Annotated in this window: 44 protein-coding genes, 2 tRNA genes and 1 pseudogene (1 of these 47 running past the window's edge); 30 read left to right on the top strand and 17 right to left on the bottom strand. The window is 65.4% G+C overall.

The features are described 5' to 3' along the window. From D002_RS0100450 to D002_RS0100440, 3 genes are all read right to left on the bottom strand, one after another. Nucleotides 1–1,285 carry the 5' portion of a PAS domain S-box protein gene (locus D002_RS0100450; RefSeq protein ID WP_018139951.1) on the bottom strand. 821 nt of this gene lie to the left of the window's left edge, so only the first 1,285 of its 2,106 coding nucleotides appear in the window; it begins with the start codon at nucleotides 1,283–1,285; the stop codon falls past the left edge of the window. 114 nt (nucleotides 1,286–1,399) lie between these two features. After that, nucleotides 1,400–2,104 (bottom strand): hemerythrin domain-containing protein, encoded by a 705-nt coding sequence (locus tag D002_RS0100445; RefSeq protein WP_018139950.1) that lies wholly within the window; start codon nucleotides 2,102–2,104, stop codon nucleotides 1,400–1,402. 8 nt (nucleotides 2,105–2,112) lie between these two features. Continuing rightward, entirely contained in the window at nucleotides 2,113–2,655 is a 543-nt protein-coding gene (locus D002_RS0100440; protein WP_018139949.1) for a hemerythrin domain-containing protein, read from the bottom strand. Between the two features lie 134 nt (nucleotides 2,656–2,789). Between D002_RS0100440 and D002_RS0100435 the strand changes: the two genes are divergently transcribed. The 5 genes from D002_RS0100435 to rnk all read left to right on the top strand — a co-directional run bounded on the left by D002_RS0100435 (nucleotide 2,790) and on the right by rnk (nucleotide 5,300). Continuing rightward, nucleotides 2,790–3,188 carry a hypothetical protein gene (locus D002_RS0100435; RefSeq protein WP_018139948.1) on the top strand — a complete coding sequence of 133 codons (399 nt, stop codon included), beginning with the start codon at nucleotides 2,790–2,792 and terminating at the stop codon, nucleotides 3,186–3,188. 2 nt (nucleotides 3,189–3,190) lie between these two features. Next, complete coding sequence (locus D002_RS0100430) at nucleotides 3,191–3,643, top strand: glycine cleavage system protein H (protein ID WP_018139947.1); 453 nt, start codon at nucleotides 3,191–3,193, stop codon at nucleotides 3,641–3,643. 18 nt (nucleotides 3,644–3,661) lie between these two features. After that, a complete protein-coding gene (locus D002_RS0100425; RefSeq protein ID WP_018139946.1) occupies nucleotides 3,662–4,330 on the top strand; it encodes a thioredoxin family protein in 669 nt (222 codons plus the stop codon). A gap of 46 nt (nucleotides 4,331–4,376) precedes the next feature. Beyond that, nucleotides 4,377–4,724: a rhodanese-like domain-containing protein gene (locus D002_RS0100420; protein WP_018874975.1), complete on the top strand. Its 348-nt coding sequence runs from the start codon at nucleotides 4,377–4,379 to the stop codon at nucleotides 4,722–4,724. A 165-nt stretch (nucleotides 4,725–4,889) separates the two neighbouring features. Continuing rightward, a complete protein-coding gene (gene rnk, locus D002_RS0100415) occupies nucleotides 4,890–5,300 on the top strand; it encodes a nucleoside diphosphate kinase regulator (RefSeq protein ID WP_018139944.1) in 411 nt (136 codons plus the stop codon). Nucleotides 5,301–5,474: 174 nt separating this feature from the next. Here the strand turns inward: rnk and D002_RS0100410 are convergent, their stop codons facing one another. The 4 genes from D002_RS0100410 to D002_RS0100395 all read right to left on the bottom strand — a co-directional run bounded on the left by D002_RS0100410 (nucleotide 5,475) and on the right by D002_RS0100395 (nucleotide 9,158). After that, complete coding sequence (locus D002_RS0100410) at nucleotides 5,475–6,911, bottom strand: DNA polymerase Y family protein (RefSeq protein WP_018139943.1); 1,437 nt, start codon at nucleotides 6,909–6,911, stop codon at nucleotides 5,475–5,477. A 157-nt stretch (nucleotides 6,912–7,068) separates the two neighbouring features. After that, nucleotides 7,069–7,701, bottom strand: coding sequence for a translesion DNA synthesis-associated protein ImuA (imuA, locus tag D002_RS0100405; protein ID WP_018139942.1), 633 nt, complete (start codon nucleotides 7,699–7,701; stop codon nucleotides 7,069–7,071). A 3-nt stretch (nucleotides 7,702–7,704) separates the two neighbouring features. Next, complete coding sequence (gene lexA / locus D002_RS0100400; protein WP_018139941.1) at nucleotides 7,705–8,322, bottom strand: transcriptional repressor LexA; 618 nt, start codon at nucleotides 8,320–8,322, stop codon at nucleotides 7,705–7,707. 344 nt (nucleotides 8,323–8,666) lie between these two features. Further along, nucleotides 8,667–9,158 carry an Lrp/AsnC family transcriptional regulator gene (locus D002_RS0100395; RefSeq protein ID WP_018874978.1) on the bottom strand — a complete coding sequence of 164 codons (492 nt, stop codon included), beginning with the start codon at nucleotides 9,156–9,158 and terminating at the stop codon, nucleotides 8,667–8,669. A 180-nt stretch (nucleotides 9,159–9,338) separates the two neighbouring features. Here D002_RS0100395 and D002_RS0100390 point away from each other — a divergent pair, with 180 nt between their 5' ends. Then, on the top strand, nucleotides 9,339–11,024 hold the full coding sequence (locus tag D002_RS0100390; RefSeq protein WP_018139939.1) for a 2-isopropylmalate synthase: 1,686 nt from the start codon (nucleotides 9,339–9,341) through the stop codon (nucleotides 11,022–11,024). Between the two features lie 210 nt (nucleotides 11,025–11,234). Here the strand turns inward: D002_RS0100390 and D002_RS0100385 are convergent, their stop codons facing one another. Continuing rightward, the gene (locus D002_RS0100385) at nucleotides 11,235–12,077 is read right to left on the bottom strand and encodes an ion transporter (protein WP_018139938.1); all 843 of its coding nucleotides are present in this window, start codon (nucleotides 12,075–12,077) and stop codon (nucleotides 11,235–11,237) included. A gap of 104 nt (nucleotides 12,078–12,181) precedes the next feature. Here D002_RS0100385 and D002_RS0100380 point away from each other — a divergent pair, with 104 nt between their 5' ends. Beyond that, complete coding sequence (locus tag D002_RS0100380; RefSeq protein WP_018139937.1) at nucleotides 12,182–12,784, top strand: bifunctional 2-polyprenyl-6-hydroxyphenol methylase/3-demethylubiquinol 3-O-methyltransferase UbiG; 603 nt, start codon at nucleotides 12,182–12,184, stop codon at nucleotides 12,782–12,784. A gap of 40 nt (nucleotides 12,785–12,824) precedes the next feature. Here the strand turns inward: D002_RS0100380 and D002_RS0100375 are convergent, their stop codons facing one another. The 3 genes from D002_RS0100375 to D002_RS0100365 all read right to left on the bottom strand — a co-directional run bounded on the left by D002_RS0100375 (nucleotide 12,825) and on the right by D002_RS0100365 (nucleotide 16,735). After that, nucleotides 12,825–13,427, bottom strand: coding sequence for a nucleoside triphosphate pyrophosphatase (locus tag D002_RS0100375; protein ID WP_018139936.1), 603 nt, complete (start codon nucleotides 13,425–13,427; stop codon nucleotides 12,825–12,827). Further along, nucleotides 13,420–15,255 carry a sodium-extruding oxaloacetate decarboxylase subunit alpha gene (oadA, locus tag D002_RS0100370; RefSeq protein ID WP_018139935.1) on the bottom strand — a complete coding sequence of 612 codons (1,836 nt, stop codon included), beginning with the start codon at nucleotides 15,253–15,255 and terminating at the stop codon, nucleotides 13,420–13,422. The genes D002_RS0100375 and oadA overlap by 8 nt, the downstream gene beginning before the upstream one ends. A gap of 61 nt (nucleotides 15,256–15,316) precedes the next feature. Further along, nucleotides 15,317–16,735 carry an acetyl-CoA carboxylase biotin carboxylase subunit gene (locus tag D002_RS0100365; RefSeq protein WP_018139934.1) on the bottom strand — a complete coding sequence of 473 codons (1,419 nt, stop codon included), beginning with the start codon at nucleotides 16,733–16,735 and terminating at the stop codon, nucleotides 15,317–15,319. A 130-nt stretch (nucleotides 16,736–16,865) separates the two neighbouring features. Here D002_RS0100365 and D002_RS0100360 point away from each other — a divergent pair, with 130 nt between their 5' ends. From D002_RS0100360 to D002_RS0100305, 12 genes are all read left to right on the top strand, one after another. Continuing rightward, on the top strand, nucleotides 16,866–17,387 hold the full coding sequence (locus D002_RS0100360; RefSeq protein ID WP_018139933.1) for a DUF177 domain-containing protein: 522 nt from the start codon (nucleotides 16,866–16,868) through the stop codon (nucleotides 17,385–17,387). Nucleotides 17,388–17,496: 109 nt separating this feature from the next. Continuing rightward, the gene (gene rpmF, locus D002_RS0100355; RefSeq protein WP_018139932.1) at nucleotides 17,497–17,694 is read left to right on the top strand and encodes a 50S ribosomal protein L32; all 198 of its coding nucleotides are present in this window, start codon (nucleotides 17,497–17,499) and stop codon (nucleotides 17,692–17,694) included. 99 nt (nucleotides 17,695–17,793) lie between these two features. Beyond that, complete coding sequence (gene plsX, locus D002_RS0100350; RefSeq protein ID WP_018139931.1) at nucleotides 17,794–18,822, top strand: phosphate acyltransferase PlsX; 1,029 nt, start codon at nucleotides 17,794–17,796, stop codon at nucleotides 18,820–18,822. Then, nucleotides 18,819–19,781 (top strand): beta-ketoacyl-ACP synthase III, encoded by a 963-nt coding sequence (locus D002_RS0100345; protein ID WP_018139930.1) that lies wholly within the window; start codon nucleotides 18,819–18,821, stop codon nucleotides 19,779–19,781. Before plsX ends, D002_RS0100345 begins: the two co-directional genes overlap by 4 nt. A gap of 98 nt (nucleotides 19,782–19,879) precedes the next feature. After that, nucleotides 19,880–20,356 (top strand): CYTH domain-containing protein, encoded by a 477-nt coding sequence (locus tag D002_RS0100340; protein ID WP_018139929.1) that lies wholly within the window; start codon nucleotides 19,880–19,882, stop codon nucleotides 20,354–20,356. Next, a complete protein-coding gene (locus D002_RS0100335; protein WP_018139928.1) occupies nucleotides 20,346–20,987 on the top strand; it encodes a uracil-DNA glycosylase in 642 nt (213 codons plus the stop codon). Before D002_RS0100340 ends, D002_RS0100335 begins: the two co-directional genes overlap by 11 nt. A gap of 288 nt (nucleotides 20,988–21,275) precedes the next feature. Then, complete coding sequence (gene uvrC, locus D002_RS0100330) at nucleotides 21,276–23,102, top strand: excinuclease ABC subunit UvrC (protein WP_018139927.1); 1,827 nt, start codon at nucleotides 21,276–21,278, stop codon at nucleotides 23,100–23,102. Nucleotides 23,103–23,111: 9 nt separating this feature from the next. Beyond that, nucleotides 23,112–23,663, top strand: a complete 552-nt coding sequence (gene pgsA, locus D002_RS0100325; protein ID WP_018139926.1) for a CDP-diacylglycerol--glycerol-3-phosphate 3-phosphatidyltransferase — start codon at nucleotides 23,112–23,114, stop codon at nucleotides 23,661–23,663. A 77-nt stretch (nucleotides 23,664–23,740) separates the two neighbouring features. Further along, nucleotides 23,741–25,090 (top strand): sensor domain-containing diguanylate cyclase, encoded by a 1,350-nt coding sequence (locus D002_RS0100320; RefSeq protein ID WP_018139925.1) that lies wholly within the window; start codon nucleotides 23,741–23,743, stop codon nucleotides 25,088–25,090. A gap of 42 nt (nucleotides 25,091–25,132) precedes the next feature. Then, nucleotides 25,133–25,208 (top strand) — tRNA-Gly (locus tag D002_RS0100315). 85 nt (nucleotides 25,209–25,293) lie between these two features. Next, a tRNA-Cys gene (locus D002_RS0100310) sits at nucleotides 25,294–25,367 on the top strand. Nucleotides 25,368–25,847: 480 nt separating this feature from the next. Next, a complete protein-coding gene (locus D002_RS0100305) occupies nucleotides 25,848–28,286 on the top strand; it encodes an EAL domain-containing protein (protein ID WP_196800094.1) in 2,439 nt (812 codons plus the stop codon). Between the two features lie 142 nt (nucleotides 28,287–28,428). On the opposite strand, the gene D002_RS0100300 is transcribed toward D002_RS0100305, so the two are convergent. Continuing rightward, nucleotides 28,429–28,632, bottom strand: coding sequence for a hypothetical protein (locus tag D002_RS0100300; RefSeq protein ID WP_018139923.1), 204 nt, complete (start codon nucleotides 28,630–28,632; stop codon nucleotides 28,429–28,431). Nucleotides 28,633–28,680: 48 nt separating this feature from the next. After that, the gene (locus D002_RS0100295) at nucleotides 28,681–28,905 is read right to left on the bottom strand and encodes a hypothetical protein (RefSeq protein WP_018139922.1); all 225 of its coding nucleotides are present in this window, start codon (nucleotides 28,903–28,905) and stop codon (nucleotides 28,681–28,683) included. A 208-nt stretch (nucleotides 28,906–29,113) separates the two neighbouring features. On the opposite strand from D002_RS0100295, the gene D002_RS0100290 reads away from it, so the two are divergent. Together D002_RS0100290 and D002_RS0100285 are read left to right on the top strand one after the other, a co-directional pair. Further along, nucleotides 29,114–29,611: a DUF302 domain-containing protein gene (locus D002_RS0100290; RefSeq protein ID WP_018139921.1), complete on the top strand. Its 498-nt coding sequence runs from the start codon at nucleotides 29,114–29,116 to the stop codon at nucleotides 29,609–29,611. A 339-nt stretch (nucleotides 29,612–29,950) separates the two neighbouring features. Continuing rightward, complete coding sequence (locus D002_RS0100285) at nucleotides 29,951–33,280, top strand: EAL domain-containing protein (protein WP_018139920.1); 3,330 nt, start codon at nucleotides 29,951–29,953, stop codon at nucleotides 33,278–33,280. On the opposite strand, the gene D002_RS0100280 is transcribed toward D002_RS0100285, so the two are convergent. Continuing rightward, the gene (locus D002_RS0100280; protein WP_081610792.1) at nucleotides 33,277–34,497 is read right to left on the bottom strand and encodes a nucleoside transporter C-terminal domain-containing protein; all 1,221 of its coding nucleotides are present in this window, start codon (nucleotides 34,495–34,497) and stop codon (nucleotides 33,277–33,279) included. The two genes, D002_RS0100285 and D002_RS0100280, sit on opposite strands and share 4 nt — an antisense overlap. A gap of 188 nt (nucleotides 34,498–34,685) precedes the next feature. Here D002_RS0100280 and recC point away from each other — a divergent pair, with 188 nt between their 5' ends. The 6 genes from recC to D002_RS0100250 all read left to right on the top strand — a co-directional run bounded on the left by recC (nucleotide 34,686) and on the right by D002_RS0100250 (nucleotide 50,060). Continuing rightward, the gene (gene recC, locus D002_RS0100275) at nucleotides 34,686–38,183 is read left to right on the top strand and encodes an exodeoxyribonuclease V subunit gamma (RefSeq protein WP_018139918.1); all 3,498 of its coding nucleotides are present in this window, start codon (nucleotides 34,686–34,688) and stop codon (nucleotides 38,181–38,183) included. Continuing rightward, on the top strand, nucleotides 38,180–41,881 hold the full coding sequence (recB, locus tag D002_RS0100270) for an exodeoxyribonuclease V subunit beta (RefSeq protein WP_018139917.1): 3,702 nt from the start codon (nucleotides 38,180–38,182) through the stop codon (nucleotides 41,879–41,881). The genes recC and recB overlap by 4 nt, the downstream gene beginning before the upstream one ends. Continuing rightward, the gene (gene recD, locus D002_RS0100265) at nucleotides 41,878–43,971 is read left to right on the top strand and encodes an exodeoxyribonuclease V subunit alpha (protein ID WP_018139916.1); all 2,094 of its coding nucleotides are present in this window, start codon (nucleotides 41,878–41,880) and stop codon (nucleotides 43,969–43,971) included. Before recB ends, recD begins: the two co-directional genes overlap by 4 nt. Nucleotides 43,972–44,192: 221 nt before the next feature. Further along, nucleotides 44,193–45,482, top strand: a complete 1,290-nt coding sequence (locus D002_RS0100260) for an efflux RND transporter periplasmic adaptor subunit (RefSeq protein WP_051068441.1) — start codon at nucleotides 44,193–44,195, stop codon at nucleotides 45,480–45,482. Further along, nucleotides 45,482–48,616 (top strand): efflux RND transporter permease subunit, encoded by a 3,135-nt coding sequence (locus D002_RS0100255; protein ID WP_018139914.1) that lies wholly within the window; start codon nucleotides 45,482–45,484, stop codon nucleotides 48,614–48,616. The genes D002_RS0100260 and D002_RS0100255 overlap by 1 nt, the downstream gene beginning before the upstream one ends. Next, complete coding sequence (locus D002_RS0100250) at nucleotides 48,609–50,060, top strand: efflux transporter outer membrane subunit (RefSeq protein ID WP_018139913.1); 1,452 nt, start codon at nucleotides 48,609–48,611, stop codon at nucleotides 50,058–50,060. Before D002_RS0100255 ends, D002_RS0100250 begins: the two co-directional genes overlap by 8 nt. A 24-nt stretch (nucleotides 50,061–50,084) precedes the next feature. Here the strand turns inward: D002_RS0100250 and D002_RS0100245 are convergent, their stop codons facing one another. Beyond that, nucleotides 50,085–50,732 carry an ERCC4 domain-containing protein gene (locus D002_RS0100245; RefSeq protein WP_018139912.1) on the bottom strand — a complete coding sequence of 216 codons (648 nt, stop codon included), beginning with the start codon at nucleotides 50,730–50,732 and terminating at the stop codon, nucleotides 50,085–50,087. Nucleotides 50,733–50,938: 206 nt separating this feature from the next. On the opposite strand from D002_RS0100245, the gene D002_RS0100240 reads away from it, so the two are divergent. Next, on the top strand, nucleotides 50,939–51,310 hold the full coding sequence (locus D002_RS0100240) for a homoserine dehydrogenase (protein ID WP_026181401.1): 372 nt from the start codon (nucleotides 50,939–50,941) through the stop codon (nucleotides 51,308–51,310). Nucleotides 51,311–51,436: 126 nt separating this feature from the next. On the opposite strand, the pseudogene D002_RS12980 reads toward D002_RS0100240, so the two are convergent. Next, nucleotides 51,437–53,962: pseudogene (locus D002_RS12980) on the bottom strand (EAL domain-containing protein). Between the two features lie 407 nt (nucleotides 53,963–54,369). On the opposite strand from D002_RS12980, the gene D002_RS0100230 reads away from it, so the two are divergent. After that, entirely contained in the window at nucleotides 54,370–55,677 is a 1,308-nt protein-coding gene (locus D002_RS0100230; protein WP_018139908.1) for a DEAD/DEAH box helicase, read from the top strand. A gap of 476 nt (nucleotides 55,678–56,153) precedes the next feature. After that, nucleotides 56,154–57,383 carry a methyl-accepting chemotaxis protein gene (locus D002_RS0100225; RefSeq protein ID WP_018139907.1) on the top strand — a complete coding sequence of 410 codons (1,230 nt, stop codon included), beginning with the start codon at nucleotides 56,154–56,156 and terminating at the stop codon, nucleotides 57,381–57,383. Here D002_RS0100225 and D002_RS0100220 read toward each other — a convergent pair. Then, on the bottom strand, nucleotides 57,380–57,671 hold a 292-nt coding region (locus D002_RS0100220; RefSeq protein ID WP_018139906.1), incomplete at its 5' end, for an integrase core domain-containing protein. The two genes, D002_RS0100225 and D002_RS0100220, sit on opposite strands and share 4 nt — an antisense overlap.

The following is a 57,671-nucleotide window of genomic DNA, read 5'->3' as shown; positions in this document are numbered from 1 at the left end:
ATTTGGTTTCGCTGGCGCGCAGCTGGTCCTCCAGCATTCGGCGGTGGGTGGTGTCGTAAACTGTTCCGACTGTGGCCGGGCCTGATCGCAGCTGTACGCGCCCGGCGTTCAGTTCGGCCCAACGGGGCTCGCCGTCCGCGGTGATCAGCTTGATTTCGTACTCCTCTGGTACGGCCTCGCCGGCCAGGCGGTCGCGTGCTCGTTGCGTGACGGCTTGGCGGTGATCCGGGTGTATGAATTCCTCGAAGGGTTGGCTTAGCAGGGAGGATTGGGGCCGGCGCAGGATGTGGGCCATGGCCTGGTTGACGGTTGTAAAATGCTTGCCCTGAAGGATGAATACTCCGGCGGCCGAGTGATCGGAGAGCGTACGAAAGATTTCGCGTTCTTCATCCAGCTCGGCTGTGCGTTGCTTTATTCGTTCGGTCAGTTGTCGCCGTTGGCGTACTAGTAGCAACAGATAGCCCAGCAGGCTCGTCAGGATCAGGGCCGCCAGTGTCGGAGCTACCCAAGTGGGTGTGAGGGTGACGGTTTGCCCATGGATCCAGCGTTGTTGGATCTGTCTTAGCTGGGCCTCGTCGATGGTGTCGAGGGCTCCCTCGATCTCGGCGAGCAGTGTTTCGTTGCCGTGAGCTACCGCAGCTCGCAGAGCTTGCTCGTACAAGCGTTCCACCGGGTGAAACCGATCGGGTACGGTGTGGCGATCCAGCAGGTACATCGCGACGGGATAATCGGCCACGAAGGCATTGATCTCGCCGTCCACGGCGGCCTGGATCATGTTTTCATTGTTGTTGTAGGTTCGCGCCTCGAGATCCGGGTGTTCGCGGCGCAAGTATTCCAGCTCGAAACTCCCGGCCGTCACGCCAACGGGTTCCTGGCCCAGGTCGGACAACCGGGTGTTGGGGGTGCCTGTGCGTACGAAGGCAAAGGTGCGCAGTGGTAGCAGTGGCTCACTGAATGACAGGTACTCTTGGCGTTCCTGCGAGGCAATCAATCCACCGTGTACCTGGGCCTCACCTTCGCGTACGACCTCCAGTGTCTCCGGCCAGTCCACCAAGCGAAACTCCACGGGACGTCCGAGGGCGTCTCCGATCACTTGCCACAGGTCCACCAGAAGCCCTTGAGGCTGGCCGTGGTCGTTGCGAAAGGCAAACGGGGGCCAGGCGTGGTCCTGGGCGACTATCAGTGGGTCCGGCGTGGGGGATTGCTCGGTGGCTGCCTTGACTGTTGTGGCAAGCAACAGGGCAACGATGATCGCGACAGCATGAGCGGGTAACTTTGGGAGCAAGCCAACTTCCGGGCGGGGAGGGTTCAACGGATCCACTATAGCGCGCTGTAGAGAGTCCTTGGTCGCGGGCAGGATCTGCTATGGATGTGCTTGTGCTCGATCGCTTTGGGGAGTTTAGCGCTTCTGGGCATCGAGTCTGGATTGTGCGCTGGCTAGTAATTCAGCGGCTTCATCAGGACGCTCGCGCAGGGCGCGACTCCAGAGTGGGAACAGGTTCTGTTCCTCGCGGCCCTCGTGTTTTGCCAGTGCCCCGGAGATCAGAGCGAAGAACGGGGCCACCGCCCAGGCTTCGTCCACGCCTTCGCTGAATTCGTGCTCCAGCATCGTGGTCTGTTCCAGGATCTCGTCGTGTTCGCGCAGCATGATGGAGGTCGGGTCCTGTCCATTGGGGCTGCGGGGCAGGTCGAGGAGCGGCACGATCATTTCATTCTCCACCTGGATGTGACGGTGCAGTCCATCCACATAGGCGTGGAAATCCGGTGCGGCCCCCTCCAGGTCGCCGGCATTGACCTTGTGCAGGGCGCTGGCGAACAGGCGGTCGATGCGCAGGTGATCGCGTTCCAGAAGATCCACTAGATCCACAGGGGCGACGTCTTCGCGGCGCTGCACCGAGAGCTTCCAAAGCGGTGGACCTTCGGCAAGGGTTTGCCAGTGGATTGCATGGCGCAGTTGCTGGCTGATCGCATCCATCAGCAGCTTCGGTTCTTGATCCAGCCAGACCTCGAAGACCTGTGCGGTGCGCAGTTCTCGCAGGGTGTAGTAGGCGCGGGTATGGGCGTGTTCGGCCAGCCCGCGAAGATCGAGAACAAAATCCGCCATGTCAGGGTTCAATCGGCGGTTGGCTGGATGCCACGGCGAGCAGCCATCGAGGCGCCGATGGCGCGGCGGTCCTCCGGCCCCAGCAGATACTCGGCAAACGGGAGCACGGCGCGTTCCTCCAGATCGAGGTGAACCCGGTATTGCTCGATCCACGCAGCGGCGCCGGTGAGCTCCGCCCGCTCACCGCTTGCGATGCGTTCCAGGTCGGGCTCCAGGCGATCCCAGCCGGCCTCGATCTCGGTGTGTTCGGCCGTGAGGCGATCCAGCCATTCGCAAAGCTGTGGGTGGCTTTCGGGGTGGTCGCAATGGCGCCGTAGGAGGGGGAAGAGATCTTCGTCTTCATCCGCATGATGGTTGGGTGCCGCCTCGTGGAAATACTTGAGGATTCGGTCCGCCGCAGTGCGAGCCTCCTCATCGACACCGTTGTCCTGCAGACGTGCCGGCAGGCGCTCCAGGATATCCAGGGAGTTGAAGATCCTGCGATGGCAGGCCCGCAGCAGCTCGATAGGCTGCTGGAATCCAGGGATGGGCTTGTGAAGGTGTAAGTCCATTGCGGGTTTTGGGTCTCGAAAGTTACCTTGAGGCAAGACTTTTACGGAAACGGCTGATGGCCGTCTTGATTTCGATCAATGTATGCCAAATATAACTTAAAGTACGCTGTGCAAATCCCGACAAGGAGCGTTCCATGCACCCTCGCAACCGGATGTTCATTCTCGCAGCCCTGATCTACGCCCTGCTGGGCGGGCTGCTCGGCATCGTCTGGCTGGCACAGCCAGGGCTGATCCCGGGCAACGTGCCGCGCATCCATGGGCACCTGATGCTGCTGGGATTCGTGATCATGATGATCTACGGCGTGGGCCTGCACGTGCTGCCTCGTTTTTCAGGGCGCTCGTTGTTCTCCGAACGGTTGGGGCACGCACAGTTCCTTTTGGCGAACGTCGGACTCTGGGTGATGGTCGCGGGCTGGTTGCTGTTCCATAACCCGACCGTCGCGGTCGGTGGTGCGATGGCATGGGGTGCGATGATCCTGTTTGCCGTGAACATCGCGCTGACCGTGCGGCACTACGGACCGAAGGGGGCCTGAGCATGGCACGCGAGGAATACAACGGCTGCGAATTGCCGGATGACCTGTTCTACGACCTGGATTACGTCTGGGTGCGTCCGGAGGACGACGGGACCTTTACCCTCGGGATTACCGATCCCGCCCAGACCATGGCCGGGCGGGTGCAGTACTTCCGCTTTCGCAAGCCGGGTTCGCACCGGGCGGCGGGAAAGCCGGTGGCGCGGCTGGAGTCGGGCAAGTGGGCTGGCGGCATCCCCACACCGTTCGACGGCACCATCGAGCGGATTAACCCCGCGGTGGAGGCCGACCCGGGGTTGGTGAACGTTGCGCCCTATACCGACGCCTGGGTGGTGGTGATGCGGCCGGATGATCCGCAGAAGGCACTGGAACGCCTGCATACCGGGCCCGAAGCGATCGTCGGCCTCAAGCAATGGATCGATCGTTACGACATCCACTGCATGCGCTGCGCGGACTGAGCCGGGGGAGACGGATTCATGAAGGTGGAACTGCTGGTATCCGAATGGTGTGCCTCCTGCCACGATGCCGAGCGCATCTGGCGCCAGGTGGCCGAGGACAAACAGATCGACTTCGCCGTGGTTGACATGGGCCAGCCGGAGGGCCGCGAACTGGCGACCCGGCTGCGTATCCGGTCCATCCCGGCGGTGGTGGTCGATGGCGAGCTCAAGCACATCGGTCTGCTGGATCGCACGGCCGCGACCGAACTGGTGGGCGCCGCCCCGGAGCGTACGCAGAAGGCGGCCCGGCATGTGGGGCTGGGGCTGTCGCCCTCCAGCCGGGCCTCGGTGCTGGGGGCGATGGTCTGGCTGCTGATTGCCGGTGCGGCCTTGCCATTGGGGGGCTTTTTTCTTGACGGAGCGGCGCGCCCGGCCGCGTTGCACGGTTTTACCCTGGGCTTTCTGTCGCTGCTGATCATGGGACTTGGGGAGCACATGCTGCCGCGCTTTACCGGGCACCCGATCGCGGGCGGCTGGCTGTGGGCCTGGGCACCACAGATCCTGGTGCATCTGGCCGTGGTGGGGATGGGCCTGGGCTGGATCCTGGGGGTTGCGATCCTGACGGCGGCAGGTGCTCTGGCGGCGCTGATCGGCCTGGCGCTGTTTACGGTTCGGGTGGTGCCGCTGCTGGTGCGTCCTTCCCTTTGAGCCCGCGCGACAGGATGGTGGCCTACCCACGATTCGGAGTGTGTCCGTGAGTCTTTTCGAGAAACGTATTGGTGATCTGGAACAGAGTCTGCCGCATCTGGAACCGGCCGAGGTGGCCCGCTGGCGCCAGGACGGGAAGCCGTTTCTGCTGGTGGACGTGCGTCAGCCGGAGGAGGCGGCCGAGGGTACGATTGAGGGCGCGGTGAATATTCCCCGGCCCAAGCTGGAGGCCACCATCGAATCCCACATGCAGGACCCCCAGCAGCCCGTCGTGGTGTTCTGTGGGGGGCGTGGACGGTCCCAGCTGGTGGCCGACAGCCTGCGGGCGATGGGAATCGATGCGCATGTGCTGCGCGGTGGCTATGCGGCCTGGCGGGACGGCGAGGGCCGGTAGTGAGCGTGCGGGCGGATCGGTATTCCAGTGCCGTGATTGGCTGGATCGCTTTTTCGTCGAGACTTGGCTAATCTCGAAGTTCGTTTCCCGGTTTCCGGAAAAATCCCTGAATTTTCTTCTCTGGCGCGTCTCTCTGGGGGCGCGTCGTGTATTTGGAGTGTGAACGTGAACAAGCCGAAGATCATCGTCTCCACCACGGACATGGAGCGCCTGGACAAGCTGTTGGAATCGCTGCCGGAGGATGCCTTTCTGGGCAAGGCCGATCTGGAGGCCGAGCTGGATCGCGCGGATGTGGTGGATTCGCACGAGATCCCGGGTGCGGTGGTGACGATGAACTCGAAGGTCCGGTTCCGGGTGACCGAGTCCGGCGAGGAATTCTCGATGACGCTGGTATACCCGCGGGACGTGGATGAAAGCGGCGGCACGCTGTCGATCCTGGCGCCGGTGGGCAGTGCCCTACTGGGGCTTTCCGAGGGGGACGAGATCGAGTGGCCGCGCCCGGGTGGCGGGCAGATGCATGTGCGAATCGTGGAGGTCGAGTACCAGCCAGAGCGGGCGGGCGAATACCACCGCTGACGGGGCGCCCCCCTTAGGGAAACACTGATCCATGTACACACTCGCGTTGGTACCCCAGGTTCCCCGATCCTGCGTTGCGGTTCCCTTGTGCAGAATGACTGCACGGCAGTCACCGCGCCTTGTTCCCACGCAAAAGCGACTCGAGCGCGAGCGTGTACATGGATCAGTGTTTCCTTAGCCCCAGTAACCCTGGCGATACCACTGGCCACTGCGCAGGCAGCGATACAGCCAGAGCCGGCGGCCCTGGCGATCGAATGCCCGGGCGTAGTCGCGCCGTGCATCCTGGCCATGGTCCCACCAGCCATCTTCCAGCCGTCCCAGCCATTGCGGCTGGTCGGGCGGGGTGGTGGGGTCGGGGCCCTGCAGCCACAGGGCTGCCCCGACGGCGCGCTGGCCCGGTGTCGGGGCGACCGGGGCCGGAATGACGGCGAGATCGTGGCGTGACCCCTGGGCCTCCTCCGGCCTTGGGGTGCGGCGGTTGACCAGGCGGGTGACCGCCGGCTCGCCCAGGCGGGCGCGCAGGCGGGCCAGCACCGCGGGCAGCTGATCCGCCGGTGGCCTGCTCGCCGGGTCCCCGGCCAGCAGGCTGTCGCCCCGGTCCGGGGGATCCAGCAGGCGGGATGCCCGCAGGCGCAGGCCGATGACGGCCTCCGGCAGGGTTTCGCGCTCCAGACGGGTCTGCCACAGGGGCAGCCACTCGTCGGCGCGGATGCCCGGCTGCCCGCGTTCCAGCGTCAGCCGGGTGCGCGCCTCGCGGTGTGTCAGTTCCAGCGCCATCCCCTGCAGGCTGCGGTTCAGGCCGCGCAACTGGGCCTCGGCCTGGCGCAGCAGCCGCTTGAGCGGGAAGGCCAGGGCCGTGGTGGCGTGGATCTCGTGCTCCAGGCGTAGGGGCAGATCCAGCACCGGGGTTGGCGCAAAGCGGGGCAGGGTCTCCACGCGTCGGGCCAGCAGGTGATCCAGCAGGTCCAGTAATTCCGGTCCGTGGCGCCGGGCCAGCTCGGCGCGTGACAGGCGCAGCAGGTCGCCCAGCTGGCGCAGGCCCACGGCGCGCAGGCCTTCGCGGGTGGCGTCGGCCAGCGGCAGGGCCTCCAGCGGCACGGGTGTCAGCAGTCGGCGCAGGCTCTCGGGGTCCTCCGCGATCGCGGGGTTGCGCAGACGCGCCAGCAGGCGCGCGGCGGCGGGGCTGCGCCCCAGCCCGATGCGGGTATGGAAACCCAGGTCGAACAGGGTGTCTCGTGCCTGTTGGCGCAACGCCTCCAGGCCGCCGAACAGGCGGCGGCTGCGTCCGACCTCCACCAGGATACGGTGGGCTTCCGGTTCCGGGTGCACGTGGTCGGAGAACCGCAGCAGTACGCCGGCCAGCATCTCCAGCTGGGTCCGCAGGGCATCCGGGTCATGTTCGACCAGTTCCGGGGTATCCAGCACGGCCAGCGCATCCCCCAGCGCCATGCCGGGTCGAGCCCCGGCGCGCCGCGCCGTGCGGTTGGCGGTGTGCACCCGGGGTGCCGCGCCGGACGTCACCACCACCAGCAGGGGGCGCTGCAATCGCTCCGGGTCCGGTTCCGCCCGGGCCAGGGACTCCAGCGCGAGGTGCGGCAGCTCGATGGCCATCCAGTGTTCCTGCCGCGCCCGGGTGGCACTGGCGGGGCGTGCCTCCGGTGGCCGGGGAGTGGGCGCGGGGGCGGGCGCCGCCGACAGCAGGCTCAGTTGCTGCCGGGCGGGTTCCGGGGGTGTGGCTGCGCGCGCGGGACGGGCGGGCTGGCCCATCTCAGCGCCCCGGCGAGTCGGGGATCTGCACCGGGTGGCCGGAGCGGGCCCAGTGGCCAGCCCCCTTCAGGCAGTGTAGTTCCAGTCCGGCGGCCGTGGCCTGCCAGCGCAGGCGCTGATGGGCCGGCGAGGGCTGGGCCGTGGCCGTCGGCGGTCGGTACAGGATGGCGCAGGCCCGACTCTCGCTGGCGGCCAGGCGCAGCCGGCGCAGCAGGGCCGTCTCCACGGGGCTGCGCAGCCAGGCGAGCAGTACGCCGAAGGCCGGGTCGCGCAGGCACTGTTCGCCGGCCCACAGGGTGTCGCGATCGTGCTCGGTGTGCACCAGCAGTACCCGCTCCGGCGGGATGCCCAGGGTCTGCCAGCCCGGCAGCCAGGGGGTGGCTGGTGGCGCGATCACCGCGATCCAGTAGTCGTCCTGGCCGCAGGCGGTCAGCATGGGGACCAGCAGCCGGGTCTCGCCGCAGCCGAACGGGGCGCCCAGCAGTTCGACCAGCTGGCCGCGTGGCCAGCCCCCGCCCAGAGCCCGGTCGAGCTCCGCGTGGCCGCTGGGCCAGACCGGGGCATCCGGGGCCGGGGTGGCGCTGCGTCCGCGCCAGAGGGCCGGATGGTCGAGCAGGGTATCCAGCGCGCCCATGACTCAGGCCTGGGGGTCGAGATCGCGCAGAACGCCCACGCCGACCCCCTCGATGGCCAGTTCCTGGCGCTCCAGGTCGATCTCGATGGGGGCGAAGTCGGGGTTCTCCGGGAGCAGGCGCACCCGTGAGCCGTCCTGCGCGAAGCGCTTTACGGTGACCTCGTCCTCGATGCGGGCGACCACGATCTGACCGGGCCGGGCCTCCGGGGTCTGGCGCACGGCCAGCAGGTCGCCGTCGAGGATGCCGGCATCGCGCATGCTCTCGCCATGCACGCGCAGGAGGTAGTCCGGGCGGGCGCGGAACAGGGCGTCGTCGACCCGGTAGTGGCGCTCGATGTGTTCGGTCGCAAGGATCGGCAGCCCGGCGGCGACGCGCCCGACCAGGGGCAGTTCGGTCGGTGCGCCCCGGGCGGCGCGGGGCAGGCGGATACCGCGGGAGGTACCGCCCAGCAGTTCGATGGCGCCCTTTTTCTCCAGGGCCTTGAGGTGGCACTCGGCCGCGTAGGGCGAGCGAAAGCCGAAGGCCCGGGCGATCTCGCTGCGGGTCGGTGCCGTGCCTTGGGTGGCGACGGTCTCGGTGATGTAGTCGAGGATGGCCTGCTGGCGTTCAGTAAGCGACACAAGGCGCCCTCCGGTAACTGTCTATATATACAGTATCCGGATGACTCGCCGCAGGGCAAGGGCGGATTCACCACGAAGCCCACGAAGGCACGAAGAAGGTCAAGGGCGATTGCACCACAGAGGACACAGAGGGCACAGAGAAAGGCCCAATTCGGGTCAAGAACGTCCGTCGCATCGCGGGCTCGCCGGCGCGGCTGAACACAGCGACATGTATTCATCCATCTGAAAGCCTTTCGATTTTCTCCGTGAACTCCGTGTCCTCTGTGGTTAATACGCCTTTGCCCTTGACCTTCTTCGTGCCTTCGTGGGCTTCGTGGTGAATTCGCCCTGGGTTTTAAGACGTTTCAGGTGGGGGTGTAGTCGAGTGGTAGGGCGGTGCGGTCGACGACGCGGCGCAGGACAAAGCTGGAGTGCACGCTGTCCACGCCCTCCAGGCGGGTGATGCGCCGCAGCAGGAAGTCCTGGTAGGCATCCATGTCCGGCACGACGACCTGCAGCATGTAGTCGGCGGACTGGCCGGTGATCAGGTAGCAGTTCTGGACCTCGGGGTAGCCAGCCACGGTCTCCTCGAAATGCGCGAAGCGTTCCGGGGTGTGGCGGTCCATGCCGATGTGGATCAGGGCGGTCAGCTCCAGGCCCAGGCGGCGCCGGTCCAGCAGCGCCACGCGGCGCAGCAGGATGCCGGCCTGCTCCAGCGCGCGGACGCGGCGCAGGCACGGGGAGGGGCTGAGTCCGACGCGTTCAGCCAGGGCCTGGTTCGACAGGCTCGCGTCCTCCTGCAGGATCTCGAGGATGCGGCGGTCATAGCGGTCCAGTGAGTGCGGTTGCGGTTTCATAGGTGGATTATTGCGCATATTGAGCTTTAATGCGCAATTATAGATCCTTCCTAAGGCCTTGATAGGGAAAAACGCAAGGTTATGCCCGGATGAATGCGTTAGGATAATGCACAGATAGAAATCCGGAGCGCGGCGGCCGATCGATCGGCCCGGGCCGCGCCCTTACAGGAGACGCGCACGATGGCCTTCGATCACACCAAATATGCCCCGTTCCCGCCGATCGACAAGGCGGACCGCCGCTGGCCGGCGCAGCGCACCACGGTTGCGCCGCGTTTCTGCGCGGTGGACCTGCGCGACGGCAACCAGGCGCTGGTGCACCCGATGAGCGTCGAGCAGAAGATGCGTTTCTTCGAGGTGCTGGTGGACATCGGCCTGACCGAGATCGAGATCGGCTTTCCCTCCGCCTCGCAGATCGACTACGACTTCACCCGCCGCCTGATCGAGGAAGACCGTATCCCCGAGGGCGTGTATATCCAGGTGCTGACCCAGGCGCGCGAGGACCTGATCCAGAAGACCTTCGCGGCGCTGGAGGGCGCACCGCGCGCGGTGGTGCACGTATACAACTCCACCAACCCGGCGCAGCGCGAGCAGGTCTTCCGCATGGACCGCGCCGGCATCCTCGGCATCGCCGAGAACGGCGCCCGCTGGGTGCGTGACTACGCGGCGAAGTACCCGCAGACGGACTGGATCTTCCAGTACTCGCCGGAGAGCTTCTCCACCACCGAGCTGGACTACGCGGTCGAGGTCGTGGACGCGGTGAACGCGATCTGGCGCCCGGATCAGGGCCAGAAGGTGGTGATCAACCTCCCGGCCACGGTCGAGTCGGCCACGCCGAATGTTTTCGCTGACCAGGTCGAGTGGTTCTGCGACCATGTGCAGTACCGCGAGCACTTCTGCGTGTCGCTGCATACGCACAACGACCGTGGGACCGGTGTGGCCGCGGCCGAGCTGGGCCTGCTGGCCGGGGCCGACCGCCTGGAAGGCACGCTGTTCGGCAATGGCGAGCGCACCGGCAACATGGACCTGGTCACCGTGGGCATGAACCTGTACTCGCAGGGCATCGACCCGACCATCGACCTGTCCGACATGGAACGGCTGATCGACGTGTACAAGGAGTGCACCGACATGCCCGTCCATCCGCGCCATCCGTGGGCGGGCGAGCTGGTCTACACCGCGTTCTCCGGCAGCCACCAGGATGCGATCCGCAAGGGCCTGGCGCACTACAAGGAGAAAGGCGGCCACTGGAACGTGCCCTACCTGCCGATCGACCCGAGCGATCTGGGTCGGCGCTACGAAGAGGTCGTGCGCATCAACAGCCAGTCCGGCAAGGGTGGCGTGGCGCACGTGCTGGAGCGCGATTACGGCATCGAGGTGCCGCGCTGGCTGGCGATCGAGTTCGCCCGCATCGTGCAGAAGGATGCCGAGACCTCGCAGATCGAGGTCTCCTCGAAGCGCATCCACGAGCTGTTCGAGCAGCACTACCTGACGCCGGTCGCCGGTTGGGACCTGGTGCGCTACGAGATCGAGAAGGAAGGCCCGGTGGTGCGGTTGGACGCGACCATGGGCCCGCCTGGGCGCGAGTCGCGCCTGAAGGGCGAGGGTCACGGGGCGGTCGAGGCCCTGACCGCCGCGATGCAGGCCGAGCGCGGAGTGGAGGTGAAGGTCAGCCACTTCGACGAGCACGCGATGGAGTCCGGCACCGAGGCACGCGCCATGGCCGCCGTGGACCTGACGGTCGATGGTGAGCGTTCGGTCGGGGTCGCTCTGGGTGAGGACACCACCGCCGCGACGCTACAGGCGGTACTGAATGCCACCGGCCGCCGCCTGGGCGAACGCGCCGCCGAACCGGCCGCCGTCAACGCCTGACCCCGCGGCCTCCTGTGCGTCCGAGGGCACGCAGGCGGGGCATTGAGGGCCACGCAATCACCGGTCGTTGAGGTGGGGCTGGCTTTGGCAGGGGCTTCGCCGCCAAGGCGGCTCCTACAAAACCGCAACCCACCCGCGGTAGGAGCCTGCTTGCAGGCGAAGTCCCCGCCCGCGCCGGAGCGCCGCAGCCGGGCCTGCGTCCCAGGCTCTTTACTTCACCCGCTTCTCCAGCATGGTCTGCATGCGGGTCAGGCGTTCCTGCAGTTTCAGGGTTTCCTGTTGCAGTTCGTGGATCTCGCTATGCAGCACCTTGTTTTCCTCGTGCACGCTCTCGTGGATCATCTGTTGTTCGATTTCCATGGAGCGGTCATGCATGCGCTGCATCGCGTCCACGATGATCGCGATGAACAGGTTCAGCACGGTGAATGTGGCGATCAGGATGAAGGGCACGAAGAATGCCCAGGCCCAGGGATAGGTCTCCATTACCGGGCGCGCAATGTCTTCGGACCAGCCCTCGAGAGTCATCACCTGGAACAGGCTGTACATGGTGGCGCCGAGGGTGCCGAACTTGTTCGGGAAGGACTCGCTGAAAAGCCCGGTGGCGATGATCGCAAATACGTAGAAGATCAGTACCAGCAGACCCATGATGGAGAGAATCCCCGGGATCGCGCGTAGTAGTGCCTCGACGATGAAGCGAAGCTTGGGCACCAGCGAGACCAGGCGTAGCAGACGTAGCACGCGCAGTACGGAGAATGGGCCGGAGGCCGGAATCAGTGCGATCCCGACCACGAGGAAATCGAACACATTCCACGGGTTGCGCCAAAAACTTAGACGGTAGACGAACAGCTTGGTCAGCACCTCGGCGGTGAAGATCGACAGGATGATGACGTCCGCGGCCAGGACCACGGGCCCCATCCAGCCCATCACCGTGTCCGAGGTCTCAAGGCCCAGTGTCACTGCATTCAGCAGGATCAAGCCGATGATGAAGCGCTGGGTCAGTTGGGCCTCGATAAAGCCTTCCAGACGGGTGCGCAGCGTGGGGGTCTCGCTCATGATGTCAGGGGTCGTCGCAGTACTCGGGGACGCGCAAGAGTAGGGTAAAGCCGAGGTTGCGGCAATTGTCGGAACGCGGGTTGTGGAGCCGGAGAAAAGAGTCGATGTGGGATGAGCGCTATGCCGCGGACGAGTACGTCTATGGCACTGAACCGAATGATTTCCTGCGTGCGGTCGTGGCCAATGTGCCGCGTGGCCGGGCGCTTTGCCTGGCCGAGGGCGAAGGCCGCAATGCCGTGTTCCTGGCGCAACAGGGGTTCGAGGTCCTGGCGGTGGACAGTTCCGCGGTCGGGTTGGAGAAGGCTCGGCATCTGGCGGAGGATCGCGGTGTTCGCATCGAGACGGTTGTGGCAGACCTTGCCGCTTACAGCATTGAACCGGCTGCGTGGGATTTGATTGTCTCGATCTTCTGTCACCTGCCTCCGGCGCCCCGGAAACGGTTGCATCGGGACGTCGTGGCTGGCCTGCGACCGGGTGGTGTTTTCATCCTGGAGGCCTACACTCCGGCACAGCTGGAGTGGGGCACAGGCGGGCCGCCCACCGCGGAGTTGATGATGACGCGGGATGACTTGGTTGCCGAGCTGGACGGCCTGGAATTCGAGGAAGCCGTGGAGCGCGAGCGCGACGTCATTGAGGGGCGGCTTCACACCGGGCGCGGGGCGGTGGTGCAGATCCTGGCGCGCAAGCCGTCTTGGGGGCGGGGATAGCCGTGCTGGATCAGCGTTTCCCTTGGGCGCAGCGCCTGTATCAGGGTTGCGCCGGCGGCACGGCTACCCCGGCTTCGCGCAGCCACTGACTCAGGATGATCAATGGCAGGCCGACCAGCGCGGTCGGGTCGTCGCCCTCCATGCGGGCGAACAGGCTGATGCCCAGGCCCTCGGACTTGAAACTTCCGGCGCAGTCCAGCGGCTGGTCCAGCTGGACGTAGCGTCGGATCTCCTCGGGGCTCAGTTCGCGGAAGGTCACGGTAGAAGGGATCTGACCCGTTCGGGCCTGGCCCGTTGCGGTATCCAGCAGGCAAAGGCCGGTGTGGAAGGTCACGGTCTCTCCGGACAGTGCCGCGAGCTGCGCCTCGGCACGGCCCACGTCGCCGGGCTTTCCGAGGATGTGGCCGGCATGACTCGCGTTCTGGTCGGACCCAATCACGAGGTGGTCGGGGTAGACATCGGCCACGGCCCGGGCCTTGGCCTCGGCGAGGCGGACCACCATCGTCTCGGGCCGTTCGTGGGGCTGCGGGGTCTCGTCGGCCCCGGGCCGTGCGGTCTCGAACGGCAGCCGCAGCCGCCCCAGCAGCTCGGCCCGGTAAGACGAGGTCGAGGCGAGTACCAGGTGCCGCGGGGACTTAGCCATCTGCGCTGTCGATCTCGATCAGGGCGTCGTCCGGGTTGGCGGCGGCCCCCTTGGCGATATTGACTGCGGTGACCGTGCCGGATACGGGGGCGGCAATCTCGGATTCCATCTTCATCGCCTCCAGGACCAGTACTGGTTGACCGGCCTCCACGGTATCGCCTTCCGCCACCAGGACATCAATGATGGTGCCGGGCATGGAAGTGGTGACATCGCCCGGGCGGGTCGCGCGTCGGGATTTCTTGCCGCCGCCGTTCCCGGGGCCGCGGTCCGCGCCACTGCTACCCGTGGTCTCGATCGTGTCGAGGGTCTCGATCTGGACCTCTTCCGGCATTCCGTCGACGGTCACGTACATTGGGCGGGTGTCTTCGCGGTGGTGGCCGGAGCCATTGACCTGGATGTGGTAGGTCTCGCCGTGGAAGGTGACGTTGAACTCCACCGGCGCTGGACAGCCTGCCTGGGTGTTCTCCGGAAGATTCAGGGGCTCTGGATCGAGCGTGCCATCGCGGCGTTGCTCCAGAAACTGGCGGCCGACTTCGGGGAACAAGGCGAAGGTCAGGACATCCTCCGGTCCCTGCGCAAGGTCACCGATCTCGCGAGTCAGTAGGTCCATCTCCGGCTTGAGAAAGTCAGCCGGGCGGCTGTCGATGACCTCGGCATTGCCGATGGCCTTCTGCCGGACCACGGCGTTGGTCGGTCCCGGCGCGCGGCCGTAGTGCCCGGTGAGGTACTGCTTCACCTCGTTGGTGATGGTCTTGTAGCGCTCTCCGGCGAGTACGTTCATCACCGCCTGGGTGCCGACAATCTGGGAGGTGGGTGTGACCAGCGGGGGGTAGCCCAGGTCTTCGCGCACCTTGGGGATCTCCTCCAGTACGGCGTCGAAGCGATCCAGCGCGTTCTGATCGCGCAGCTGGTTTGCCAGATTGGAGATCATGCCCCCCGGAACCTGGTTGACCTGCACACGGGTGTCGACCCCGGTGTACTCGCTCTCGAAGCGTTGGTATTTCTTGCGGACTTCGTGGAAGTACATCCCGATTTTCTGCAGCGCGACCAGGTCCAGACCGGTGTCGTGTTCGGTGCCCGCCAGCGCGGCGACCAGGCTTTCGGTAGGCGGATGGCTGGTACCGCCGGCAAAGGCCGAGATCGCGGTCTCGATGTGCCGACAGCCGGCCTCGATTGCCTGCCAGTGGCACAGCTCGGACAGCCCCGAGGTTGCGTGGGCATGCAGGTGGATCGGTACATCCAGGGCGTCTACCAGTTCGGTGACTAGCTCACGAGTTGCCGAGGGCGTGAGCAGTCCGGCCATGTCCTTGATCGCGATGCTCTGTGCGCCCATGCCCACCAGTTCGCGCCCCAGGGCGACAAACTCGGCGGCTGAATGCACGGGGCCGGTCGTATAGCAAAGTGTGCCCTGAGCGTGTCCACCGGCCTCGCGCGTCGCTTCGATGGCGGTGCGCAGGTTCCGGGCGTCGTTCATCGCGTCGAAGATGCGGATGATATCGATGCCTCCGTCAACCGAGCGCTCGACGAAGGCCCGCACGACGTCATCGGCATAGTGACGGTAGCCGAGCAGATTTTGCCCGCGCAGCAGCATCTGCAGCGGCGTGTTGGGCAGCGCGGTCTTCAGCTGGTGCAGGCGCTCCCACGGGTCCTCTTTCAGGAAGCGCAGGCAGGCGTCGAACGTGGCACCGCCCCAGACCTCCAGGGAGTGAAAGCCGATTGCGTCCATCTGTTCGCAGATCGGCAGCATGTCGTCGGTGCGCATCCGCGTGGCGATCAGGCTCTGGTGGCCGTCGCGCAGGGTGACATCCGTGATGTGAACTCGGTCCATAGTCATTCGCGGGTCAGTCCGGTGTCCGGTCGGGCGAGTGTGTACATTGATCAGCGGTCCCCTAGAGCCCGTGATGGGCGGCAATGGCCGCGGCGACGGCCACGGCCAGCTGGCGGTCCGAGCGTTTGCCGGGGACGTGAGTCAGCTCCGGGTGGGCAGCCACGAACCCGGTATCAAAGTGGCCGCTGCGGAACGTCGGGTGGGCGACGATCGCCAGGTGGAACGGGATGGTGGTTTTGACCCCGAATACGCCGATATCGCGCAGCGCGCGATTGGCTCGGGCCAGCAGGTCGTCCCATTCCAGGGCCCAGCAGATCAGCTTGGCGCACATCGAGTCGTAATGGGGCGGGATCGTGTATCCAGTGTAGATCGCACCGTCGGTGCGCACGCCCGGGCCACCCGGTGCGAAGTAGCGGGTAATCCGACCAAAGCTTGGGAGGAAGTCATTGCTTGGGTCTTCCGCGTTGATGCGAAACTCCAACGCATAGCCGCGACGGGTGATCTGGGACTGCTCGTAGCGCAGCGGCTCGCCGGCCGCGATTCGCAATTGCTCTTGCACGATGTCCACCCCGGTGATCATCTCAGAAACCGGATGTTCCACCTGAAGTCGTGTGTTCATCTCCATGAAATAAAAGGAATCATCCGAGTCCATCAGGAACTCGACGGTGCCCGCGTTCTGGTAGCCGACCGCCAGTGCGGCGCGCACGGCCAGTTCGCCCAGGTGCTCTTGTTGGGTCTCGCTCAGTTGCGGTGAGGGCGCGATCTCTACCAGTTTCTGGTGTCGTCGTTGCACGGAACAGTCGCGTTCGAACAGGTGGATCGCATGGCCGTGGGTGTCGCCGAGGATCTGCACCTCGATGTGCCGTGGATTGACGACGGCCTTCTCCAGGAAGATCTCAGTGCTTCCGAAGGCGCGGGTGGCCTCGGAGCGCACGCGCTCGAAGTTATGTTCCAGGGCCGCGGCGTCCTCGCACAGGCGGATACCGCGTCCACCCCCACCGTTGGTGGCCTTCAGCATGACCGGGTAGCCAATTTCCGCTGCCACCGCGAGGGCCTCTTCGGCGTCTTTGAGGTTTCCCTCCGACCCAGGTGTTACGGGAACACCGGCCTCGATCATTGCCCGCCGCGCGGCGACCTTGTCGCCCATGCGGCGGATGACGGAGGCATCCGGCCCCACCCAGGTCAGGCCGCGGGCCGCGCAGGCCGATGCGAAGTCGGCGTTCTCCGACAGGAAGCCGTACCCCGGATGCACGGCGTCGCAGCCCGCGGCACGAGCCACGCTGATCAGGCGATGGAGATTGAGGTAGCCACCCATGGAATCCGGGCCGATGGCGTAGGCCTCGTCCGCCTTTTTGACATGCAGGGCGTGGCGGTCAGCGTCGGTGTAGACGGCGACCGAGGTGATCCCCATCTCGCTGCAGGCCCGGATCAGGCGCACGGCGATTTCGCCCCGGTTGGCAATGAGCAGCTTGCGGATCACACGGAAGGCCCCGGGCAGGTCGATGACAACCCGAGTATCGACGTCGTTTGCGGACGCTGCAAGTTTCTGTTTCGCTTTGACAGATCGCCCGCGCGCGGGTATATTCCGCGCCCTCGCAACCGAGCCAGAAATGAGCCGCATCCCCGTTTCACTTGATCCGTGGCAACCGCGTGCCCGGCACCTCGAATTCGAGGGCGACCTGGGCCCGGAAGACCTCCCGCGATTGCGTGCCGATGCTCTGCCGGGACACCCGCTGCAGGTGCACGCACAGTTCCGGCTGGAACGCGGGTCGCTGGACGAGATGCGCTTGAGTGGGACGATTACGGGCGAGCTGTGGCAGACCTGCCAGCGCTGCCTGCAGCCGGTGATCTGGGAGTTCCGGCTCGAGGCGGATGCCGTGCTGCTGCCGCCGGAAGGCACGCCGGCCGGCATGAGCGAGGGCGACGACTTTGTCGAACTCGAGGCGGATGGCCTGCTGCGGCCGGCGGTATGGATCGAGGAAGAGGTCCTGCTGGCCTGGCCGCTGGTGCCACGCCATGCGGATTGCAAACCGGCTGCGGAACCCGAGTTCGAGGAGGGCGAGGGCGGCGAGAACCCATTCGCGGTGCTCGAACAACTCAAGCAGAGCGGCCCGGAGCGGGGCGGCTCGTAATGTGACCTGGGGTCGGGGCAATGCCCGGGCCGAACCGTTATACTTGCGCCCGTTTTGCTATCGGGCTCACTCCCGTCGCTACGGGATTTGATCAATCTGGAGATGCATCATGGCTGTTCAACAACGCCGCAAGACCCGTTCCAAGCGCGACATGCGCCGTTCCCACGACAGTCTGACGGGCGCCACGCTGTCCACCGACCCGACGACTGGCGAGATCCATCGCCGTCACCACGTGACTCCGGATGGTTTCTATCGTGGGCGTCAGGTGATCCAGCAGGACGTCGAAGTCGACGAAGACGAAGATTAAGGTCCAGGGAATGACCGTCCCGGGGCCACGGCTGCGCACGCACCGTGGCCTTTCCGCGTTTGAATTCGGCCGTTTGACGGCCGATCATCGGACCCGAACATGACTGCCAGTTTCACCATCGCACTGGACGTGATGGGCGGCGACCATGGAGCGCCCGTCATCCTGCCTGCTGCCCGCCGCGCACTGAAAATCGCGACGGATTTTCGCCTACTGCTGGTGGGCGATCAGGAGACGATCGAGTCGGGGCTTGCCGGCTGGTCGGCGAGCGAGCGCGAACGGGTCGATATCGTCCACGCCAGCCAGGTGGTCGGCATGGAAGAGCTGCCGGCCGTGGCGTTGCGCAACAAGCGTGACTCCTCCATGCGTGTCGCGATCGACCAGGTGAAGAATGGGGCCGCCCAGGCCTGTGTGTCCGCCGGCAACACGGGGGGCCTGATGGCTACCGCCCGTTATGTACTGAAAACGCTCCCCGGTATCGATCGCCCCGCCATCGCAACGGCCCTGCCGTCCATGACAGGCCATACGCACATGCTGGACCTGGGTGCGAATGTCGATGTCGAGGCGGCACACCTGTACCAGTTCGCGGTGATGGGGTCGGTATTGGCGAATGCCGTGGACGGGCTCGAAGCGCCGCGCGTCGGCCTGCTGAATATCGGCGCCGAGGCAATCAAGGGGAACGACCGGGTGCGCGAGGCTGGGCGCATGCTGGAGGCCTCCAGCCTGAACTACATCGGTTTTGTCGAGGGCAATGACGTCTACTGTGGTGATGTGGATGTTGTGGTCTGCGATGGCTTTGTCGGCAATGTCGCGCTGAAGGTTAGCGAGGGCGTCGCCAAGATGATCTCCTCGAACATGAAGGCCGAGTTCCGTGCGTCGGTGTATTCGCGGCTCGCAGGCCTGTTCGCATTGCCGGTGTTGCGGCGCCTGCGCCATCGCTTCGATCACCGCCGCTACAACGGCGCCTCGTTGCTGGGCCTGCAGGGTGTTGTGATCAAGAGTCACGGGAGTGCCGACGAGCTTGCCTTCGAACACGCGATTCGCATTGCCCGGATCGAGGCGGAAGCGAACATCTCGCGGCGGATTGACAAGCAGCTCGGGCAGCTCCTGGGCCAGGGGGCAACCGAGTGAAGCACGCACGAATCAGTGGCACGGGGAGCTACCTGCCAGAACGGATTCTGACCAACGCCGAACTGGAGGCGATGGTCGATACCACTGACGCCTGGATTCGCGAACGGACCGGCATCCGAGAACGACATATCGTGGCCGAGAACGAGGTCACTTCGGATCTCGCGCTGAAGGCCGCGGAACGCGCGATGGATGCGGCCGGTATCCGTGCCGCCGACCTGGACCTGATCCTGGTGGCGACCACGACTCCGGATCAGATTTTTCCCAGTACCGCGTGCATCCTGCAGGCCAAGCTGGGCATCGGGGGCTGTCCGGCGTTCGACATCCAGGCGGTCTGTAGCGGGTTCGTGTACGCCCTGGCGACGGCCGATCGCTTCATGCAAAGCGACGAAATCCGTCACGTGCTGGTCGTTGGGGCGGAGACGCTTTCGCGCATTACCGATTACACCGACCGCGGTAACTGCATCCTCTGGGGTGACGGTGCCGGAGCGGTGGTGCTCTCCCGCTCGCCCGATCCGGGGATTATCTCGACCCACCTGCATGCGGATGGCCACCACAAGGGGCTGCTGGAGGTGCCGGGAGGGGTGTCGCAGCCGAGCGACAACCCCGACCTGGACTTCATCCGCATGGAGGGCCGGGCTGTGTTCCGCGTGGCGGTCAATACCCTGGACCAGATCGTCGACGAGACCCTGGAGTACAACGGGATCGACAAGTCGGAACTGGACTGGCTGGTGCCGCATCAGGCCAATATCCGCATCATCCAGGCGACCGCGAAAAAGCTGAACATGTCCATGGACAACGTCGTGGTTACCGTGGACCGGCATGGCAATACGTCCGCGGCGTCCATTCCGCTGGCACTGGACACGGCCGTGCGCGATGGCCGCATCAAGAAGGGCGATCTGATCCTGACCGAGGCCTTCGGCGGCGGTTTTACCTGGGGCTCCGCGCTGATCCGGATGTAGTTCGCGCCTCGGGCTTTAGCGGGGGATTCGCCTGCAAGCAGGCTCCCACGGGGATGGATTCACCAGGCGATTGGTCAAAAAGTGGAGTACTCGACGACATGGGGCGCGAGATCGAACGCAAGTTCCTGTTGGCCAGTGATGCCTGGCGCGAAGGCGTGGTGCGCTCGCAGTACATGCGCCAGGGCTACCTGTGTGGCAACGATCGCGCCTCCATCCGCGTGCGGGTGGACGAGGAGGGCGCCAACCTCAACATCAAGAGCGCGACCCTCGGCGTGGAGCGCGACGAATACCAGTACGACATCCCGCTGGACGAGGCGCACCGCCTCTTGGATACCCTGGCCGGACCGCAGGTGGAAAAGACCCGGTACTGGGTGGACGTCCAGGGCTGGGAATACGAGATTGACGTGTTCGAGGGTGCCAATGCTGGTCTGATCGTGGCTGAGCTGGAGCTGCCGAGCAGCGATGCCGAGTTTCCGCGTCCCGACTGGCTGGGCGAAGAGGTCTCGCACGACCCGCGCTACTACAACACCGAGCTGGCGCGGAACCCCTACCGCGAGTGGCCCGATGCCTCCTGAGTCCCGCGAGATCTTCGCTGCAGACTGCCGTGCCTGCCCGCGCCTGGCCGCGTTTCTGGAAGACGTCCGCACGAAGCACCCCGAATACCATGCAGCGCCCGTCCCATCCTTCGGTCCGCTCGACGCCAGGCTGCTGATTGTCGGCCTGGCGCCCGGGATGCACGGGGCCAATGCCACTGGGCGCCCGTTTACCGGTGACTACGCCGGCGTACTCCTGTATCAAACCCTGCATGCGCACGGCTTTGCCTCCGGCCCCGAGAGTTCCCGCGCCAACGACGGGCTGGAGCTGCTCGACTGCCGGATTACCAATGCGGTGAAGTGCCTGCCGCCGCAGAACAAGCCGACCACCGAAGAGATTCGCACCTGCAATGGCTTCCTCGCGGCCGAGATGATGGTCATGCGGCCGCAAGTGATCCTGGCGCTGGGCAAGATCGCCCATGACGCCATTCTGCGCGCGAAGGGACTGCCGCTATCCAGCCTGCGTTTCGGCCATGGCGCCGAGCACGAGCTGGACGCAGACACCCGTCTGATCGATTCCTACCACTGCTCGCGCTACAACACCCAGACCCGCCGTCTAACCCCCGCGATGTTCGACGAACTCTTCGCCCGGATCCGCACCCAAATCGGTTAGCCTTCCAGGGCCAAAAGGCTTGATTTCGCTTCGCCGTAACGGCCCCGCGTCGAGGGGTGGCCAGAGAGATCGCCACGCGCCTGCGGCGCTCGCGATGACGCTGTGCTTCCCCTGTCATTGCGAGGCCCCGCAGGGGCCATGGCAATCGGCTGGGTTATGGCCAGATTCGACACCCCGGATGCGGGGCGTTCATAGCCAATGCTCTCCCCAAGGGGAACACTTCCACAGGACGAAGCGAAGGGCGGGGGATGCCGGGTGACCAGACAGTTCCGGTATCCTGAAAAGATCATGAGTGCCCCCGAGACCGGATTCGATCCCAAGGACTTTCTGCAGACGCTGACGCAGTCGCCCGGCGTGTACCAGATGCTGGATGCGTCCGGCACGGTGCTGTACGTCGGCAAGGCGCGTAACCTGAAGAGCCGGGTGGCCAGCTACTTTCGCGGCAGCGACGACCGTGGTCCACGCATCCGTTCGATGGTGCGCCAGATCGCCGATATCCGTGTGGCGGTCACGCACACCGAGGCCGAGGCCCTGCTGCTCGAGGCCAACCTGATCAAGCGTCACCGCCCGCGCTACAACGTGCTGCTGCGGGACGACAAGAGCTACCCCTATATCTATGTCTCCAACCAGGAGTATCCGCGGCTCGGGTTTCATCGGGGCGCGAAGAAGAAGGGCGTTCGCTATTTTGGGCCGTACCCCTCGGCCGGGGCGGTGCGCGAGAGCCTGGCGCTGTTGCAGAAACTCTTTCTGGTACGCCAGTGCGAGGACAGCGTGTTCGCCCACCGCTCGCGGCCCTGCCTGCAGTATCAGATCGGCCGCTGCACCGCGCCCTGTGTGGGCTATATCACCCCAGAGGACTACGCCCGCGATGTCGATGCCTCGGTCAAGTTCCTTGAGGGCCGTAGCGAGGCGGTCACCGCCGAGCTGATGGAGCGCATGGAGTCGGCCTCCGCGCGCCTGGATTTCGAACATGCGGCGCGCCTGCGTGACCAGATCGCCCGCCTACGCCAGATCTCGGAGCAGCAGTTCGTGGCGGGAGGCGAGGGGGATGCCGACGTGTTCGCGCTGGCGCAGGAGGCCGGGGCCTGCGCGATCGAGATCTTCTTTGTGCGCAACGGCCAGAATCTGGGCAACAGCGAGCTGTTTCCCAATGTGCCGGAGGCGACCGAGACCGACGAGGTCATGGCCGCGGTACTGGCACAGTACTACGCGGAGCGCGAGCCTCCAGCGCGCATCCTGCTGTCTCACGAGCCGCAGGGGGCCAAGGCGCTGGAGGCCTTCCTGGCCGAGCGCCGGGGCGGCAAGGTCGCCCTGGCCTGGTCGCTGCGCGGGGAACGGGCGCGCTGGCTGGACATGGCGCGGCGCAACGCAGAATTGGCGCTAAAGACCCGGATCGCCAGCCAGGCCGGGCAAACCGCGCGTCTGGATGCCCTGACGGCCGAACTGGGCCTGGAGGATCCACCGAAGCGCATGGAGTGCTTCGACATCTCGCATACCGGGGGTGAGGGCACGGTGGCCTCGTGTGTGGTATTCGGACCGGATGGGCCGATCAAGTCGGGCTATCGACGCTTTAACATTTCGGGGGTCGAGCCGGGTGATGATTACGCCGCGATGCATCAGGCGCTCAGTCGGCGTTTCGCTAGACTAAAAAAGGGTGAGGGACAGGAGCCGGATATCCTGTTTATCGACGGCGGCAAGGGGCAGGTGACCCAGGCACTGAATGTGCTGGCCGACCTGGGTCTGGACCACATCAAGGTGGTTGGCGTGGCCAAGGGCGAGGCCCGCAAGCCGGGTATGGAAACCCTGATATTGAGCGGGGTAGAGGCCCCCTCTATACTGCCCGCGCATTCGGGGGCGTTGCACCTGATCCAGCAGATTCGGGACGAGGCGCACCGTTTTGCGATTACCGGGCACCGGGCCCGCCGGGCGAAGGCGCGCAAGGAGTCGACCCTGGAGGCCATCCCGGGGCTGGGGCCGAAGCGGCGCAGCGCGCTGTTACGACACTTCGGTGGCTTGCGCGGCGTCAGCCGGGCCGGCGTCGAGGAGTTGGCCAAGGTGCCCGGGATTCACCGCCGCCTGGCACAGGCGATCTACGACCAGTTCCACGAGAGTTGAGCCACGTACATGTTTCCCCAATTACCCACCTGGCTGACTTGGTCGCGGATCGTGATGATCCCGCTGCTGGTGCTGGCGTTCTATGGCCTGTCGATGCCCGTTGGGGGGATCGTTGCCGCCGTGATCTTTGCCCTTGCGGCGGTCACCGACTGGCTGGATGGCTACCTGGCACGGCGCTGGGAGGTGACCAGCCGCTTCGGGGCCTTCCTCGACCCCGTAGCGGACAAACTGATTGTCGCGGCGGCTCTGGTGCTGGTGGTGAACCACAATCCGGACCTCGGCATCGCGCTGGCTGCAATCGTGATCATTGGGCGGGAGATCGCGATTTCCGCACTACGTGAATGGATGGCTGAGATCGGCGGGAGTGCGAAGGTCGCAGTGTCCTGGGTGGGCAAGGTGAAGACCACGGCGCAGATGGTCGCGATCTTTCTCCTGCTCTGGGCCGAACCCATTGTGGGTCTGCCGACCTTCGTGATTGGCGAGTGGCTGCTGTACTTGGCCGCGGCGCTGACCCTGATCTCGATGATCCAGTACATGCTGGCGGCGGCCCGGAGTCAGTAGAGCGATCGTCGCCGTTCCCACTTTTGGGTTTTGGCCTACACTGGCAAGACCGGCCTTGTGGCGTCCGCGGATTATCCATGCGCGATCCTGATGCTGACCTTGATGACATTCGGACTCTGGAGGTGCTTCAGGGTCTGCTGCCGGGGTTTGTCTACCAGTTGCGCATGAGGCCCGACGGACAGTTTGACTACCCCTATGTCGGACCCATTGTGGCGCAATGGTTCGAGGTCGACCGGGAGGCGCTCCAGACGGATGCGAGCGCGCTCCTGGACTGCATTCACCCCGAGGATCGCGAGTGGGTGATGCGGTCCACGATGGACTCGGTGGACCGGGCGGAGCCCTGGAGCGTTGAGTTCCGGATGCAGTGCCGTTCCGGACGCGTGATGTGGGTGCAGGCCTATGACACTTCGCGGCGCCTCAAGGACGGGACGATCATCTGGACGGGCTTTGCGACCGATATCACCGAGCGCAAGCAGCTAGAGGAGTCGCTGCGCCAGAGCGAGGCGCAGTTTCGCGCCTTCGTCGAGAGCGCCAGCGATGTGATCTATTCGTTGCGCCCGGACGGCGTCATGACCTACGTATCGCCCAACTGGACCGAGAACCTCAGTTACCCAATCAGTGCGGCAGTGGGCCATGCCATCGACGAATACGTTGCCCCGGAAGATCTGCCCGCCTGCTATGCCTTTCTGCATCAGATCGCACAGACCGGGCAAAAGGCCAGCGGGATCGAGTACCGCATCCGACACCAGGACGGGCACTACCGGTGGCATACCAGCAATGTCTCCCCAATGCTGAACGAACAGGGTGAAGTGACCGCTTTCCTCGGTATCGCGCGCGACATCACAGTGCGCAAGGAGACCGAGGCGCAGATGCAGCGCCTTGCACACTATGACCCGTTGACCGAACTACCCAACCGTACCCTTTTCTACCAGATCCTCGACCACGAACTACTGGCGGCGCGTCGCGAAGGCCAACAAGTGGCGTTGATGTTTGTCGACCTCGACGAGTTCAAGCCGGTGAATGACCGCCATGGCCACGCGGTGGGGGATCGGTTGCTCAGTCAGGTGGCCCGGCGCCTGTCCGCTGCGATCCGCGAGAGCGATGTGGCCGCGCGGATCGCGGGTGATGAGTTCGTCGTGATGCTGCCGCGCTTCCAGTCGGCCGACGAAAGTCGGGCCCATGCGCTTGCGATTGGCGAGAAGATTCGTTCGGCGCTGGCCGAGCCCTTCGACTGTGACGGTGTGGAGGTGCGTATCTCCAGCAGCATTGGTATTGCGATGTTTCCGTTGGATGCGGCCGACGGACCGGGGCTGTCGCGGGCGGCCGACGCGGCGATGTATGTGGCCAAGAATGCGGGCCGAAACCGCGTGGTGCTGTTCGATCGCGAGGGCCATGCGACCGCCGCCGTGGGCTACCGCGGGTATTGACGTACCTGGAAACTGCGGTAGAATACGCGCCGTTAGTGAAGAGCGGGAATAGCTCAGCTGGTAGAGCACAACCTTGCCAAGGTTGGGGTCGCGAGTTCGAATCTCGTTTCCCGCTCCAACAGATTCCTGAAACCCCGGTTCGGCCGGGGTTTTCTGTTTCGGCCGCCGGAGGTATGCGCTCCGAGCCGGAACCACCCGATACAGGCTGGGTGGCAGAGTGGTTATGCAGCGGATTGCAAATCCGTGTACGCCGGTTCGATTCCGACCCCAGCCTCCATGTTCCATCACGCAAGAAGGCCGCCTCCGGGCGGCCTTCTTGCGTGATGGGGTTGTTGTTCTGCCGGTAACCGGTCGGCATGCATGGGGCGGGTTGTGCGCGCGCCCGGCGCGTCCGTTTACATGATGGTTCGCGGATCCTCCAAGCGGGAAGGCGGGTACGCAGGAAGAAATGACCGGTGGGGCCGGAGCCGAGACGGAGCGGTCACATGGCCGCAGGCGTTACTGATTATTGCTCCGGAGATTCGATTCGGCGGAGGACGGCCCGGAAGCCGCGCGCACGAGGCGGCGGGCCATGGCACTATGCGTGGATTGGTTGGCTAGAGAGAGCACGGTGCACGCAGCGGATTTGACCCTGAGCATGCGCACCCCAAACCATTCGAGGCCCCTGCCCCGCATGGTGCGCTGGATTATTGGGGGCATCGGGATCTGGCTGCTGACGGGGCTATCCGTGCTGGGTTCGGCTGAGCCCGATTTGCGGGTGGGTGTGTACGAGAACGCACCCAAGGTCTACGTGGATGCCGACGGGCGCGCTGACGGGCTGTTCGTTCGGCTCCTGGATTCTATCGCCCGCCGCGAGCATTGGGACATCGAGTATGTTTCCTGCGAATGGGCGCAATGTCTGCAGGATCTGCGCGATGGCCGCCTGGACTTGATGCCCGACGTGGCGTTAAGCGAGACCCGGGAAGGCTTCTTTGCATTTCATCAAATCCCAGTCGTACAGGGCTGGAGCCAGATCTACGCGGCCCCGCATTCGGGCTTTAGCAGTCTGGGCGCGGTGGGCAGTGGGCGGATCGCGGTCCTTGAAGGCTCCGTCCAGGAAGCGCACCTGCGTGAAGTGCGGTCGCGCGACCCGGATCTCGAGTTCGGCCTGGCCACCTTTAGCAACCTCGAGGCGGTCTTGGCCTCCGTATCGCAGGGGACGGCGGAGGCGGCCGTCAGTAACAACTTCTATGGTCGGCAGCACGCGCGGGCCCATGGCCTTGTGGAGACGCCGATCACCTTCGGCCAGGTGGGCCTGTACTACGCGGCCGCGCCGGGGGCCCAGGACGGGCGTCTGGACCTGATTGATGCCTATCTGGAACGTTGGAAGTCGCTAGCCGGTTCGCCTTACCAGCAGGCGCTCGACGCGACGCTTCTCGCGGAGGAGTCGCCCGGGTTGCCCCGATGGGTTGGATGGACGCTCCTGGTGGGTGTCGTACTGGTGGCTTTTCTCGCCGTGGCGGGCGGGGTACTCCGCTGGCAGGTGCGGCGGCGCACACGCGAGCTTCAGGCCGCCAATCAACGTCTCGAACATGTCCTCGATAGTGGTCCAGCGGTTATCTACCAGTTGGATGCCAGCGACTTTCAGCCCCTTTGGGTTAGCCCCAATATCGAGCGTCTGTTTGGCATCGACCCAGCTTCTGCGATGCGCCCCGGCTGGTGGGAGCAGCAACTGCACCCGGAAGACCGCAAGGCCGCGCTGCGGGAGAACGATCGTTTGCTGGAAGATGGCGAACTGGTGCGCGAGTTCCGCCTGTTCGACGGCTGGGGCAAGCTGCGCCACGTGCGCGACGAGATGCGTCTGGTGCCAGGGGGGCATAGCGGCCAGGAGATCGTGGGTAGCTGGATCGACCTGACCGCGAGCATGGAGCAGGAAGAGCAGCTGCGGCAGATGTCGCACTTCGATGCGCGCACCGGCCTGCCCAACCGGGCCCTGCTGCAGGATCGGCTGGGCCACACGGTGGAGCGGGCAATGGCCGATGAGGAGGCCCGCTGGATCGTGCTGATGGACCTGGACCGGTTCCGCAACGTCAACGAGACCCTGGGCACCGCGGCGGGCGATATCGTGTTGCAGGGAATCGCCCAGCGCCTCAGCCAGATGTTGTTGCCTCAGGACACCGTGGCCCGAATCGGTGCCGACGAGTTCTGTCTGGTGGTCGAGAGTCCCCCGGATACGCCCATTCAGGAATTTGTGGAGCAGTTGATGACAACGCTCCGCAGTCCTTTCGAGGTCGCGGGGCGGTCTCTGGTGCTGACGGCGAGCGTTGGCGTGGCGCGATTCCCCAGCGATGGGCAGACCCGGGACGAGCTTTTGACCGCTGCTGAGCTGGCCATGCAGGCCTCCCGCCTTCGCGGTGGCGATAGCTGGTCGTTGTATGAACCGGAGATGGGTGCGCTGACGGAACAGCGCCTGTTCCTGGAAAACGATCTGCGTCAGGCGATCCAGAACGACGAATTCGTGCTGCATTTCCAGCCACAGTTCCATCTGGGCACGGGTGACTGCGTGGGCGTTGAGGCGCTCGTGCGCTGGAATCACCCGCGGCGCGGCATGGTGTCGCCGGCGGAGTTTATTCCCCTGGCGGAGGAGACTGGGCTGATTCAGGCGATTGATCGCTGGGTGCTGGAGGCTGCCTGTCGCCAGCTGGCTGCTTGGGACCAGCACGGGATGCCGGTGCCGATGATCGCGGTGAATCTGTCCGCCCGCGAGCTGCATGACGAGCAACTGGTCGCTTCGGTGCGGGACACCCTGGAGCGTTTCTCGATCCGCCCTGAGCGCCTGGAGGTGGAGCTCACCGAAACCATGATTATGGAGTATCCGGAGCAGGCGCTGGCCGTTTTACGCCGTCTGAGTGCCCTGGGCGTGCATCTGGCGATGGATGATTTCGGGTCGGGTTACTCGAATCTTGCCCACTTGCGCCGACTCCCGCTGCATCGGCTCAAGGTCGATCAATCCCTGGTGCGGGATATCGGTCGGTCCCGACACAACGAGTCGATTATTCGCGCCATTATCGCGCTGGCCGAGGCGCTGGAGCTGGATTTGATCGCGGAGGGTGTCGAGAACGAGTCCCAGCGCGAGTTCCTCCTGAAAGAAGGCTGCGCGATCGGCCAGGGCTTTCTGCTGGGTCGCCCGGCGTCCGCGGAAGACCTGTTCCGTTAGGCGCCATTGGATCAGTGAGCGCGCCTGGGTTGACGACACCCTGGGGAGAGGGCGGGGCCAACACGAAGGGTTTGCTACCGGGAGCCTGCCGAGGCCGTGCGGGTGGCCCCATCCCACAACGGTAGTGGGATGGGTGCCGGGCTTAGTCGGCGGGCGGCATGTATTCGTGGCGGATGTGGTCGTCCGGTTCGGGGACCTTGACGCCCGCATTTTCCAGGGCCTCCGTGAGGTCCTCGCAGTCGTCCAGATCGTCGGCCCGCTTTTTCAGCGTGGCGAGGGTGTCGGCGGCCTCGGCCTCGGGCATGGTGATGACGAGTTCGCCATTTTCGGCTTTTTCCAGATGCATGTCGTGCTCCTTGTGTCCGCTCGTGGTGCAGTCGTTGCGTGAGTCCGATCAGTCTTCGATCGAGGGCTGCTTGGGGGCCTTCTCGTCGAAGGCGTGCGGCGGCTGACGAAAATCGTTATCCAGCTCGTAGACACCTTCCTGTAGCACGGACCCCAGGGCGCGGGCGCCGTTGCTGATCTCGCCGTCAAGCTCGGTGATGTTCTCGGCAATGCTCTTGGCGGTCTTCTTGTCGATCTTCAGAGTGACGGTTCCGTTCTTCAGCGTCGCTTCCATGTCGATCTCCTTGGTTGGCGGACTGTGACGTCGGTGGTACCCGTCTGGAACGGGTCTGATTCGCGTTCGTTTGACCTGCATCATGATGGCCGGGGCTGGGAGCGAGTAGCTTGGCCTGCAAGTTCTGCCTCCAACCTAACGAAGAGGCGGGCATTCCCATTGATTCCCGCTTCCCGGGAAAGGAGAAAGCACGATGCAGTCTAAAGTGATGACCATGCGCCACGGCCCGCGGTTCCTGGCGCTGGCCGCGATGTTGTTGGCACTTTTGGTTGCCGGGGCCGCGCAGGCCGGAGGGCATGCTGGCGAACAGCCCGATATGGTGAAAGTCACGCCGAGCCCGCATTCGTTCCCCGCTACGCTGGCGGCTTTTGAGCGCGAGGTAGATGCGGAGGGCTGGAGCATCCTGAACCGCAACAACATGGCCGGGACGTTGTCCGAGCGCGGGTTCACCATCGATCCGGTGGTGATTCTGGACGTCTGCAGTGGTCGTTACAGCGCGCAGATCCTGGAAGAGGACGCGTATCGGCCTGTTTCCGCCTTTATGCCCTGCCGGGTCAGCATCTATCAGGACAGCCAGGGCGAGGTGTTCATCTCGCGCATGAACGTTCCAGGATTCCTGCCGATGATGCCGGATGGGGTTGCCGAGGTGATGGAAAACTCCTCCGAGGAGATCGAGGCGATCATCGAACGGACCATCGCCGATTAGCGCGATGGGTTACAGTCCTCTGCGCGAGTTCGGGCCGCGGCCCGCAATGTGCACGCGATAAAGGATTTTTCGGCGGTCAGCGACACGGGACCCGTTAGGCGGGTCCCTGGTCGTTGTTGGTCATGATCTAGGTGGGGGCATGATCACCATGCCCGCCAACCGGTACGTAAGGGCGGAAGAGACGTTTGAACAACATTGCGACCCCCGCATGGGGATGCCGTTGCTAGTGACACGAAACATTACATTGGACAGTAGGCCGGCCCAACGGGGTGCCGCGCATTCCGGAACCGGGGCGCGGCGCTTTTTTGTGTTGGGTGCGTGGCCACGCGGGGGCGTTCGATGATGGCTGAACGTCGTGTGTCACGGCCCCTGGCAGCCGGGTTGATCGCGGGTATTTATGTCGTTCTGGGTCTGTTGTGGATTGCCCTGTCCGATGTGGCGCTGGCCTGGTGGGGGGGGACGGATATATCCGCGGCGTTGACGCGCGCGAACCTGGGCAAGGGCTTTGGGTTTGTGCTGGTCTCGGGCTTGTTGTTGTACGTAGCGATGCGATGGCTTCCCGGTGGTCTCGGGGAGCTATCGAGCGCGACCGCGCACAGGGAGCGAGGACGCTTCGGCCCCTGGCCCTGGCTGCTCCTGGCGCTGGCGGTAGCGATGTCGACCGGTGGGGTGGGTCTGGCGACGTGGTACTGGCAGGGCATGGCGGCCGAAACCCAGGCACAGGAAGATCTGCAGCGCGCCGCATTCCTGAAGGGGGGGGTGATTGATCAATGGCTGGCGGAACGCACGGGCGACGCCGAGGTGTTGGCGGAGGCACGCGGGTTCAACCTGTTCGCTGTGACGGCCCTGGAACGGAGATCGGCTCTGGCCCTCGGGCAGGTGCGTGATCGTCTCGATCTGATGCGTACGGCCTATGACTACGACGGCGTGGCCCTGCTAGACGCCAATCGGCAGCCCGTGATCGAGCTCGGCCGCAGTGCATTGGATGAGGCGACCATGGACATGGTGTTGCGCGAGGTCCGGCGTAGCGGTGAGATCAGCGAACCCATTTTGCATGCGGACCCCGACGGGCGACCACGTGTCAGCTGGGTCGTTCCCGTGCGCGACCGTGCCGCTCCACTCGATCCGGTGGTGGGCCTGGTGCTGTTGTCGTCGACGATCAAGAGTCTGCATCCCCTACTGACCCTTACAGAGGGTCGCAATGGGTTGGATGCCCTGGCGCATGTCGTGGTGCGTGAGGGGGATCAACGGGCGACCATCGCGCGAATTACGGAAGCCGGTGGCGTCATCATCCCGGCGCCCGCGGCTTTTCCGACATTGCGCGAGCGGGTGCTGGATCATCCGCGGGATGGGGTGGTGGTCGAGCGTTTTGATGACGCCGCCGTTGCTTTTCTGGCTGGCGTCCAGGGACTCGCTCCGGCCGGCTGGGATCTGGTGCTGAAGCGCGAGCTCGATGCCCTCCAGGCTTTGCCGCGGCAACACGCGGTGTGGGCGGCGGGAGCAACGCTGTTCTTGTGGCTCGCGGTGCTGGGTACCGGCGGGCTTTTGTGGAGACAGCAGTGGCTTCAACGCAACCTCGCCCTGGTGCAGGCACACGCGGATCAGGATCGGTTGCTGGGGATTTTCTTCGATATGCCCTTCGTGGGTATGGCGATCTCGGGCCCGCGTGGCGAGGGCTGGGAACGGGTGAATGCGTGCCTGGCAGACATGCTGGGTTACGCGCCGACCGAGCTCGCGGCAATGGACTGGCATGACCGCCTGTCCGTACCGCAGGACCGGGGTTGCGACACGGCGCTGGACGCCGAGATGCGGCGCGGCGAACGTTCGGGCTACAGCATCGTGAAACGCATGCTGCGGCGGGACGGGCGGGTGATGGTCGCGGATATCGACGTGAAATGCAGCCGCACGCCGCAGGGCAATCTGGACCGGGTCGTGGCGACCGTGGAGGACATCACCGAACAGCGCGAGCAGGAAGAGCGTCAGCGCCTGGCGTCCGTGGTGTTCGAGAACACCCGCGAGGGCGTGGTGATCACGGATGCCACGGCCCACATCCTCTCCGTCAACCGCGCGTTCACGGAACTGATGGGGTATAGCCAGGACGAGGTGGCCGGCCGGACACCGAAGATGTTTCAGTCGGGGCGCCACGATCATGTCTTCTACGCCAACATGCGCCGCGAGCTGGAGGAGAACGGCCATTGGCAGGGCGAAATCTGGAACCGACGCAAGAACGGGGAGATATTCCCCGAGCTGCAAAGCATCACCGCGGTTCGCGACAGCCAGGGGCGGCTTACCCATTACGTGTCGGTGTTTGCCGATATCTCCCGGATCAAGGCCTCCGAGGCCGAACTCGATTTCCTGGCTCACCATGATCCGCTGACCGAACTGCCCAATCGGCGTCTGCTGCGCGCGCGGCTGGCCCACGGGATCTCGCTAATGCGTCGGCGCGAGGGCCACCTGGCGTTGTTGATCCTGGATATCGACCGCTTCAAGGACATCAACGACAGCCAGGGCCACGCGGCGGGTGACCGTCTGTTGAAGATCGTGGCCGAGCGTCTGCAGGCCGGTCGGCGCGGTACCGATACCGTTGCGCGTCTGGCCAGCGACGAGTTCGCTGTGCTGGTGGAGAACCTGGGGCATGTCGACGATGCCGCGCGGGTGGCGGAGAACATTATCCGCGAGGTCGGCCACCCCTGCGATCTCGGAAACGGGATCGAGATGGAAGTGGCCGCAACCATCGGGATCGCGGTCTTCCCCGATCATGCGACGGATGCCGACATGCTGCTGCAGCAGGCGGGTACCGCATTGTCCCAGGCCAAGCTCGAGGGGCGCGGAAGCTACCGCTATTACTCGGATGAATTTACCCGAGCGGCACGTGATCGCATCGACCTTTCCGCGCGCCTGCGCCGGGCGCTCGAGCAGGACGCCCTGGAAGTCCACTACCAGCCGCAATACAACGTGGAGGATGGGCGCCTGCTGGGTGCCGAGGCGCTGTTGCGCTGGAGCGACCCCGAACTGGGCCCGATCTCGCCCGGGCGCTTTATCCCGCTGGCGGAACAGACGGGGCTGATCGTGGAACTGGGTGCCTGGGTCCTGCGCCGGGTGATTGCGCAGGGCCGCGAATGGCAGGCGGCTGGATATCCGCCGGTGCGCCTGGCGGTCAATGTGTCGGCCCTGCAGTTCCAACGCGTCCCAATCGATCAGCAGGTGGGGCTGCTGCTGGAGGAGTACGACTTCCCGGCCGATCAGCTGGAGCTGGAAATCACCGAGTCGGCACTGATGGCCGATCCAGGCCGTGCGCGCCGTATCCTGCAGCGGTTGCGCGAGCGTGGGGTGCACTTCGCGATTGATGACTTCGGTACCGGGTATTCGTCCATGGCGCAGCTCAAGCGCTTCCCGGTGGACACGCTCAAGATCGACAAGAGCTTTGTCGATGGCCTGGCCGCGGGGGACGACGACGAACGCTCTCACGATCTGTCCATTGCCCGTTCGATCGTGGGCCTGGGCCATGGCCTGGGACTATCCGTTCTCGCCGAGGGCGTTGAGACGGCCGAGCAGTTGGCCGTGCTCAAGGGCTTGGGCTGCGACCACTATCAGGGGTTTTACGCCAGCCGACCCATTCCGGCACCGGAGTTTGCGTCTGTGCTGGATGCCGTTGTGGCGTCTCGCTAGCCCAGATTGAGGATGCCGACGACGCTGCCGGTCATCAGCGTGGCCAGGGTCCCGGCGACGATAGCGCGAATACCCAGGGCCACGATCTCGCTGCGGCGTTCCGGCACCAGGGCCCCCAGACCGCCGATCAGGATGCCAAGGCTGCCGAGGTTGGCAAAGCCGCTGAGGGCATAGATCAGGATCAGTTCGCTGCGCGCGGACAAGGCGTCTGCGGGAAGTTCGGCCAGGTGCAGGAATGCGACCATTTCGTTGAGCACGGTTTTGACCCCCAGCAGGGAGCCGGCGGTGACGGCCTCGCTCCAGGGGATGCCCATCAGCCAGGCCATCGGTGCGAAGATCCAGCCCAGCATGCGTTCCAGGCTCAGGGCGTCACCACCGAACTCCGGCAAGGCACCCAGTCCCGCGTTCACCAGTGCCACCAGGGCGATCACGACGATCAGCAGGGCGATAATCTGCAGGAGCAGTTCCAGTCCGCGCAGGGTGCCGCGCGTGATGGCGTCCATGGAGCTGGTGGCGGCTTCGGACTCGGGTAGCAGGTTACCCGCCGTTGAGGGCGCGGTGGGGGGAATCATCACCGTCGCGATCAGCAAGGCCGCCGGAAGACTGATCAGGGAGGCGACGATCAGGTGCCCGAGCGCATCGTCCAGCACCGATCCAATGATCGTGGCGTAAAGCACCAGCATGGTCCCGGCCAGGGTGGCCATGCCCACGGCCATCAGCGCAAAGAGCTCGCTGCGCGTCATCTCGCGCAGGTAGGGGCGGATTACCAATGGGGACTCCACCATGCTCAGGAATACGTTGGCGGCCGTGCCCACACCCAGCGCGCCACCGATACCAAAGGCACGTTGCAGCAGCTGCGAGGCGCCGCGTATCAGCAACGGGAGGATGCGCCAGTGGAACAGCAGTGCCGAAAGGGCGCTCAGCACCAGGACCAGCGGCAGGGCCTGAAAGGCGAGGATGAAGCTGCTGCCGGGGCCATCGGCCTGGAATGGCGGCTCATCGCCGCCCAGGTACCCGAACACGAACGAGGTACCGGCGCGGGTGGCGTCGGTCAGCGCGATCACCACCTCGTTCGCCCACAGGAACAGGTGCTGTGCTGCCGGAATGCCCAGCAACAGCGCGGCGATCGCGAACTGCAGGGCGAGTCCGGCGAGGACCGGGCGCCAGGGAAACAGGCGTTTGTGCTCACTCATCAGCCAGGCCAGGCCAATGAACATCAATAAGCCGAATGCGGCCTGGACGGTGCTCACGGATGAATCCCCAATGGAAATGGCGGACACAGCATACTCAACCGCAGGATCGTTCGCGCCGCTGCGTCCGGAATGGTCGCTTCGAGATGGTAGGGTAGTTAAGTAAACGGGAGCGGGGTGCCGGTTTGTTGGAGTCGCAGGCGTTACAACCAGGGATGGTGGTGCTGCACGGCAATCGCCTGGAGTCGCTGCGCACGCTGGCGGTGGAGTGGATGCGTCGCGCCCCGTTGGCGTCGCTGGAGAACGAGACCATCCTGGTGCAGAGCAACGGCATGGCGCAGTGGCTGCGCCATGCCCTGGCCGCACCACCGGATGCCGATCCGCCTGGTTGCGGGATCGCGGCGGCGTTGGACATGCAGCTGCCGTCGCGCTTTGTGTGGTCTGCCTATCGCGCGGTGCTCGGGGCGGAGGCGGTGCCGCTGGAGTCCCCCTACGCCAAGCGGCCGCTGACCTGGCGCCTGATGCGTCTGCTGCCGGAGTGTCTGGGGCAGGACGCCTTCGCGCCGCTGCGCCAGTTTCTTCAGGACGACGATCCGGGGCAGGGTGGCGATCTGCGCAAGCGCTTCCAGCTGGCCGAGCGCCTGGCGGACCTGTTCGACCAGTACCAGGTGTACCGTGCCGACTGGCTGACCGACTGGGGAGCCGGGCGCGACGTCCTGCGCGATGCCCGTGGGCAGGAACCCGAACTGCCTCAGGGCCAGTGCTGGCAGGCCGAGCTGTGGCGTCTGCTGCAGGCGGATATCGGTGCCGAACGCGAAGCGGTCAGCCGCTCGGCGGTGCATGCCCGGTACATGGAAACGGTGGGCGCGCTGGAGAGCCGCCCGGCGGGGCTGCCGCGGCGGATCATCGTGTTCGGCATCTCGTCGCTGCCGGGACAGATCCTGGAGGCGCTGGAGGGGCTGGCCCGGTTCTGCCAGGTGCTGGTTTGCGTGCACAACCCCTGTGAGTATTACTGGGCCGATATCGTCGCCGACAAGGACCTGCTGCGTGCCACGCGTCGGCGTCAGGTGCGCAAGGCAGGGATGCCGGAGGCGCTGGAGGAGGCGGAGCTGCACAATCATGCCCATCCGCTGCTGGCGGCCTGGGGCAAGCAGGGCCGCGACTACATCGGATTGCTGGACGAGCACGATGACCCCAGCCGCTACGGCCAGGTCCTGCGCACGCTGGACTGGGAGCGTGTCGATGTGTTCGAGGCGCATGGCACACGCGGGTCGGACGACTGTCTGCTGCACCAGCTGCAGGACGACATTCGCGAGCTGCGGCCACTGGCGGAGACCCGGGAGGCCTGGCCCGCAGTGGCCTCGGAGGATCGTTCCATCCAGTTCCATGTGGCGCACAGTCCGCTGCGCGAGGTGGAACTGTTGCATGACCGTCTGCTGGATCACTTCGAGCGCGACCCGGCGCTGCGCCCGCGCGACGTGATTGTGATGGTGCCGGATATCGACCATTACGCCCCGCACATCGAGGCGGTGTTCGGTCAGCCGGAGGCCGATGATCCTCGCTTTATCCCGTACACGCTGTCCGATCAGGGGCCGCGCGGTCGTGACCCGGTACTGATCGCGCTGGAGCCATTGTTATCGCTGCCCGAGAGCCGGATGGGCGTCAGCGAGTTGCTGGACCTTCTGGATGTGCCGGCGGTGCGTCGACGCTTCGGGATTGCCGAGGACGACCTGGGGACGCTTCACCGCTGGGCCGAAGGGTCCGGCGTGCGCTGGGGTCTGGATGCCGCCCAACGCGCCGGGTTGGGCCTCCCCGAGGGACTGGAGCAGAACACCTGGCGCTTTGGCCTGCGGCGGATGCTGCTGGGCTACGCGATGGGCGACCAGGGCCCGTGGCAGGCGTTGGAACCCTTTGACGAGATCGGAGGACTGGGTGCTGCGCTACTGGGGCCGATGGATGCCCTGATCACGGCACTGGAGGAAGCCTGGACCTGGCTGCGCCTGCCGCACACGCCCAAAGACTGGGCGGCACATCTGGGCGAGCTGCTGGAGCAGTTCTTCGCGGCCGAGAGCGACGCCGAGCTGTACACCCTCGAGCAGCTTGGCGAGGCACTGGACCAGTGGCGCGAGGATTGCGCAGCGGCCGGTCTGGAGGAGGCGTTGCCGCTGGCCGTGGTGCGCGAGCAGTGGCTGGCGTCCCAGGATGATTCCGGGGTTGGCCAGCGCTTCCTGGCTGGGCAGGTGAACTGTTGCACCCTGATGCCGATGCGGGCAATTCCATTTCAGGTGGTCTGCCTACTGGGTATGAACGATGGTGACTACCCGCGCAGCCCAACACCGGTGGACTTTGACCTGATGGCGAGCGACTACCGCCCGGGCGATCGCTCGCGCCGCGAGGACGACCGGTACTTGTTCCTGGAGGCACTGCTCTCCGCCCGCCGCCAGCTGCATGTGAGCTGGGTGGGGCGGCATGTGCGCGACAACGAGCCGCGCCCGCCGTCGGTGCTGGTCGGTCAGCTGCGCGATCACCTGGCCGCGGGCTGGGGGGTTACCGGGGTCGAAGGGCCCGAGGCCGGTCCAGAGCTGGTGAAGCACCTGACCACCTGGCATCCGCTGCAGCCGTTCTCGCCGGTGAATTTCCCGGCGGAAAAGGGCGCCGAGGCTCGCCACTTCACCTACGCGCGGGAGTGGGAGGCGATGCACGATCCCGCGCCTTCCCCGGCGGTGGATCCCAAAGGGGCACCGGCAGCTGTGCCGTTGCTGGAGGCCGAACGCGAGCCCCGTGCTCTGGGCGCGGAGGCGCTGACACGTTTTCTGCGTTATCCGGTAGAGGCCTTCTTCCGCTATCGCCTGGGGGTGTTCTTTGACGAGGAGGACGCCACCGGCGACGACCTGGAACCGTTTGGTCTGGGTGGGCTGGAACAGTGGCAGGTCCGCCAGCAATTAGTTGCGGCCGCGCTGGAGACGACCGAAGCGGTGGACGCCTGGCCGGCGATCCTGCAGGCGGAGTCCGCCAGGATGCAGCGCGCCGGGCGTCTGCCCCTGGGGGCTGCGGGCGAACTGGAGCGTGGCGCGATGGTGGCAGAGGCCACACGACTGCTGGAGCGGATCGGTGAGCGCTACGCGCTCTACCCCGACGCGTTGTCAGCGGCGCGGCCGTTGCGACTGGAGCACGAACACTGGGGTCTGGAGGCCGTGCCCCCCGCACTGCGTAGCAATGGGCAGGCGCGGGTGTGTCTGGACTACACCGCGAGCCGTATCAAGGATGGCAAGAAGTGGCGTTTCGACAAGTTGATGGCGCCCTGGGTCCGGCACCTGCTGGCGAATGCCGGGTCCGGTGACGTGGGTTCCGAGCTGGTCGCGCTGGACACTCGGCTGGATCTTCCGGGGCTGGAGGCCGGTCTGGCCGAGGAGCTGCTGGGTACGCTGCTGGAGGCCTGGGCGGCGGGGCAGGAGCGTCCGCTGCCGCTGGCCTGTGGCGCCGCGTTTGCCTGGCTGGCGGCGGAGGACGGCACGAAGGATCCGGATGAGGAGGCGCTGAAGACCCTGCGTGGGAGCGACTTCGCCGCGGGCGACTGGTCGCGCAGCCCGGCGCTGGCGCGGGCCTGGCGCGACCCTGAGACCCTGCTGGACGACCCCGATTTCGCCTTCTGGCGCGACCGCATCTACCGTCCGGTGTATGTGGTCGTGGGTCAGGCGGAGGCCTCGGAATGACGGCGTCCGCGCACAAGCTGGACCTGCTGGCGCTGCCCTTGCACGGCAGTCGTCTAATCGAGGCGAGCGCTGGCACCGGCAAGACCTACACTATCGCCGCGCTGTACCTGCGCCTGGTGCTGGGGCATGGCGAGCTGCCCGAGGGCACTGATGCCCTGACGCCGCCGCAGATTCTGGTAATGACCTTCACCGACGCGGCCACCCAGGAGCTGCGCGAGCGGATTCGCGAAGCACTGGCGATCGCGGCGCGGGTGTTTCGCGCACCGGACCCGGATGCGGTGCCGGGCGTCGAGGACATTCACAAGGCGCTGCGCAGCGAGTACGCCGAGGCGGAACGTCCGGGGGCCGCGCGCCGGCTGGAGCTGGCGGCGGAGTGGATGGACGAGGCCGCGGTCTCCACCATCCATGGCTGGTCCTACCGCATGCTGCGCGAGCACGCCTTCGACAGCGGGAGCCTGTTCACCCAGGACCTGGCGAGCGACCAGCAGGAACTGCTGGCGGAGGCCACCCGCGACTACTGGCGTCGCTTTGTCTACCCGCAGCCACCGGCGCAGCTTGCGCTGTTGCGTAACGCCTTCGGGACCGATCCCGACGCCCTGTTGCAGAAGATCCGGCCACTGGTCGGCCATCTACCGGCCCGTACAGGGGATGCCGAACTGGAGACGCCGGAGGGGCTGGAGGCGGCGCTGGGCGAACGTCTGGAGCGGCTGGAGGCGATGAAACGACCCTGGCGCGAGGCGTTCGACGCGGTGGCCGAACAGTTCGAGGCGCTGCGCACCAGCTTGCTGAAAGGGGGCAAGTACAGCAACCCGGAGAAGCTGTTGGGGTCGATGCGCGAGTGGGCCGCAGACCCGGGCGCACTGCGCCCCGGTGGTGTATCCGGTGATTCGCCGCTCGAGCGGTTCAGTGCGGTCGGGATGCAGGCGCGGCTGAAGAAGGGACAGGTGTTGCCGGAGGATCTGCACCCGGCCTTCACCACACTCGACGATCACGCCGAGGTCTGCGTGGATGACCGCGAGCGCCTGTTGCAGAGTGCCGCACGGCAGGTCGATGCGCAGTTCCGCCAGGCTCAGCGCCAGCGCGCGCAGATGGGATTTCATGACCTGCTGACTCGGTTGCGCGATGCGTTGGACGGGCCCGGTGGCGAGCACCTCGCCGCGACGCTGCGCGCGCAGTTCCCGGTGGCCCTGGTCGATGAGTTCCAGGATACCGACCCGGTGCAGTACCGGATCTTCCACCGCGTGTATCGCATCGACGAGAACCCCGATGATCTCGGCGTACTGCTGATCGGTGACCCCAAGCAGTCGATCTATCGTTTTCGCGGCGCGGATATCCATACCTATCTCGCCGCGCGCGCGGCAACCGAGGGGCGGCACTACACCCTGGAGCGCAATTTCCGCTCGACCGAGGCGCTGGTGGCGGCTGTGAACCGACTGTTCGAGCACGCCGAGGGTTGGGACGACGGAGCCTTCCTGTTTCGCAAGGGCGCGGAGAACCCGTTGCCGTTTCTGGCGGTGGACGCGAACGGGCGCAAGGAGGTCTTCGAGCACGCCGGGCAGGCGGCGCCGCCCGTCACGCTCTGGTGCCACGACCCCGGCGAGCCGGTGCCCAAGGGGGCCTACCGCGAGCGCATGGCCGCGGCCTGTGCCAGCCACATGGTGGCGCTGCTCAATGACGGCGCCACAGGGCATTGTGGTTTTCGCAAGAACGCCGCGGAGGACGGCCTGGAGCCGGTGCGCCCGCGCGACATGGCCGTGCTGGTGCGGGGGCGTATGGAAGCGGACGCGATCCGAGCCGAGCTGCGTCGACGCGGCGTGCGCAGCGTCTATCTGTCGGATCGCGAGTCGGTCTACGCCACGGACGAGGCGGGGGACCTGCTGCGCTGGCTGCGCGCCTGTGCCGAGCCGACCAGCGAGCGGCTGTTGCGTGCCGCCCTGGCGACCGCGACGCTGGGGCAGTCGCTCTCCGAGCTGCATCGGCTGACGGTGGACGAGCTGGCCTGGGAGGCACGGGTCGAGCAGTTCCGCTCCTATCGCGGCCTGTGGCAGTCGCGCGGGGTGCTGCCGATGCTGCGCCGATTGCTGCACGACTTCGAGGTTCCGCTGCGGCTGCGTGCGAGCGCCGAGGGCGAACGCGCGCTGACCAACCTGCTGCACCTGAGCGAGCTGCTGCAACAGGCGGCCACGGAGCTGGATGGCGAGCAGGCCCTGATCCGCCACCTGACGGAACATCGCGACGGCGAAGGCGAGACCGGGGAGGAACAGGTCCTGCGCCTGGAGAGCGACGAGGACCTGGTGAAGGTGGTCACGCTGCACAAGTCCAAGGGTCTGGAGTATCCGCTGGTGTTCCTGCCGTTTGTGTGCAATTTCCGTGAAACCAACAAGACCAAGGATGTGCCCTACCGCGATCATCCCCCGGAGGGTGGGGCGCGTTGGGTGTTCCAGATGGACGAGACGGTACTGGCTCGCGCCGAGCGCGAACGCCTGGCGGAGGACCTGCGGCTGCTGTACGTGGGCATGACCCGGGCGCGGCATGCCTGCTGGCTGGGGATTGCGCCGATTGTCTCCGGCGGCGGCAAGAGTAACCACTTCCACCTCACGGCGGCCGGCTACCTGCTGGCCGGGCCCAGGGGCGTCGAGGACGGCGGCCTGGAATCGGCCCTGCAGGCCGCGGCCGGCAGCGAGCCGGCGATCCATGTGGGGCCGCTGCCTGAGGCGAGTGAGATCATCGCGACCACTGGGGGTGATGCGGTCGCGACGGGGCCGGCCCGGGTACCGCCGCCGAGCCGCTTCGAGCGTTGGTGGGTGGCTAGCTATAGCGCGATTGCCGCGCACGACGATGGAATTGCGCCGGTGGCCCCCGACTCGGCGCGCGAGGATGTGCTGCGCGAGGGGGTCGCGGATGCCAACCGACTGGCGCCGGAGGTCCCCGAGCCCGAGCTGCGGGCCACCAGTGGACTGCACGCCTTTCCGCGTGGGCCCGGCCCCGGGACCTTCCTCCATGGCCTGCTGGAGTGGGTCGCGGAACAGGGCCTGGCGGCGCAGGCTGAGCGCCCCGAGCGGCTGACGCAGGAGGTGGTCGCGCGTTGCGAGCGGCGTGGCTGGGGTGAGTGGTCGACGACGGTTGCGGACTGGATGCAGCAGCTGATCGCGGCCGATTTCCCTCTGGAGGATGGGACGTCCTTTCGCCTGGGAGGTCTCGACACCTATCAGCCGGAGCTGGAGTTCCTGTACCCGGCGCGGGATTTGTCGGCGGCCGAACTGGACCAGGGCGTGCGCGCGCAACTGATGCCCGGGCAGCCGCGACCGCCGCTGGGGAACGTGACCCTGAACGGCATGCTGAAGGGGTTTGTGGATCTGGTCTTCGAGCATGGCGGGCGCTACTACGTGGCCGACTACAAGTCGAACTGGCTGGGCGCCTCGGCCCGGGCCTATGCGCACGAGCACCTGCAGGCGGCCGTGCTGGAGCACCGCTACGACCTGCAGCTGGTGCTATACACCCTGGCGCTGCACCGGCAACTGGGGGCGCGCCTGCCAGGCTACGACTACGATCAGCACATGGGTGGCGGGGTGTACCTGTTCCTGCGCGGCGTGGATGCGCCGGGGCTCGGGGTGTTCCACCACTGTCCGCCGCGGGCGTTGATCGAATGGCTGGATCGGCGCATGTCGGTGGGTCCGGGCCAGGGGGAAACGGCATGACCGCGTGCCCGACGACGGGCCCTCTGGCTTCGGCTCAGGCCGTGCTCGAGCTTCTGCGCGAGTGGGAGGATGCGGACTGGCTGCGCGGCGTGGACCGGGCGCTAGTGCGCTTCCTGCACGAGCAGGCGCCAGACGCACCCCCACTGGCCCTGCTGCTGGCAGCGCTGGCCAGCCACCAGGTGGGGCGTGGGCATGTCTGCCTGGAGCTCGGGGCCTTGCTGCACGCACCCGATGCGACGTTGTCCCTGCCACCGGAGGGCGAGCCGGGTGTACCGCTACCGCTACGGCCCTCGTCGGTGCTGCAGGGCGTCTCCGCCGCACAGGTGGCCGAGGTCTTGCAGGACGGAGTCCTGGCCGGGCCGGGCGAGGCGGGTGGAACACCGCTGGTCTACACCGGCGAACAGGTGTACCTGCGCCGCTACTGGGAAAGCGAGCGCCGTATCGGGCAGGCGATCCGCGCCCGGCTTGCGGACTGCGAGACCTGGCAAGGGGCACTGGATGAGCGGGCGGCGCGGGACTGGCTGGGCTGGTTGTTCGGGCCGCTGCCAGCCGCCGGCGAAACGGACTGGCAGCGGCTGGCCTGTGGCCTGGCGGCCGGGTCCGGGTTCAGCGTGATCACCGGTGGACCCGGGACCGGCAAGACCACCACGGTGTTGCGTCTGCTTGCGTTGTTGCAGGGCCTGCAGGGGCCGGACGACCCGCTACGCATCCGGCTTGCCGCGCCCACGGGCAAGGCGGCTGCGCGTCTGAATGCGTCGGTGAGCGGAGCGCTGGACCGGCTGGGGCTGGATCAGTTGCCTGACGGCGAGGCACTGCGCCGGAATCTGCCGGCCGAGGTGGTAACCGTGCACCGCCTGCTCGGGGCGCGTCCGGATACCCGGCACTTCCGCCATGGGGCGCGGAATCCGCTGGCGGTGGACGTGCTGGTAGTGGACGAGGCCTCGATGATCGACCTGGAGCTGATGGCGAGCCTGGTGGAGGCCGTACCCCACACCGCGCGTCTGATTCTGCTGGGGGATCGTGACCAGCTTGCCTCGGTGGAGGCCGGCGCGGTGTTGGGCGAGCTCTGTCACCGCGCGGGGGGTGGCCACTACACGCCACGGACCGCGCGGTGGCTGGAGGCGGTGACCGGAATGGTCGTGCCGGAGGCCATGCAGGACGCGGCCGCGCAGGCACTGGACCAGCACATCGTGATGCTGCGCGAGAGCCATCGGTTTGGCGCGGATAGCGGGATCGGGCGACTGGCCGCCGCCGTGAATGCGGGGGAGGTCTCCCGTCTACCGAGTATGGATTCAGCCGTGCAGCAAAAGGTGCTCGCGGGGCCGGAGGATCCGGCGCTGGTGGCGCTCGCGGTGGATGGGCGTAAGGATGTATCGGAAGGCGAGGCGGTCGGCTACGCCGGCTATCTGGAGGGACTGCGCATGGCGCGACCGGCCTCGGCGGCACCGCGCGCGGCCTGGGAGGACTGGGCGCGCGATGTCCTGGCGGCGCATGGGCGGTTCCAGTTGCTGTGTGCGGTGCGACGCGGACCGTGGGGGGTGGAGGCGCTGAACCGGCGGATTGCCGCGGCGCTACAGGCGCGTGGGCTGCTGGAGGGGGATCCCGCCCAGGTTGGCCACTCCGGCGGGTATGAACCATGGGTCGAGGGCCGCCCGGTGATCGTCACCCGCAATGACTACGCGCTGGGGCTGATCAACGGCGACATCGGCATCGCCCTGGCGGTCCCTGCGTGGCTGGCGCGTGGCGAACCGGAGGCGGGCGATGTCGATGATGATGCGTCCGTCCTGCGCGTGGTGTTCCTCGCGGCGGGCGACCGCGTGCGCTGGGTGTTGCCCAATCGCCTGGAGGCCACCGAGACCGCGTTCGCCCTGACCGTGCACAAGGCCCAGGGCTCGGAGTTCGAGCACGTGGCGCTGGTGCTGCCGGAGGCGGACAGCCCGATCCTGACTCGCGAGCTGGCTTATACCGCGATTACCCGCGCCAGCCACTGGTTCAGCCTGCTGGAACCAGGGGTAGGCACCCTGGCGGCGGCCAGTCAGCGCCAGATCCAGCGTAGCGGGGGCTTGCGGCGCTGGTTGCAGGACGACTGAACGGAGGCCGAACGTCGATTCTGTGGAGCCAATCACGTAACCGGGCATCGGGTGATATCTCCATCACGATTAATTTACGGCTGCGCCTCACCACGATAGGGTGTTTAGCTAGACGGTCAGTGCGGCTGGGACGCAAGGCGATGGATGGCATTCCGCATCCGGATCGTCCCGCGATCCAGCGCCTGCCCGGTTCCCTCGAACCGCTGACCAAGGTACGCCCTATGCCCCTCCCCTCGCTCGCAAGCGTTCCCGGGCGCTTGACGCCGCTCTTCGCCCTTTTACTCCTGATGGCCGGTACGTTGGTGCTGAGTGGCTGTGCGGCGGAGTCCGATGAAGACGATTCCGCGGCAACGGAGGCGGAGCCGGTGGAAGTGCCGGTGCGTCAGGTCACTCGTGAGCTGGTGTCCATCTCGCGCACCTACACCGGGCGTACCCACAGCCCGCGTTCGGTAGAGGTGAGGGCGCGGGTGTCCGGGGTGCTGGAGAGTCGGCTCTACGGCGAGGGTGACAGCGTCGAGCAGGGTGATGAATTGTTTCGTATGGACCCGGCGCCATTCGCGGTTCAGGTGCGCAGTGCCGAGGCGAGCCTGGAGCGTGCGGAGGCGGAATGGCGCCAGGCCGAGCGCGAATGGGAACGGGTACGGGACCTGTACGAGGACAATGCAGCCAGTGGCCGCGAGCGCGACGAGGCCCGTTCACAACTGGAACTGGGGCAGGCCGCTGTCGCCGAGGCCGAGGCGACGTTGGCCGAGGCGCGTATTGATCTCGACTACACCTCGGTGACCGCACCGCTGGATGGCGTGGCCGGGTTCGAGGAACGCCCCGAAGGCAGTCTGCTGCAAGAAGGTGATCTCCTCACCACCGTGACCCAGTTGAACCCGATCCGGGTGGATTTTGCGGTACCCGAAGCCCACTTGACCGCCTATGGTCCTCAGATCCGTTCCGGCGTGGGACTGACTGTGCTGCTGACCTTGCCGAATGGGGACTTGTATCGCCATCAGGGCCAGCTTGACGCGACCGAGGACGCGGTCGACGAGGCCACGGGCATGATGAATGTGCGTGCGATGTTCCCGAATCCGGATGGGTCGATGCTGCCAGGACAGTTCGTTCGGGTCACCTTGAGCGGCCTGCAGGCGGGGCACGGGGTGCGGGTGCCGCACACGGCCGTGACGGAGATCGAATCCGGGCCGGCGGTCTATCTGCTGGATGAGGACGACATCCCGTATACCCAATCCATCACGGTTGCGATGGACCTGGGCGACGACTTTCTGGTGACCCGTGGGGTCAACGAAGGGGATCGCCTGGTGATTGGCGGGGTCTCGGGCGTGGAGGAGGGTGAGCGGGTTTCGCCGCAAGACGCGCCTCTTGCGGCTGAGCACCCGGTTGCACCGGGTGTATTGCCGGAGGTGGCCCCCGACCTGCTGGACGAGGTCGCCGAGCCGAAGACGGATTCTGGCGTGGCGGACGAGGTCCTCGATGACATGGGGAACGGGGCGGGGGACCTGGACTGATGCTCCGCTTTTTCATTGGGCGGCCGGTCCTTGCATCCGTCATCTCCATTCTGATCGTGCTCGCGGGCACCGCGTCCGCGTTCCTGCTGCCGGTTGACCAGTATCCGGACATTCTGCCGCCGAAGGTCATTGTATCGGCCAGCTATCCCGGTGCCAGCGCGGAGGCGGTGGCGGAGTCCGTGGCGGCACCCATCGAGGCGACCGTGGATGGCGTGGACAACATGGCCTACATGCGTTCGAGGTCGTCGGATGACGGCAGCATGGAGTTGATCATCACCTTTGAGGTGGGGACCGACCCGGATATCGCCGCGATCAATGTGAGCAACGAGGTGGAGGGCGCCCAGGGACGCTTGCCGGAGACCGTAATGAGTTCCGGGATCTCGGTAGAAAAGCGTGCTCCCTCGATGTTGCAGATGGTCACCTTTACTTCTTCGGATGGGAGTCTCGATCCGCGTTTTATCAGCGACTATGTCTGGCGCAACGTGTACTCCGAGTTGCGGCGGGCACCCGGGGTGGGTGACCAGACTTTCTTTGGTGCACAGATCTACTCCATGCGGATCTGGCTGCAGCCTGACCGGATTGCGGAGTTTGGTTTGACCCCTGGGGATATCCGCAGCGCCGTTCAGGAACAGAACGAGCAGTACGCGGCGGGGCAGTTTGGGTCCGAGCCTACTGAGGGGAGCGTCGATTTCACCTATGCGGTGACGACGCCGGAGCGGTTCTCGGAGGTGGAGGAGTTCGAGCAGATCATCCTGCGCAGCGCGCCGGATGGTTCGGCGTTGCGTCTTGGCGATGTGTCGCGGGTCGAGCTCGGGGCGCATATGTATGACTTCGAGGCGACCCATAACGGCGAGCGTGCAGTGCCCGTGGGGATCTACCTGGAACCCGGCGCGAATGCCCTGGATACGGCCCGCGGGGTCCGCGAGATCCTGGCCGAGCTGGAGCCCCGTTTCCCGGACTCGCTCGAATATCACATCCCGTTCGATACCACCCACTTCATTGATCAGTCGGTGCAGCGCGTACTACTGACGCTGATCCAGGCCCTGATCCTGGTAGTGGCCGTGGTGTATCTGTTCCTGCAAACCGTGAGGGCGACTGCCGTACCCATTGTGGCGGTGCCGGTATCGCTGATCGGCACGCTGGCGGGTATGTACCTGCTGGGATTCTCCGCGAACATGCTGACGCTGTTTGGGCTGGTGCTGGCCATCGGGATCGTGGTGGATAACGCGATCATCGTGCTGGAGAACACCGAACGCTTGATGCGCGAAGAGGGCTTAAAGGCGAAGGAGGCCGCCTACCGCACCGTAGACGAGGTGGCGACTCCGATTATCGCGATGACGCTGGTGACGGTCGCGGTGTTTGTGCCGGTGGCCTTCATTGGCGGATTTACGGGTCAGATGTATCAGCAGTTCGCAATCACGATTGCGGTATCGGTCGCGATATCCGGAGTGGTGGCGCTGACGCTGAGCCCCGCGATGTGTGCGCGGCTGCTGTCCGATCGCCCGCGACGGCCAGCCTTTCCCTTCCGCTGGTTCAACGGGGCCTTCGAGCGGGGCACGGCCGCCTACATGGTCGGAGTGCGCTTCCTTTTGCGGCACAACGTGATCGGCATGGCGTTGTTCGCGCTGATGCTGGTAGCGATCGTGGTGATGTTCCGCATGGTCCCGGGCGGCCTGGTGCCAGACGAGGATCAGGGGTATGTGTTCGCGGCTGCGGAGTTGCCGGCCGCGTCTTCGCTGCCGCGCACCCGCGAGGTGATGGAACGGCTGGGGGATGCGGCCCTGGAAGATTCGGATACGGCCGACGTGGTGAGTTTTTCCGGCATGGACCTGTTGTCGGACGGGATGAAGACCTACACCGGTGCGGCCTATGTGACGTTGAACGACTGGTCCGAGCGCCGCGGCGAGGGCCAGAGCAGTGATGCGGTCGTGGACCGCCTGGTGCGTTATGGCCAAGAGGATCCAGAGGCCGAGATTCGAGCCTTCAATCCACCGCCGATTACGGGTATATCCACGACGGGTGGCTTCGAGGCCTATCTCCAGAGCCGGATTGGGGACGATGCGTTCACGATGCGCGAACGTGCGGAGGAGGTAATCGAGGCCGCGCGGGAACGTCCGGAGCTGGCCGATGTACGCACCGCACTGGATGTGGACGTGCCCCGCTACGATGCGGATGTCGACCGTGAACGCGCGTTTGCGGCCGGGGTTCCCATGGGCGATGTGTTCGACGCCATGCAGAGCACGTTTGGGGCCGTGTATCTCAATGACTTTTCGCTATTCGGACGGGTAATGCGGGTGCACATGCAGGCGGACTCCGGCTTCCGGGAGCGTCCGGAAGACCTGGATCGGGTGTTTGTTCGGTCCGACGAGGGGGAACTGGTCCCGCTTTCAACCTTGGTGAGCGTGGACCGGGTGCAGGGTCCGGATGAAGTGGAACGGTTCAATGTCTTTCCCTCCGCTCGCCTGATGGGACAACCGGCGCCGGGATACAGCTCGGGGGATGCCATTGCGGCGCTGAACGCGGTGGTGGACGAGACGCTCTCGGATGACTACCTGTTGAGCTGGACCGGGGCCGAGTACCTGGAGCAGCAGGCATCGGGGACCTCGGCCCTGGCGTTCGCTCTGGGGGTGCTGTTCGTTGTGCTGATTCTGGCGGCGCAGTACGAGCGCTGGAGCCTTCCGCTGGCCGTGTTGATGGCGGTCCCGTTTGCGGTGTTCGGGGCCCTGGTGGCGATCTGGCTGGCCGGACAGGAGAACGGTATCTACTTCCAGATCGGGCTGCTGGTGCTGGTTTCGCTGGCGGCCAAGAACGCGATCTTGATCGTTGAGTTTGCTCAGCTAAAGCGCAACGAGGGGCTGGAACTGATGGAGGCCTCGGTGGAGGCGGCCCGGTTGCGTTTCCGTCCGATCATGATGACCGCGATGTCATTCATCCTGGGGGCGGTGCCGCTCGCACTAGCCTCCGGCGCGGGTGCCAACAGTCAGCAGGCCATTGGCATCGGCATCATTGGTGGAATGCTGAGCGCGACCTTCCTGGCGTTGCTCTTTGTGCCCCTGTTCTACTACCTGATCTCCAGTGCGATCGAGCGCCTGGGTGGGCGTGGACCGGAGTCCAAGGAGGCTGCACATGCGTAAGTCACTGGTGGGACTGGTGGGGCTCGCGGGAACCGTCTGGTTGAGTGGTTGCGCCCTGGGGCCGGACTATGAGCGTCCGGATGTCGCGCTCCCCGAGGCCTGGCCCGAGGAGATTGATGAGCAGATGGACGTCGACTATTCCGACGTCGAGTTCTGGTGGGAGATGTTCGAGGACCCGATTCTCGACCGTCTGGTGCGCGAAGCACTGGAGAACAACATCGAGACCGAGATCGCGGCGGCACGGGTGGTCCAGGCACGCGCTGTGTTGGGACTGGAGCGGGCGGAACGCTACCCGCAACTGGACGGTGTGATCGAGGCGGAGCGGGAAGACCCGGGCATAGGCGGGGATGGCCCCGAAACCGACTTGGCCGTGTTCGGCCGACTCAGTTACGAAGTCGACCTATGGGGCCGGCTGGCGCGCTCCGAAGAGGCGGCGCGGGCACAGTTGCTGGGCACGGCCTTTACACGTGATGCCGTCCGGCTGGCGGTTATGAGCGATGTGGTAAGTACCTATTTCGACTACCGCGCTACCCGCGAACAAATCGATACCACCGAGGACACCATTCAGTCCCTGATCGAGGCTTTGGGTCTGGAGCGTTCGCGCCTGGAGAGTGGAGCCACAACGGACCTGACCGTACGCCAGGCCGAGGCAGAGCTGGAAACCAGCCGCGCCGGGCTGCCCTCACTGGAGGCCGAGGCGGAACGGCTGCGCCGGGCCCTGGCGGTGCTGGTGGGGGATAGCGAGGCGGTCGTCGAGGGTCTGGATTCTCTGGGCGATCACGGTCTGGAGGAACTGCCGGAGACCCTGGACGGGTTGCCGCATTCCATTCCCTCCGACCTGCTGGTGCGGCGGCCCGACATTCGTGCCGCCGAGGCCTCGCTCATCGCGGCCAACGCCAATATCGGAGTGGCGCGAGCCGAATGGTTGCCCAGTCTGAATCTCGCGGCCCTGTTGGGTAACGAGGTGAACCGGCCGAGCCAGTTCTTTACCGGCGCGGCCGGGCTATGGGAAATCAGCGCCCAGTCGGTTGCCCCGATCCTGGATTTCGGACGCCGTCAGGCGACCATCGAGGGTGTGGAAGTCGAGCGGGATATCGCCGAGCTGGAGTACCAGGGGGCGATCCAGGACGCTGTGGTCGAGGTGGCGGATGCTTGGAGCGAATTGCGCGCCCAGCATGAGCGCGTGGAGATCTACCAGCGGGAGGTGACCGCTCGCATTGAGGTCGTGCGCCTGGCGGAACGGCGTTACCTGGGAGGATTTGTGGGCTACCTCGAAGTGCTGGATGCGCGGCGGGCTCTGTTCGAAGCGCGCTTGACGCTGACCGACGCTTCACGCGACCGGCTGGCCGCGACCGCTGACCTGTATCGGGCATTGGGTGGTGGCTGGGCCGGAGATGCCCAGCTTCAGGATGTACTGGAAGATGTCGAATCCGGGTCCGGATAGCGGCTGGTTGCGGCTCGGGTTTTCTCAGTGGTTGCGGCTGCCATAGGTAACGACCGACTCGATGCGCTGGGCGCGCTCTTCATCAATGCCCTCGATGCCGGCCAGGGTGTCGGCGTTGGCGTTGACGATATCCCGGACGCTGCCGAGCTGGCGCAACATTTCGCGGGCCTGGTCCGGTTCCACGCCGGGTAACCCGCTGACGATGAACTCGGCTGCCGCGCGGCGCTTGTCCGGGCGTGTGGGGCGGGCGGTGGCATCGGGTTCTAGCTGTGCATTCAGGCCCAGCAAGTAGATCAGCATGCCGCTGTTATCGGCATCGGGGCTAGGCAGTACGCTTACGCCCAAGGCGATGGTGAGGTGGGCGAGGGCACGATGAATGTCCAGCGCCTGCTGATGGAAGCGCGGTTCGTACAAGTCCCCCTCGACGATGTAGACCACCTGATCATGGTTGGCCTTCAGCTTGGCGGCGTTCTCCCACAGGGTCTGGTCGACCACGCTTAGCACCATGTCGGTGGCGGATTTGCGCTCCACCACCACGCCGTTCGGCAGTTCGTAGTCGCCGACATCGAGGTCGGTGAACTCCAGTTCCACGCCCTCCAGGCGCTCGATGCGCTGAATGATCTTGCCCTGTTCGCGATTGTCTACGCGGATCGGCAGATGAACGTTTTCCATGGGGGGCTCCGGGTGATTGTCTGATGCACGGCACTCTAGGGCCTGGAGCAGATCGCGCCAAATGGCCGGATGCCGCGCGGGGCGAGGGGCCGCCCGAGAAGCTGTGCACGGTTGCAACTTTTGCCCTAGAGTCAGGGAGCGTGCCGGGCGGATGGCAACCGGCCGGCATGCGCGAAAAACAAAAAATCGAAAAGGATGGAGAGCATATGTCGATTCAGATTGCAGTGGTGGGGCTGGGCCGGGTGGGCGGCCGCTTCCTGGAAATGTTGTTAGAAAGTGGTTTGCCGGGAATGACGATTTGCGCCGCCTCGGAGAGGGCCGAGACCGATGGTCGGCGCCTGGCGGAATCCAAGGGGATTCCACTCGAGTCGGTCGCGGATATCGTGGCGCGTGGGGACCAGGTGGATGTGATCTTTGATCTATCGGGGCAGCCGCATGTGCGGCAGGAATTGCGCGAAGGGATGCAGAACACGGGAAATCGCCATACCGTGGTGGCTCCGGAGGTCATGGCCCACCTGACCTGGGCCATGCTGACCCGCGAAGCCCCGCCGGACGTTCACGGCAGCACGGGCTACTAGCGCCCCGCATAGGTCCTGGCTTTGGAAGGCCGCCTTCGGGCGGCCTTCTTGCGTTCAGGGGGTGGGTGTTGCTGTGATCGGCACAGGCAGGATCTATCCGCGGGGCTTTGAGCAATAGGAAGGGGTTCAAACGGTTTGAGTCTTCAGACAGTCCACCAGGTTGGCGGGCGGCATGGCCCGGGAGTGAAGCCAGCCCTGATAGACGTCGCAGCCGATGGTGCGCAGGAAGTCCCGCTGTGCCGTGGTTTCCACACCTTCGGCGACCAGAGTAAGCCCGAGGCTGTGGCCGAGATGGACGATAGAGCGCAGGATCATTTCGGACTCTTCGCCCTGCCCAATGCCGGCGATAAACGAGCGGTCGATCTTCAGCTTGTCGATCGGCAAAGACTTGAGATAGGCCAGTGATGAATAGCCGGTACCGAAGTCGTCCAGCGATACCCGGATGCCCAGCGCTTTGAGCCCGCGAAGCTGATCCAGCGTGAGTGCGACATCCGCCATGGCGACCGTCTCGGTGACCTCGATCTCCAGGCGTTCGGCGGGGGCACCGGTAGCCTCGAGGGCGGCGCTTAGGCGGTCGACCAAATCGTGCTGGCGGAACTGCATCGCGGAAATGTTGATAGCGACCCGCAAGTGCAGTCCGACCTGGGTCCACTGGGCGAGCTGGGCGCAGGCGGTGCGTATGACCCAGTCGCCCAGGGGCAGCATCAGGCCGTTGGCCTCGGCACTGGCAATGAAGCGGGTGGGGGATACGGCGCCGAGTTCGGGATCGGTCCAGCGTGCCAGTGCTTCGACGCCGATCGTGCGATTTGATTCGACCTCAAGCAGTGGCTGGTAGTGGAGTTCGAAACCGTCCTGTTCCAGGGCTAGCTGAAGTTGTTGTTGGAGGCGCTGCTCCTCGTGCACCTGGGCATCCAGGTGCTCGGAGAAGAAGGCATAGGTGTTGCGGCCGGAGTGCTTGGCCTCGTACATCGCCATGTCGGCGTAGCGCAGCAAGGTCCGCTCGTCCCGCGCATCGCGAGGGAACAGGGCGATTCCCAGACTGCCGGTCGCGGTCAGGTTGCGCGCGTGTTCGGTCTGAAACGGGCTGTCGAAGATTCCGAGAATTCGCCGCGCGGCCTCGCCGATGGCCTGTTCGTCCTTGACGTTGGCGAGCAGGATCATGAACTCGTCGCCGCCAAAACGCCCGATGGTGGCTTCCTGATCCAGCGCGCCACGAAGGCGGGTGGCCACGGCCTTCAGGAGCTGATCGCCTTCGTGATGCCCAAAGGTGTCATTGATCATCTTGAAGTTGTCGAGGTCCAACAGCATCACCGCGATCGGATAGGCATGATGCTCCGCCTGGGCGATGCCCTGGGTCAGGCGGTCATTCAGCAGCCAGCGGTTGGGGAGTTCGGTCAGGCTGTCATGGGTCGCCTGGTGCTGGATGCGAGCCTCGCGCTGCTGACGGTCGGTCACATCACGGATGAAGGCTGTGATGCGTCGGCCCTCGGTGTCCTCGAAGGCGTTCAGGCTGATATCCACCGGCAACTCGGTCCCGTCCTTTCGCCGCCCGCGCAGATGGGGTACCTGGCCCATGGTGCGGCGATCAATGCTGTGGGCTTGGGTTCTACGCTGAATCCGATGCCGATCGCGCAGGCGCTCCGGCACCAATTGCTCGACCGGCTCGCCGATCAATTGCTGGCGTGGATAGCCGAACAGGCGCTCGATATTCCGGTTGGCCATCACAATCTGCCCGTCCATATCGGTGACGAGCACGCCGTCGGGCGCCGTCTCGATGAGTTGCTGATAGCGCTTCTCGCGCACTTCAATATCGCGATGAGCCTCGCGCAGCCGTTCCAGTGGCGCCTTGACACTCTCCCGAAACAGGCCCTGATAGATCAGGAGGTAGGCGGCCAGCTTGTAGACGTGTCCGAGCACAAACGGGGTATCGGTGAGATCCTCGTAAAACATGAAGAACATCCCCCCACCCATGCTGACGACCAGGGCCGCCGCGACCATCGGCATGCCGGGTCCTCGGAGCAATTCACGGCGCAGGCTCAGCAGGATCAGGGTGGCCAGATGCAGGATGATGACCAGGGCCTCGATTGCCAGCTTGAACGAAGTCAGGCCGGTGAATGGATCGAACAGGGGAGGGATGACCGTCGCGTGCCAGAGCCCGACTCAGCCAAGTACCGCGACCAGGCCCAGGCTCGCGAACAGGTAGAACCGGCGTGGTGGGCCATTCTGGTGCGACACCATGTGAAGGGCGACATAGGCAAACAAGGCACCGGCAGCGACCAGGCGCGCGGCCAGCCAGAAGAAGATTGTTTGCTGGGGCGAGTTGGGGGTGATGAAGTCCGGCATCGCCGGGTAGGTCATCATGTGCAGGAAGTCGAGCAGAGCAACCGCCAGGAACGCGCAGGCCAGTAATAGCGAAGCGGCCACCCGGCGCCGGTCGATCACGTGGTACCCCACTGCGAACACGAGGAAGGCGACCACGATCGCAAATAGCTCGGCCCCAGTGTGGAAGGCCGTAAGGTGTTCGCGTGGGATGATACGTGGGAGTTCGATTCCAAGGAGCCAGACCGCCACGGGGAATAGCAGCAGGGCCAGCAGTAATCCGGCCAAGGGAATCCCGTTCCAGCGTAGCGAGCTACTCAGACCCGGAGTCATGATCGGGCCGAGTTCCGTTGCAGATGCCGGTGCCGCGTTGGTGTGCGGACATAGAGGCGGCCGGTCGGCCGAACGCGCCCAAGAATGTTCATCCGTGGTGGCTCCCTGTGGCGGGCAACTGTTCCTATGGGTCGCGTCCGGCTGAGGTGGTGCTGCGTGGGCGCCACTTCTCTTTACTGAGGCAAGCTAGCCGATATTCCCGCACAAAAAAAATATATATCGAAGGGATTATAGGTAGAGTGTCTTTTCATTGACGAAACGGGTATAGTACCGCCATCGAACGCCCCGCCCGTCAGCGTCCGTTCATCTGATCCAGAGCCATTTCGGTTCGCAGTGATCCCCCTGATTTCGTTTCCCCCGATGGGTGCTCCGTGTTGAACGAGTGGCGGGTAGCGTTGGAGCTTTCCATGACTGATACGACCTTTGCCGACCTCGGGTTGGCCGATACCCTTTTGCGCGCGCTGGAAACCTCGGGTTACCAGCACCCGACGCCGATTCAGGCCCAGGCCATCCCGGAAGTCCTGAAAGGGGGCGATCTGCTGGCTGCCGCCCAGACCGGTACCGGCAAGACGGCCGGCTTTACCCTCCCGATCCTGCAGCGCCTGTCCACCAGCGAAGCGCCCAAGCCCGGTGCGGGCCGTCCGCGCTGCCTGGTGCTGACCCCGACCCGCGAGCTGGCCGCGCAGGTGCATGATTCCGTGAAGACCTACGGGCGCAACTTGAAGATGCGCTCGATGACGATCTTCGGCGGGGTGAACATGAACCCGCAGATCAAGGCCCTGCGCGAGCGCATGGATATCGTGGTGGCCACCCCCGGGCGGCTGCTGGATCATGCCAACCAGAAAACCATTGACCTGTCCGGCGTGGAGATCCTGGTCCTCGACGAGGCCGATCGGATGCTCGACATGGGTTTCATCCGCGACATCAAGAAGCTGATTGCGCTGATGCCGAAGAACCGCCAGAACCTGATGTTCTCGGCGACCTTCTCCGACGAGATCCGCAAGCTCGCCAACGGCCTGCTGACGAAACCGGCCGAGATCGAAGTGGCGGCCCGCAACACGGCCTCCGAGCTGGTGCAGCAAAGCGTGCACCTGGTCGAGACCAGCCAGAAGCGGGAACTGCTGAGTCACTTGATCCGCACCAACAAGTGGGAACAGGTGCTGGTGTTCACCCGTACCAAGCATGGCGCGAATCGCCTGGCGGAAAAGCTGACCAAGGACGGTGTGCGTTCCGAAGCGATCCACGGCAACAAGAGCCAGGCGGCCCGTACCAAGGCCCTCAAACAGTTCAAGTCCGGTCAGGTGCCGGTGCTGGTGGCGACCGATATTGCAGCCCGCGGCCTGGATATCGACCAGCTCCCGCAGGTGGTCAACTTCGAACTGCCGAATGTGCCGGAGGACTACGTGCATCGCATTGGTCGCACCGGGCGCGCCGGCTCCGATGGTGCTGCACTGTCGCTGGTGGATGGCGAGGAGATGAAACTGCTGAAGGGCATTGAACGCCTGATTCAGCGCCCGATCGACCGCATCGAGACCGAGGGCTTCGCCACGCCCAAGCCGGCTGCCAATGATGGCAACGCCAATCGTCGCGGCGGCAAGCCGGGCGGTGGCCGCAATGGTGCCCCGCGCAATGGTCGCGGTGGCAAGCCCGGCGGTGGCCGCGGTGGCAACGGGCGCCCGTCTGCCAACGGCAACCGGGCGGCGCGCAGCCGCTAACCCGGCCTGCTAACGCACTACCGCGAACCCGCGGTCCCGATCTCCGGGGCCGCGGGTTTTTTCGTTCCGGGCCTGGCTGGAAGGGCTTTATTCACCACGAAGCACACGAAGGCACGAAGAAGGGCCAGGTCAAAGGCTTTTTAACCACAGAGGGCACGGAGGACACAGAGAAAGGACGGATTCTCGTGGGCAGCGTCCAGAGTCATTGCCGTTGGCACAGGTGCTGGAACACAGCGAGAGCGATACGCTAAGCCGAACGCCTTTTGATTTTCTCCGTGAACTCCGTGCCCTCCGTGGTGCAATCGCCCTTGCCCTTCTTCGTGCCTTCGTGTGCTTCGTGGTGAATACGGTTTTGAGGTTTTGGCGAGTAGCCGGAGTTGAGCTGGATCAGGGCGGCGGGCATTGGGGAGGGCGATACTCTGGCGGGCTCAAGGCCGTGGGCGGTTGGTCGTTAAGGGACGAAAGGGAGGTTGTCGATGAAGATTGGACCGTTGGGTGGTTTGCGGCTGAAGCTGATTATCCTGGTGATCGTGGTGAGTACGGTGCCGCTGTCCATCATGGGCGGGGTGACGTTCCACACCATGAAGGGCGATCTGGCCGCAGGGGTGGACGATGCACTGGTGACGCAGTTGTGGTGGTTGCTGTGGGCGCTTTGGGTGATCGCGTTTGTGGTGGCCCTGGGCATCGGCTGGTTCTACGCCAACGTGCTTACGCGGCCGCTGGAGCGTCTGGCCGACGGGTTGGAGGCGATTGGCGAGGGCCGCGCGGATCTTGGGCACCGCGTGGAGGTCACCACGGACGACGAGATCGGCCGCACCGGCGAGGCCTTCAATACGGTGATGGGCCGGCTCTCGGGGCTGATCCGCCAGGTCGCCGATGCGGCCGACGGGATCGCGGCCTCCGCGCGCCAGCTGGAAGGGCGCAGCAACGAAATGACGCGGGCCACTCACGAGCAGCGCGGTGACGTAGAACAGGTGGTCACCGCGATGAACCAGATGTCCGCCACCGTCCAGGAGGTGGCCAACAACACCCAGAGCACGGCCGAGAGCGCGGGTCAGGCGACCCGTGCGGCGGAGGGTGGGCGTACCGTGGTCAAGGCGACCCAGGGGGCCATCAATACCTTGGCCGGGGAGATTCGCCAGGCCAACAACGTTATTGGCGAGCTGAAAGGGGATTCCGACAACATCGGCACCATCTTGCAGGTGATCGAGGAGATCGCCGAGAAGACCAACCTGCTGGCGCTGAATGCCGCGATCGAGGCCGCGCGGGCGGGCGAGGCCGGACGGGGTTTTGCGGTGGTGGCGGACGAGGTCCGTCACCTGGCGCAGCGTACCAACGACTCCACCGGGGAGATCCGCTCGATCATCGAGCGTCTGCAGGCCGGGGCGACCCGTGCGGTGCAGGCCATGGAGGTGAGCCAGCAGCATGCCGAGACTTCGGTGGACAAGGCGGGCGAGGCCGGCGAGACCCTGGAGTATATCCACGACTCGGTAACGGCCATCGACGATATGACGCGGCAGGTGGCGAGCGCGACGGAGGAACAAAGCCAGGTGGCGGAAGAGATCAACCGGAACATCCACCACATCAACGACATCGCCGTGCGCAATGCGGATGGGGCGAACGAGATGCAGCAGGCGGTGGAGGCTCTGGAGGCCCTGGCGCAAGGGCTACAGCAGGAGGTTGCGGGCTTTCGGCAGCAGTCCTAGGTGTGGAGTCTCACAAGGTTGTCCTCAGGTAGCCCGAGGACGCTGATGGGTGGCTGTTTGTTCAGGCTACCGTGTGGGCGGTGCCAGTTGTAGTCATGGATCCACCGGGGCAGGTGGCGTTTGCGCTCCTCCGAGGTGGCATAGGTGAAGGCGTAGGCCCACTCGCGCAGGGCGGTCTGGATGAAGCGCTCCGCCTTGCCGTTGGTTCGCGGCGTATAGGGCCGTGTCCGGCGATGACGGATGCCCAGCCGACGGCAGGCCTGGCTGAACGCCCGGGCGTGATAGCAG

This window comes from Thioalkalivibrio sp. ALJ7, assembly GCF_000376865.1.
Taxonomy (GTDB): Bacteria; Pseudomonadota; Gammaproteobacteria; order Ectothiorhodospirales; family Ectothiorhodospiraceae; genus Thioalkalivibrio.
Note: the sequence above shows the minus strand (reverse complement) of the source record. Positions and strands in the feature narration are given on the sequence as shown.

What these genes read in the sequence shown, in the direction of transcription:
- D002_RS0100425 (WP_018139946.1), top strand. Translation starts at nt 3,662, where the DNA reads ATGAAGGTGGAACTGCTGGTATCCGAATGGTGTGCCTCCTGCCACGAT.
- D002_RS0100380 (WP_018139937.1), top strand. Translation starts at nt 12,182, where the DNA reads ATGTGGGATGAGCGCTATGCCGCGGACGAGTACGTCTATGGCACTGAA.
- D002_RS0100245 (WP_018139912.1), bottom strand. Translation starts at nt 50,732, where the DNA reads ATGGAAAACGTTCATCTGCCGATCCGCGTAGACAATCGCGAACAGGGC.
- recC (WP_018139918.1), top strand. Translation starts at nt 34,686, where the DNA reads ATGGTGGTGCTGCACGGCAATCGCCTGGAGTCGCTGCGCACGCTGGCG.
- D002_RS0100280 (WP_081610792.1), bottom strand. Translation starts at nt 34,497, where the DNA reads ATGTTCATTGGCCTGGCCTGGCTGATGAGTGAGCACAAACGCCTGTTT.
- D002_RS0100360 (WP_018139933.1), top strand. Translation starts at nt 16,866, where the DNA reads ATGAGCCGCATCCCCGTTTCACTTGATCCGTGGCAACCGCGTGCCCGG.
- D002_RS0100260 (WP_051068441.1), top strand. Translation starts at nt 44,193, where the DNA reads ATGCCCCTCCCCTCGCTCGCAAGCGTTCCCGGGCGCTTGACGCCGCTC.
- D002_RS0100390 (WP_018139939.1), top strand. Translation starts at nt 9,339, where the DNA reads ATGGCCTTCGATCACACCAAATATGCCCCGTTCCCGCCGATCGACAAG.
- D002_RS0100410 (WP_018139943.1), bottom strand. Translation starts at nt 6,911, where the DNA reads ATGGCCATCGAGCTGCCGCACCTCGCGCTGGAGTCCCTGGCCCGGGCG.
- recB (WP_018139917.1), top strand. Translation starts at nt 38,180, where the DNA reads ATGACGGCGTCCGCGCACAAGCTGGACCTGCTGGCGCTGCCCTTGCAC.
- D002_RS0100435 (WP_018139948.1), top strand. Translation starts at nt 2,790, where the DNA reads ATGCACCCTCGCAACCGGATGTTCATTCTCGCAGCCCTGATCTACGCC.
- D002_RS0100290 (WP_018139921.1), top strand. Translation starts at nt 29,114, where the DNA reads ATGACCATGCGCCACGGCCCGCGGTTCCTGGCGCTGGCCGCGATGTTG.
- D002_RS0100320 (WP_018139925.1), top strand. Translation starts at nt 23,741, where the DNA reads ATGCGCGATCCTGATGCTGACCTTGATGACATTCGGACTCTGGAGGTG.
- D002_RS0100385 (WP_018139938.1), bottom strand. Translation starts at nt 12,077, where the DNA reads ATGAGCGAGACCCCCACGCTGCGCACCCGTCTGGAAGGCTTTATCGAG.
- imuA (WP_018139942.1), bottom strand. Translation starts at nt 7,701, where the DNA reads ATGGGCGCGCTGGATACCCTGCTCGACCATCCGGCCCTCTGGCGCGGA.
- D002_RS0100440 (WP_018139949.1), bottom strand. Translation starts at nt 2,655, where the DNA reads ATGGACTTACACCTTCACAAGCCCATCCCTGGATTCCAGCAGCCTATC.
- recD (WP_018139916.1), top strand. Translation starts at nt 41,878, where the DNA reads ATGACCGCGTGCCCGACGACGGGCCCTCTGGCTTCGGCTCAGGCCGTG.
- D002_RS0100250 (WP_018139913.1), top strand. Translation starts at nt 48,609, where the DNA reads ATGCGTAAGTCACTGGTGGGACTGGTGGGGCTCGCGGGAACCGTCTGG.
- D002_RS0100300 (WP_018139923.1), bottom strand. Translation starts at nt 28,632, where the DNA reads ATGCATCTGGAAAAAGCCGAAAATGGCGAACTCGTCATCACCATGCCC.
- D002_RS0100335 (WP_018139928.1), top strand. Translation starts at nt 20,346, where the DNA reads ATGCCTCCTGAGTCCCGCGAGATCTTCGCTGCAGACTGCCGTGCCTGC.
- D002_RS0100295 (WP_018139922.1), bottom strand. Translation starts at nt 28,905, where the DNA reads ATGGAAGCGACGCTGAAGAACGGAACCGTCACTCTGAAGATCGACAAG.
- D002_RS0100225 (WP_018139907.1), top strand. Translation starts at nt 56,154, where the DNA reads ATGAAGATTGGACCGTTGGGTGGTTTGCGGCTGAAGCTGATTATCCTG.
- D002_RS0100395 (WP_018874978.1), bottom strand. Translation starts at nt 9,158, where the DNA reads ATGAAACCGCAACCGCACTCACTGGACCGCTATGACCGCCGCATCCTC.
- D002_RS0100445 (WP_018139950.1), bottom strand. Translation starts at nt 2,104, where the DNA reads ATGGCGGATTTTGTTCTCGATCTTCGCGGGCTGGCCGAACACGCCCAT.
- oadA (WP_018139935.1), bottom strand. Translation starts at nt 15,255, where the DNA reads ATGGACCGAGTTCACATCACGGATGTCACCCTGCGCGACGGCCACCAG.
- D002_RS0100240 (WP_026181401.1), top strand. Translation starts at nt 50,939, where the DNA reads ATGTCGATTCAGATTGCAGTGGTGGGGCTGGGCCGGGTGGGCGGCCGC.
- D002_RS0100285 (WP_018139920.1), top strand. Translation starts at nt 29,951, where the DNA reads ATGATGGCTGAACGTCGTGTGTCACGGCCCCTGGCAGCCGGGTTGATC.
- D002_RS0100430 (WP_018139947.1), top strand. Translation starts at nt 3,191, where the DNA reads ATGGCACGCGAGGAATACAACGGCTGCGAATTGCCGGATGACCTGTTC.
- pgsA (WP_018139926.1), top strand. Translation starts at nt 23,112, where the DNA reads ATGTTTCCCCAATTACCCACCTGGCTGACTTGGTCGCGGATCGTGATG.
- uvrC (WP_018139927.1), top strand. Translation starts at nt 21,276, where the DNA reads ATGAGTGCCCCCGAGACCGGATTCGATCCCAAGGACTTTCTGCAGACG.
- D002_RS0100255 (WP_018139914.1), top strand. Translation starts at nt 45,482, where the DNA reads ATGCTCCGCTTTTTCATTGGGCGGCCGGTCCTTGCATCCGTCATCTCC.
- D002_RS0100340 (WP_018139929.1), top strand. Translation starts at nt 19,880, where the DNA reads ATGGGGCGCGAGATCGAACGCAAGTTCCTGTTGGCCAGTGATGCCTGG.
- D002_RS0100230 (WP_018139908.1), top strand. Translation starts at nt 54,370, where the DNA reads ATGACTGATACGACCTTTGCCGACCTCGGGTTGGCCGATACCCTTTTG.
- rpmF (WP_018139932.1), top strand. Translation starts at nt 17,497, where the DNA reads ATGGCTGTTCAACAACGCCGCAAGACCCGTTCCAAGCGCGACATGCGC.
- plsX (WP_018139931.1), top strand. Translation starts at nt 17,794, where the DNA reads ATGACTGCCAGTTTCACCATCGCACTGGACGTGATGGGCGGCGACCAT.
- D002_RS0100375 (WP_018139936.1), bottom strand. Translation starts at nt 13,427, where the DNA reads ATGGCTAAGTCCCCGCGGCACCTGGTACTCGCCTCGACCTCGTCTTAC.